This is a genomic window from Chitinophaga ginsengisoli, assembly GCF_003014595.1.
Taxonomy (GTDB): domain Bacteria; phylum Bacteroidota; class Bacteroidia; order Chitinophagales; family Chitinophagaceae; genus Chitinophaga; species Chitinophaga ginsengisoli.
On the sequence record NZ_PYGK01000011.1, the window covers coordinates 57,672 to 115,342 of the forward strand.

A 57,671-nucleotide genomic window follows, 5' to 3' on the forward strand; every position below is an offset into this window, starting at 1 on the left:
ACAGGATTGGTATCACCGTCATTCCAGAGGTAAGATACGGCATCGGCATTGGTAGCATTCAATACCACACTACCACCGTTACAGATATCGCGCTGAGGACCGATGTCAATATCCAGGTGTGATTTCAATGTTACCCTCACGGTATCTTCCACCACACAACCGGCACGGGTTACAGTTACCCAATAGTCGCCCGGTCTTGATACAACAATCTCGTTAGTCGTTTCGCCGCTGTTCCATTTTACAGTGCCACCATCAGGATCTACCGTCAGGATAGCTGTTTCGTCAGGACAGATCTGTGTATCATCGCTCAGCACTACATTCGGCGCAGTAGCCACGGTCACCGTCACATCATCATGCGTGGTACAACCGTTCAATGTTACATCCACACCGTAAGTACCCGCCATATATACATCTATTGAAGCAGTAGTTTCGCCTGTGCTCCAGACATAGTCAGCAGCCGGGATGTAAGCATTCAGTTTCACACTTGAACCCTCACAGATAGTAGTATCTGGTATATTTACTACCGGCGGATTATTCACCGTTACTTTCACTTCATCTGTCGTTGCACATACGCCGTTGAATACAGTTACACTATAAGTACCGCTGGCGTTCACCGTGATCGTCTGCGTATTAGCGCCTGTTGACCAGCGGATGTTATAACCTGCGTTATTGATGCCGGCATCCAGTGTTACAGATTCACCCGCACAAACCGATACATCCTGCCCCAGATCAACGACTGGTTTCTCAATGTACTGAAGATCGTAGGTAACGGTATCTGATACGCAGCCGGTTACACTATTCGTTACGGTAAAGCTGGCCTGTATAGCACCATTCAGGTCAAACACGTTACTGCTCTGTGTCAGTGGTGTCCTTACTGCGGTTGCTGGCACTACGCTCACCAGTGTGAACTTCGGCTTGCTTACTTTATTCTTTAAGAGTATTGCAAATTTGGTATTGTTAGAACAGTTGGCAGGCAGGTTCGGATCCAGTTCCGGTTTAGGAGCCGGGCTTACCGTAATGGTCTGCACGCGTTCTATGGCCGCATTACCACAAGCATCGGAAATATTCCATCTTCTGACAACTGTATATCCTGCGCATTTATCTGCCGTAAACGGATCCTGTACCATGGTGACCTTCTTAGGGAAGTTCACATCACAGTTATCAACTGCATACAGGGTAGCCGGAACAGGGAGCTGCTCATCATACCTGATGATAACGTTTGCCGGCGCCGGATCGATCTTCGGTCTGGTAGTATCTGCTACGGTGATCACCTGGCGGGCAATGGTCATATTGCTACAAGCATCTTTCGCCGTCCAGGTACGCACCAGGCGGTAATTGCCGGCACATGCACCGTTGATGGTTTCACGTGTTTGTAAATAAGTCACTTTCACTGCACCACAATTATCTGTTGCAGTCAGCAGCGCTGGTGGTTCCGGTACTGCATTACAATCTACGGTAGTATCAGCAGGAGGTACTGAAGTGAATACCGGTTTGGCAGTATCCTGTACAGTGATCACCTGTTGCATGGTGGCGGTATTACCACAATTGTCGATCGCCGTCCAGACACGGGTCAGCCTGTAGTTACTTGGACAAGTGCTGGAAAGGAATTCTTTGCGCTGGGATACTTTCACTTTTACGGTAGCCGTACAGTTGTCAGTAGCCGTTACTGCCGCTACATCCGGAACGCTGTCGCAGTTCACGGTGATCACCGGAGGCACTGTTACTGAGAATACTGGTTTAACGTTGTCCTGTACGGTAATGGTCTGCGTCAGTGCAGCCTTGTTACCGCAAAGGTCAGTCGCCGTCCAGGTACGGATAATCTGGTAGTTACCATCGCAGTTGCTGCCTGGCACGGACTTCCGTACATCTACCGGATTAACGGTAATAGTACCTGGCGTACAGTTATCGGTAGCCGTCATTGGCTGGCCTGCAGGCACCTGGTCACAGCTTACGGTGACATTGGCCGGAGCAGTACCGTCGAATACCGGCGGCGTTATATCGTGAACAGTGATGATCTGTTTCAGGGTATCGCTGGCATTACCACAGGCATCCACAGCTACCCATTTACGGATCAGCTGATAGTTGCTTGGACATGCGCCTGGTTTATCTACTCTTACTTCTATTGGCGTGATGGTGAGTGCACCGGAGCAAGCGTCTTTGGCGGTAAGGTTCACTGCCAGCGGGATTGCGTCACAGTTAACGGTCACGTTAGCCGGAGCAGTCGCATCGAATACCGGCGCTGTTTTATCTGTTACGGTGATCACCTGCTGTGCCTGGGCACTCAGACCACAACGGTCAGTCGCTGTCCAGGTACGCTCTATCTTAAACGTACATGCATCTATGGTAGTCGTTACATCAGCGCTGGTAACAGAGACTGGTTCATTATTATAAGGAGCATGGCTGAATACCGGTGTACCAAACTTCGTCGTGTAGTCGGTCCCCTGTACGCAATCTACTGTGATTGGCGCAGGAACAGATACGACTACCGGCGGAGTGTTCATCAGTGTCAGCATGGCTGCGTTACTGATATTACCGGTACAAGCGCCCGACATTACCACACGTCTGAACCAGGTGTTGCGGCTGATGCTCGCTGGTGTATAGCTATCGGTAGTACCACCGGTACCTGTGGTGACATTTGTAAAGCCGGTGATAGCATCAGTCGTACTTATCTGCCACTGGTAGGTAAATGAACCTGTACCACCACTTACTACACCGCCGGTCAGCATTGCAGGAACATCGCTAGCGCAGAGTACCTGGTCGGCAGTGATCGTATTCCCCTGAATAGCAGGCTGATTGGTCAGCACAACTTCGTCAGGTGTTGAAGTACAAATACCGTTAGCGATCGTCCAACGGAGGGTGGTTGTAGTACCCGGCTGTAAGGTCACTTTAGCGGTAGGACTATGAATATCTGAGATGACAGCAGTGGCGCCACTTACAATCGTCCAGGTACCGACAGCGGTAGCCGGAGATGCACTGTTGGCATTCATGGTGAAGTTCGGATCATCACAATGTACCTGGTCTGCACCTGCGGTAGCGTTGTTCGGCATCACGCTGTTAACGAGCGTAATACTATCCACCGAGTTACAGGTACTGTTAGAGATCACCCAGGCGATGGTAGCGCTTGTACCCTGAGGTACGGTGACTACGGCAGCCGGATTACTGAAATCGCCGGCGCCTATGCTGGCAGAAGATCCCGCAGGCAGGCTCCAGGTAGCAGTACCTGTTACTGGTGTGTTGGCAGCCATGGTGAACAGCGCATTTTGGCAATGCTGCTGGTCTACACCGGCAGTAGCAGTTGTAGGTTTAGGTATACTTGTCAGTGTTACTTCATCAAAATTGGAGCAGGTGCCGTTGGTCATCGTCCAGCGCAATACCGCTGTTGTGCCAGCAGGTAATGTCACATGTGCCGTATCCATATTCGCCTGACCCGCCGCGATGGTAGCAGTACCACTTGTTACAGTCCAGGTACCAGTAGCACCTGTCACTGTAGGTTTGTTGCCCGCCATCTTGAAGTCAAGGCCCGCACATTGTGACTGATCAGGTCCCGCACTTGCCAGGTCAGGCAATGCGTAGTTGGTCAGCACCAAGGTATCACTGGTTGTACAACCGCCATTCGCGATCGTCCATTCCAACTTCAGTACAGTACCCGCAGGTACGGATATATTGGCCGCCTGATTATGTATATCTGCAGGAGGGAAAATAAATGTTGCAGGAGATAATACTCTCCATGTGCCGGTACCACCTGCAGCTGAATTAGCTGTCAGTGCGAAGCCCGGTGTGTTACAATGTACCTCATCCGGACCGGCAACAGCAGGATTTGGCGCCAGGCTGTTACTCAGCGTTACATCATCAAAAGAAGAACAACCACCGTTGGTGATGGTCCAGCGTAATACCACTACGGTACCCGCCGGGATGCTTAACACCGCATTCGGATTGTTCACCGCAGCTCCCGGGAAGACAAAGCTCGCCGGAGATACCACACTCCATTTACCGGTACCGCCACCAGCACCCGGTGCGTTGGCAGAGAGAGTGAACACCGTGTTATTACACTGTGCCATATCCGGTCCTGCATTAGCCGTTGCCGGCATTATAGAGTTGTTGAGTGTCACGTTATCTGTACTGATACATGTACCATTCGTAGTCTGCCAGGTCACCACCACGCTTACTCCCTGCGGAACCGTGATCACCGCATTCGGATTGCTGATCTGTGCAGCCGGAATGGTAGCGGTAGTACCCGCTGGCAATATCCATTTACCAGTGCCCACGGTTACCGGAGTAGCCGCCATAGTGAAGGTAGTCACACCACACAGTGCCTGATCTGGTCCGGCATTCGCGGTAGTTGGTGGTACTGCACTTGTCAGTACTACATTATCTGTAGATACACAGGTACCATTTCTGATGGTCCAGGTAGCGGTTACTGTCACACCTACCGGTACATTGATCACCGCATTCGGATTATTTGCCTGACCGGCAGTAATGCTCGCGGTAGTACCAGCAGGCAGGGTCCAGGTACCAGTACCTATTGTGGCTGTATTTGCCTTCATGATAAACTGGGTGTTTCCACACTGGGTAGTATCACGACCGGCATCTGCGGTAGTTGGTGGTGCATAGTTGGTCAGCACAGCAGTGTCTTTTGCCACACAGGTACCGTTGGTTACGGTCCATACCGCCGCTACACTTGTACCCGATGGTACATTGATCACAGCTGTTCTGCTGTTCGTCTGACCCGAAGTAATAGTTGAAGTAGTGCCGGTTGGCAGGCTCCAGGCACCTGTACCAGGTGCAGGATCGCTGGCCGCCATAGTAAACGTAGTGCTGTTACAGTTAGACTGGTCAGGACCCGCACTTACCGTTGCCGGCATTGGTGTGAAGGTTACTGTTGTGCTTACACAGGCAGTCGTATCACAAGCACCCAGGCTTTCTGCTCTTACATAATAAGTGGTGGTAGCGCTCAGCGGCAGCGTAGCAGTAGCACCTGTGGCAAGACGGGTACCAGTACCACAACCACCCGCGTACCATGCCCATACGCCATTTGGCGTTACCTTGTCTGACTGCAGACCAAGGCTGCCGCCAACTACGGTCAGCGTAACAGTATTGCCTGTACCACAGATGTTGGTGGCGCTTGCGTTAATGCCGGTAGCTGGTGTAGGCGCAGACGATACATTCACGGTGAACGGAATGGTCGAATCGCAACCAGCTTTCGCTGTCTTGTAGCTCAGGTTGAAAGTATACACACCCGGCGCTGTTGCAGCAGGATATGGAACAGTCAACGGCCATTTTAGCGGCTGATCAATAATATTTACAAAACCAGGCATCGGTGATGTACCCGGTGTAATAGAATATAAGGTAGGTGTTCCTTTCGTAGATAAGGTATCTAATGTAAAGGAACCTTTACTGCTGCAGGATACAACCGGCGTTACCAGTTTGATAACCGGCTTACCTATTTTATGCAGGATAACGGTATCGATATTCGCTACACATCCACCGGCATTGGTAATGCTCCAGGTGAGTACGATATCGCCCTCATTATCAAGCACCGTTACAGGTGTATTGTAAGCAGTGTCATAAGCAATGGTGGCGTTGCCGGACACCAGTTTCCAGCGACCCATCTCCGCTGCCGGGCCAGTCACGGTATCACCAAGCGGCTGACTGGCGTTCATAATAAATATATTATCGGTACCACATTGGGTGGTATCCTTACCAGCATTACTATAAGTAGGATCTACCAGGAGGTGGAGGGTGTCCAGTATGGTGGTCGCACAATTTGCGTTTACCGGGCTTCTCACCGTCCATGATAGTATAACAGAAGTACCCGGTTTCTTCACTGTCACTCTTGTACGCTCAGCAGAAGGCAACAGTATCTTCACATAGTTATCAATCACATCGTCGGTAACGGCAGGGCCGTATACATCCTCCACTCTCCAGGAACCGGTAGCACCCACGATCTTATTTACTTCCACGGTAAAGTTACCGCTCGGATTAGCCGACGCACAGTAAACGTTCTGATTAGGTTTCAGGCTGGTGGACGGTGTAGCGCTTACGTTAATAATTACCGGACTGGAAGTTACCTCGCAGACATTCGCCACATCTTTTACCGTTACGGAGAATACGGTATCGGCAATGCCGTTGATCTGAATCTGCGCTGCCTCTACCATGTTGTCATATTCCGGCATTGGCACCTTGTTACCACTTGCATCCGGACCTCTGAACCAGTTAATGGTATAACCATTCAGTACATCGTTGATCTTCAGGTTGACAGATTCACCCACACAGATCTTGTTGTTAGACACAGCCACATCTACCCTTGGAGAGCGCACCATCTTGATATCAGTGCTGTTCTCATCCATACAGGTATGTCCGTCGGCATATTCCACATACCCATATACAGTAATAGTGGTATCCTTATCTACCTGGATGGTACGTTTGGTATCTGTATAACCAGGCAGGTCTTTCCAGGTATAATAATCGAAACCACCGGAAGCTTCCAGTTCAACATAGGTACCAGAGCACACCTCACTCTGCGTCAGGTTGAGGTTTGGCATTGGCAGTATGGTCAGCCTGATCTGGGACGACGGCGAAGAACAGGTAGTTGAATCACTACCTTTTTCATATACGAGTACCTGGAACAGGTAATCTGATGCTACTTTACGGGTACCTTTCAGTTCACCGGGTCCAATCACCAGTTGTGGCGCATTACCGGAACCATAAGGAACGTTTATCCATGTACGACCTTCGTCATCACTCATCTGCCACTGGTACACAGGATTAACGAAATAGCCGGCTGGCTGGTAGGATGCAGACAAAGTGATCGGTGCGCCTTCACATAATACTTCCTGGAGCGTTTCTCCATCACCATCTATTGTAGCAACAATACTTGGACTACAATAAGAAAATTCGATATCGTCTATCGCGATATCGTTACCACAACCTCCTCCCGGTTTATTATTCGTTACATATACTATTACAGCATCCACATCGGAAGGAACAATAAATGTTCCGCCATATCGCTGCCAGGTTGGCCCGGCATTACCCAGCATCATAGAAACTGATTGAGTCCTGAATTCATTCAGGACCCTTGCCGGATTAGCGGCATCTACCACTTTGAAGGTGACACCTGCATATTGATATCCGCTGCGACATGTATTATTAAATGCATTCGGGGTATTCACGTTCATCAGCCAGGCGCTGAAATTATATACGGAACCAGGACAAAGACCTGTTATTGTCTTCTCATAGAACTGGCCGGGGGTAACAGCAGAATTAGCAACCAGCATTGCACCACGATAGCCACCGGTATGATCCGATGTAGTGGTTACCCAGTCGCTTTTGGCAAAAGCAGGATTGTTGGTGATTGCGTAGCTATCATTATTAAGGTCACCCGTAGGCTGATAATTATATAGTACTACACCACCAACCGGATAATTCCTGCGGTTTACACCGTCAGGCATACTACCAAAATCTTCAGAGAACCCGGCCATGGTTGCACCACCATTGCCACAGGTATTGATGGTACAGTCTGAGGCGTACATCTTCACCGTACGTGTTACCGTTCTCAATACACTATCTGCGCCTTTATAATAAAGCTTGATATTAAATGTATAGTTACCCGGTACCAGGAACTGCAATGTCAGCGACTTTGTATTAGTCAGCTTGTTGGCTTTCGTACCAACAGGATTCTCCGTATAGAGGATCTCGTAGTCTGCGTCGGTATTATTCGGAGATGTGATAGTCCAGTCGGCTTTCTGGGGGATTGCAAGCCCGGCGCCTTCTACCATCGCGTTCACACTGGTGAACTTGATCTGATTGGCAGTGGCGTTGGTTCTGGACATACATACCGTATCCGGTATATTCACGTACACTGTTTGTGCCTGCATAGTCCCGATAGCACAACACAATGACAGGCATAATAGTATTAGAAGCTTTTTCATCAATAGGGATTTCGTGAACGGTCAGCAACAGTTAAAACAATAGTGTTACCTATCAGCTGACATACAATGTTTTAGTAATTGAAAAAGCCCGTCAACCTTTCCCGCAACAACATGATGGGAAATATAAATAGTCTCCATAGGCATATGTGGTATAGCGAAAAAATATTACTATTTTAAAATTAAAAGTATAAATAATATGAAAATATTAAAAATACGTTCCAGGGTATAGGCTACTCATTAGCGATACTCATAGGGCGGACTCTGGTAATGGAATTTGATAGTCAGGCTCTTAACAGCTAATGAAATGTTAAAAAATTTAAGCAAAAGTTATCCACAATACAAGTTATCCACATCACCTGTAATAGCAATCCCCTGGTGTTTCTGCGCCAATATGGCCTCAACTCATTTATAATCAATGTTCACGACCCCTATGCCGTATTTTTCACTTTTATTGCTGCTCCGGTGAACCTGTTGCGGGTAATTTGTGTTTTTTTTCAAAGCTCCGGAATGATGCTGACATAGGGTTGTCACTTTGCATGATTTCCTTTGTACTGTAAGCAAATTACTCATCATTAAAACCCAACAAGACATGACACAGGAATTGATCACTTCAGCCACAGTAATTACCCCTCAGGAACTCCTGGAGCACTGGCAGGGACATCGCAGGGTGACCCGCAGAACCATTGAAGCCTTCCCGGAAACCGAACTTTTTACCTTCTCTGTAGGCGGCATGCGTCCATTCGCAGAACTGGCCCTTGAAATGTTTAATATGGGCAATCCCGGTATAGATGGTATCATTACCGGCCAATGGAAGCCCTATGGAGAGCAGGAAACAGTATCTGCTCCGAAGACCAAGGAAGCACTGTTGTATCTCTGGGATGAACTAACGGAAAAGCTTAACCGTTTATGGCCGCAGATCAAACCTGAAAGATTTCATGAAGTGGAGCTGGCCTTCGGACAATGGGAAGGTACCATTCAATTCCTCCTGTTTTACTTTATTGACAACGAGATCCATCACAGGGCACAGGGATTTGTGTACCTGCGGGCATTGGGCATTGAACCTCCTCATTTCTGGGACAGGTCATGAGTAGCCGCATAATGACGCGTTCTCACCCTATTATTGTCTGATATGGCCATCCTTCGAATCTGATTATCAGTCTACATTTGAATTATTCCATAACGCGCAAAAGAAGTATTCTTTAACACTCAAAAAAATTGATATGGCTGCAATTAACCCTTATCTGATCTTTAATGGTAACTGCGAGGAAGCTTTTAATTACTACAAGTCTGTGTTTGGCGTAGAATTCCAAATGATTTCAAAATTCAAGGACATGCCGGCGGAAGCAGGGCAGGAATGCCCGACTGCTGATGAGAACAAAATCATGCACGTGTCAATGGCCATCGGCAACAAGGGGGACGTGCTGATGGGTAGTGATAATGGTTCCGGAATGGGCGATGTTGTAGTGGGTAATAACTTCTCCATTTCCATCACTGCCAATTCTGAAGAGGAAACAAAGAAATTATTCGATGGCCTTGTTGCAGGCGGTAAAACAACTATGCCACTGACTCCTACTTTCTGGTCGCCACTGTTCGGTATGCTGACCGACAAGTTCGGTATTAACTGGATGGTAAGCTTTGACAAGCAGTCCTGATCCGGACCGGTGTACAAGTGTAAGAAGCCTTTAAATCCCATACAGGACTTAAAGGCTTCTTTTTACATGGGTATTTCATAGATAGGAGGTTGCGTTATTTCAATACACCCGCCGGAATATGCCCATCGGCCGTGTTAAATGACAATCCTAACAACTTTGCGATAATAGGTGCTATATCTGTCAGGTCCATCTCTTTCACCGTATTCCCTTTTGCTATACCAGCTCCATATGCTACAAAGCCCGTCTGGATCTCACGGAAATCAGGATAAAAACCATGTGTGCCACCCTTCGCCGCCTTTACAACAGCACCCTTCACACCACCACCAATCGTTACACCTGGCGTTGCCGCCAGCGCCAATGCCGCATTAGGATCAGCCCCGATAGCATCCAGTTGTTTACGGTCTATAATTTTAAACAGTTTTTGCTGATCTGCCGGCAAATGCGCCAGGATCTCCTTTACCTTTTCCAGTGATGCCTTATCCTTCTTATCTTTCAGATGTAAGAAAGCAGACCCTCCTGCAGAATGAAACCTCGCCTTCCAGTTACCACTGTCAATATCAGTGATCAGCCCTGCCCCGGCCAGTAATACATTCGGAGAGAATGACTGCTGAATGTCCACAAAACCATGATCGCCGGTCACGATAACAGTAGTACTGTCCTTGATACCAGCCCTGATCAATGCTTCCAGGATGGTCCCGATAGCCCTGTCAGCGCCTGCTACTGATTTTCTCACCAGCAGCCCGTCCCTGCCCTGCATATGCTCATAATGATCTGTACAGGCCAGGTGTAAGGTGGTAAACGCAGGTTTGTATTTTGTAATAATATAAGCGCCCATTCTTGCCACGTTCTCGTCCATTACCAGTTCTTCCCTCACCATAGCGAAATCATCCGCCCCGAGCTTACCAGTAGCATTGTCCTGTAACTCCTGCCAGAGCCCTGCAGGCGTGGTTACTTTGGCTGTTGCTTCCCTCCTGTCGGTCGACTTCTCTATCGGCCAGATATCCGGCACGTTATAGTCTATCGGACCACCCACCGTTACCGGCCAGATCACATTGGCATTGGTTTTACCGGCTTTATGTACTGCATCATATAAGGTAGGCGACTTAATACCGTCATAATAGAAATACCATACGCCACTCGCCTTTCCTTCCTCAAAAGGTGCATTATAATAAATACCGTGTTTGGCGGGTTTTACACCAGTAATGATCGTAGTGTGGTCGGGATAGGTCACGCTGGGAAACACACAGTTCACACCATCAGCAGATACGCCGTCCGCCTTCATCATCCGGAGATTGTTCATACCCCAGGACGCTTCCTGGTAGAAGTCGGGACGGAATCCGTCAATCGTGATCAATACAACATGACCTGTCTGTTGTGCGGCGGCTGACAATGTTAGCAGCAGCCCACCTGCCATAGCATAGATTCGCTTCATCTTCGCTGTCTTGTTTATAAGAAGAACTGCGAGATGAAGCGGTTACCGTCAGCAGGTAAGGTTAAGAAATTGTTATGAGCTATCTTTACAGCTTGAAGAAGATCTTCTTTTTATACAACCAGTAACACAGGTACCACTCCAGTGCCCAGGTTGCCAGCGCAGCCGGTATATGCCATGGTATAAAGATGCCGACCACGCCATTTACCCATTGCGCGCCGACTGTCTCGAAGAACAGGTAAATGAAAATAGCGTTCATTCCAACGACAACGGCTATCCATGTATAACGCTGATGATCCTTTATATCTATCCACCAATAAAGGAAGGATAAGATGAGCGATACCCATCCGGCAGATGCCAGTACAAATCCGGCGGTACTGATCCGTTTTATGATGGGCGACAGTCCTGTCAGGTCAGCGCCAAATCCCAGACAGAGTAATATTGCTCCTGCCAGGGCGAGTATGCCCACTTTACGTTTGCCGTCGACTGCCGAAGATAATAGCTTCCCTGCCGTCACGCCCCACACTGTATGCGCAGCCGTAGGAATGATATTGATGGCTACCCAGCCATCCGGATTGATCTTTCCCATCAGCAAGGTATCCATATAAGCCCCGAAATTGTGGTACTCCACAAAAGGCTGGTCAAACCCGGGTATCAGGATATTACGATATAGCACATCGTTCAAGATGATCAGGAAGAAGCCTGTGCAGATCTGGAAGGAATAGGACCGGCCAATCACCAGGTAGGCAATGATACCCGTTACCGACAATTGTGTCAGCACATTCCACAGCTCCCACACCAGTTTACCCGCATATACGCAGTGCAGGCCCGTTCCGAACAGGAAGAGCTTTGCACTGCGTATCGCGATGTGTTTAAAATTCTGTTCCCAGCTGACGCCTTTGCGGCGCTTGCTTTCAAAGGATATATACATGGCCGTACCCGCCATGAACATGAACGCAGGTTGCACCAGATCCCAGAATCGCAAACCATGCCAGGGATGGTGAAAGAATTGCCGGATAAAAGCATTGTCATGCCAGTCTTTGATCGACTCATATACCCGGCAACTTTCGCCCGCCAGTAATATCATGATCACTCCACGCATGACATCCAGCGATAATAAACGGCCGGTTTGTTTTTCCATTATTTCTTGTTGGGTTAATTGGTTAGTATTACTCAAAGTTAATCAGCACGGAAGACTGTCCCTTGTCAGGCATATCGCCGAGGGTAGCAGACCAGTCGCCTTTTGTCGCCTCTATACCGATGCGCATGCCTGTCGCAGCCGCCAGGCCTTTCAGCTTTGCACGGGACAAGCGCAGCTCAAACTTCAGTACGCCCCCATCCTGCTGTTTTGTACCCAGGGTATAAAACTCCGTCACACCGGAAGCGTCAAAAGTGAAGGCATTCTGAGCGCCCTTGTGATAGAAGGCATCAAACCAGTCAGCCAGCACCGCTCCTTCCAGCAACACATCATATCCACCTTCAGGAAAAGTACCGGTCATCAGGCCTGTTGCCGGATTGTTATCGGTGTCCATATAAAAATCGAATATATCGGCATTTTCCGCCTTTGAATTCATTTCGAGGTATACATAGACATAAGAGGCATCATAATCGAATTTTGCCCGTCTAAAATACTTTTCTGTGGCACCGGAAGTGATCTCATGATCCGTCACATGATCCCAGTCGGCCAGGGAATTGTCATCCATTTTTACAGGAGACGTCTTGGCTATGTACAATACCGTGGCTCCCTCAGTCACCTTTCCGTCTTTTGTGGTCGCATACAGGGTAGGCACGTATTTGCCCTTGCCGGGATAGGTGTGTACCGGACTTTCTTCTTCCGAAGTGGTCCCGTCCCCGAAATCCCATTTGTAAGATACAGCGCCGGCCGTCTTGTTCGTAAAGGTCACATCATTACCACTGATGCTGACTTCATAAAAAACATCCGCATCCGGTGTTACTTTATCGTCACTGCAGGCACTCATCAGCCCTGCGACAAACATGAATAAGATATATCTGGATAAACGCATAGTGATCAGGTTTTACTGAGATGAATTAAGGATTCTGTGAGCACAGTTTGTTGGTCTGGGTTTCATCGATCGGGATGTAATAGACCACCCTGTTATTGTTGGGGGCAATGATCATATTCTGATATCCTGCCGGTTTCTTACTGAGATCTATATCAGACTCCTTTAGCCCTGGCAGATGATAGCCCCAGTACGTCCTGTTCATACTCAGTTTATTGCGGTACACATCAAATGTGCGATGCCCTTCAAAGGCCAGCTCTATCCTCCTTTCTTTCAACACTGTTTCCAATGCTGTTTTGCCGGCAGGTAGCTGTCCGTTATACAATGCGTTCTGTAATCCGCGGTTCTTCCTGATCATGTCCACATCCTCCAATGCAGCAGTGGTATTCCCGGCTTTGGCTGCTGCTTCTGCCCTGTTGAGGTACATTTCCGCCAGGCGGAAGAGTATCGGAGAACTGAGCGTCGGACTACCTCCCTGGCCGGAGAACTTCATGATATAATATGTCTCAATGCCGTTCTTTTTCTCCAGATTCCCTGATCCGTCTTTCAATGGTACAATGTAAGACCAGCGTACATCTTCCGGATGAGCGGACATGGTATCACGCAGCGACTGCGAAGCAAACTCTTCTCCCCAGCCGGAATTACCGTCAGAGTAGATCATAGAAGCAATGGAACCTGCCTTACCATAATCATCCACAGTAGTGAAAGCCACACAAAGGATCGTTTCTTTACTACCACCTGCGTTGGCAAACATAGAGGTATAACCTGCCGCAGTTTCCAGCGAGAACCTACCGGAATTGATCACTTTATTGCTATAATAAATAGTACTGTCATTATCGCCCTTATAGAGATAGGCCCTTGACAACAATGCCCATGCAGCCTCCTGAGAAGCATACTGTACACCGCGCTGCTGGCCCATCAGCTCAGCGCCCTTTGCTGCATCTGCGATGATGGACGCATATACGGCTGCTACGGTCGACCGTGCCTTGGAAGAAGGATCACTGGTAGAAGTGCGCAGAATAATACCGTCTGCGGCGGCATTTTCTGCATAAGGACGGGCATAGAACTTTGCCAGGTTGAAGTGACAGAAAGCTCTTAAAAAGTAGCACTCCCCTATTAGTTGTTTCACGGTTGCATCCGGGTTCTGAATACCTTCTGCCGCTTCTATCACCGTATTCACATCATTGATGATCTTGTAGGAGATATACCAGAAATAACGGCTGTTCGTCTGCGTAGGCGTATGGTTCAGCGAGAAACTGTAATACAGCGGATCGGTAGTGGTTTGTGCGCAGACAATATCATCACTGGCAAAATCACTCATCTGAAAATATTGCCGCAGGTACATATTGTTCAGGTCTGTAGTGCCGTTGAACTCCACATGATCCTTGAACAGCGCATATGCGCCATTCAGCGCCTGCTTCAATCCCTGTGTGGTTTGTGTGATCGTTCCCGTAGTCAGCGAATCGCTGGGATTGATATCCTTCAGACAACTGCCGAACAGTAAAGGGAAAGTGAGTATGATAAGGAGAAATCTTGTTGTCATGTGCTGGTAGTTTACTAGAACCTGATATTGATGTTAAACAGATACTGGCGGTTGTTCGGATACTTGAAATCCGATACGCCAGGCATTACATAACTGCCGGAGGTAATAGTGGTAGCAGGGTCCTGTCCGAGAAACTTCGTGAACGTATATACATTGTCTGCCGTCAGGGAAAGCGTGACACCATCCATATGCCAGCGGTTTATCCATAGCTTTGGCAGCTTGTATGACAGTGAAATATTACGGATGGCGAGGAAGTCGCCGTCTTTCAGGTAACGCGTAGACGTCTCCGTGGAGTTAGCAGCATTCTGCGGACTAGGCTCTGTAGCCACATCTCCCGGATGTGTCCAGATCTTATACCCTGATGGCAGTTTGATCTGGTTGTAGTAAGGCTCATTACCATCATTCATCACGAAACGTAAGCTATTGCTGAACACCTTATTACCTGTCAGGTAATAGGCATTCACACTGAGGGAGAGATTCTTATATGTCCATTGTGAGGTAAAGCCTCCCTGCAGCTTAGGCAACGCAGAACCCACTTCCTGGTAAGTAGCACTGGCATAATCAGAAGTGGCAGCACGGGAGATCTCTTTTCCATTGGCGTCCCGGTTAATCACTTCCCATTGAGGCGCACCTGTTTCTTTATTTACCCCCAGCCATTTAGGCATGTAAAACTCATACAGGTTGCCATCATTCCGGTATATCTGGGAAATGCTCCAGGTAGGCTGTGTACGGGTAATATCGCTGGGCAGGTCTTTCAGTTTATTAGTGTTATAGTTGAGGTTCAGGTCTGTCGTCCACTCAAAATCGTTCGACTTGATATTGATCGTGCTGATGGTAAACTCAATACCATTATTAATCACCCGACCCACATTCTCCCAACGCTGTTCAAAGCCTACGGACAATGGTTGCGGTACCTGCAACAGCAGTTTATTGGTCACGTTGTTATAAGCATCTATCGTCAGATTGATCCTGTTAAACAAGCCTATATCCAGGCCCAGGTTCAGTTGTCTTTTGCTTTCCCAGGTCAGGTCCTGACTAGGCAATTGCGAAGGCGTGGCAGCGGTACCGCCGTTATACTGGCTACTCAGTGAATAAAGTCCCAGGTAACGGGAAGAGCCTATATCCTGTGTACCCGTTACACCATAGCTGGCTCGCAGTTTCAGGTTGCTGAACAGCTTATTCCCCAGCAGGAAGTCCTCGTTACTGATCTGCCAGCCCGCAGATACCGCGGGGAAAGAACCGTAACGACGGTTAGAAGGGAACGCCGTGGAACCATCTACACGATAGGATCCTGTCAGGAAATATTTATCCCGGTAACTATAGTTCAGCTGTGAGATAAAAGATTGTATAATAGCCTGATCATTGGAGCCCGTCACCAGCTGGTTGTTAGACACGACATTCAGCACTTTCAATCCTTCCGGCAATCCTTTACCGGAGGCGCCCAATATTTCTGTTTTACTGTTCTCTATTGCGATACCGGCCAGACCACTGATGGTATGATCCCCTTTACGGAAATTAAACTTCAACAGGTCATTGGAAATGATCCCGTAGGATAAAGTGCTCAGCTCATTCAGGAAACCGGTACCATTATATTGTCCGGCTACCACGGATGAATAATAATCGCTTCCCTTATTATAACTCACAGCCGCCCTGTTACTGCTGGAAAAAGACAGCCAGTCGGTGATATTTACATTCAGTCCCAGGTCGTAGTTGACGTCAAAGTTCTTATAAGGGTGGTTCGAGTTCTTAATGGTGTGTATGGGATTGACCTTATCCCTGGACCACCATTTAAAAGTAGCATTACCATCTACATATACCGGCTGACCTTTGGCATCATAGGGATTATCCCATGGCATATTCAGATAAGCATAGTATACATCATCATAGTTATAACTTTTACCGGTAGATCCACTGATGTTGATATTATTGGTGACACTCACCTGTTTAGAGAAATGATAGGTAGAATTTCCACGCAGGTTAATACGCTGGTACCCGGTATTCATGAAAGTGCCCTTTTCATTATAATAGGAAATACCGGTATAGTATTCACTTTTCTCTGTGCTGCCGGTGGCTGATAAATAGATATTCTGCATAGGGGCTGTTTCGAACATGGTATTCAGCCAGCTATAATTCTGATCGCGCAGGGTCCTTGGTCTTTCGGCGTAAAACTTGAGGATATCGATCTTGTAGGAGTTGTTATCCGTACCAGGGATATAGTCCCGGTAGAATTCTTTGTGACGTTCATACAGCTCACTGCCATTCATCATCTTCATCTTGCCAAAGTCCGGTTTGCGGAAGCCGGTGGTTACTTTTGCCTCAAAGCGGGTTTTACCCAGTTTAGCCTTTTTCGTTGTGACGATGATCACCCCTGCATTGGCCTGCGAGCCGTACATGGCGGTGGCGCCGGCGTCTTTCAATACGGTGATACTTTCAACGTCATTGGGGTCATAGTTACCGCCAATGATACCATCTACTACAAATAAAGGGCTTTGTGAAGCATTCACAGAAGACACGCCTCTCAGGCGGAGTTCGGCCGCTGTACCCGGCACGCCGGAACTGTTCACCACCTGCAGACCGGCCACCTTTCCCTGCAACATGCTGCCTACGTCATTAGTGGTAACGTCTTTCAGTTTCTCAGACGATACGACACTCACAGCACTGGTCAGCTCACTTTTCTTTTTGTCGCTATACCCCACCACCACTACTTCATTAAAATTGCGGGTATCTTCTTCCAGCTGCAGATTGATCTGCGTAGCCGCAGCAATTTCTTTGGTAGCGAAGCCTATATTACTGATCACCAGTACATCTCCCGGGCGCAGATCGCGCAATACGAAACGCCCCTGACCATCAGTCTGCGTACCTTTTTTAGTGCCTTTCACCAGTATGGTGGCGCCGGGCAATGGCACATTATTAGCGGTGCTGATCATCCCCCTGGCAGTAATCAGCGAATCAGCAACGGGCACCAGCTCATTTCCCGGGGGAGGCAGCTTTTTAATAACAAAATTCTTTCCTTCAAGTGCATATACTATCTGCTGGTTGCGAAGGCTGAGGTCCAGCACTTCCTGTACAGAAGCATCTTTCACCTGGAAGGTAACGGGAGCAGTATTGGCGAGCACCTTTTCCGAGTATACGATAGATACACCGGTCTGGGTGATGATCTCTGCGAATACATCCCGCAGGGGCATATTTTTCGCGTTTAAAGTCACCTTCTGGGAATACCCGGCAGCACTCACATGCAGGATGGTTACCAGCAGCAGGAACGTGGTCAGTTTCATAACCAGGCAAATTTTGGTTGATAGCCCGCGCATAGAGCGGGCCTGTACATAACAGTCGAAATGCATACTTTTGCAGTGTTTGGTGGTACTTAAATGGTCTTACAGCGATTTATTTGAGGATACCAGATAACTTGCCGGAGGTGTTGCGAGCATCTCCGGTTTATTTGATTGTCCTCCTGGTTGATATTTACTATGGTAATACGATTACCTTTCTTCCTTCGACCTTGAAATGATTATAGCCGTTTCCTTCCAGCAAGGCCAGTATATCGGCCAGTTGCAGGTTCCTTCCAATACCGCCTCCATACAATTCCGTTCCGGGACTGGTCGTGTAGACAATATCCACATCATACCAGCGGGCCACTTCCCTCAGAATAGCGGGCAAAGTCATGTTATTGAATACAAACAATCCGTTCTTCCACGCGGTTACTTTTCTGATGTCTGCTGTTCTGACCGTAAGCTGATGGTCGTCGTTGTTGATTACCGCCTGTTGGCCGGGGCGTAATAGTTGTTCACTGTTGCCTTCCTTCACCTGAATGCTGCCTGTCAGTAAGGTGGTATTAATAGTGGTTTCGTCCCTGTAAGCCATAATATCGAAGTCGGTACCCAATACCTGTACTTCCATATTATGCACTTTTACCTTAAATGGCTGTCGGGCATTGGCGGCTACCTCAAAATATCCCTGTCCGTCCAGTTCCACAACCCTCTCCCCGCCGGTAAAAGCGGTAGGGTAACGTAACATGGAGGCTGAGTTCAGCCATGCTTTGGTGCCATCGGGCAATACCACTCTGAATTGCCCTCCCCGGGGCGTAGTCAGTATGTTGTAGTGTACGCTGCCGTCTATTGGTTGATTGGCATATAATAACTGTCCGTTCTGCTGCTGAATAGCAACGCCCCCCTGCCTGATCACCTGCTTTCCGCTACTGTCCAGCGTTACTACTGATCCATCTGCCAGGGTCAGCATTGCCCTATTGCGCCCCGGTACAATCCCTGCCAGACTAGCCTGCGCTGCCAGTTCCGGCCGCTGTGTGGCCTGTCTGCGTCCCAGGAGCCAGTAGGCAGCACCTGCCAGCAGGAGGACCGCAGCTGCCACCGCTATCCGTTTCAGGATGATCAGTGTCCGGTGGGGCCGTAAAACGGGTCTTATTTGCTGGTATGCCTGTTCATAATCAATATCCGGCACCGGCAGTTCAGCGTGCCAGCGCTCCTCCAGGAAACGATCCAGCGTTTCCGGATCATCTCCCTTACCGATGGCAGCAAAAAGCTCATCCAGCTCTTCCCGGCTGCATGATTTATTTACATAACGTTCTAAGAGATAAGCAATTCTTGTTTGATGATCAGGCATATACAGTAAAGACGGATGTGAAAGAAAGAAGGACCGTGGATATGCAAACTTTTTTTTCAGGAAGTGGTCAGCACGAACAGGATAAACAATAACTCCGAATGCCGGGACAGGAATTGACGGAGAAAACGTAAGGTTTCCACCTGTACATTTTTCACCCGGCTTTTAGATAATTTCAGGCGCGCTGCAATGGTGGCGTGGTCCAGCCCTTCCTGCCGGCTTAAATAGAAGATAGTTCGCTGTTGTTCCGTAAGCCTGGAAAGGGCGGCATTAATGAGTTGCTGACTTTCCCGGGCGTCCAGTTGCAGGTCCAGGGCATCTGCCACGCCAGAGATATTGGACCATACATGATCCACCAGCTTTTGCTGTTGGGCTATTTTCCGGAGATGGTCCAGGGTTTTATTCCTGGCGATAATAAAGATGTAATTACCGGGATTGACGATAGGCGGTAGTTGTTCCCGGTTGGCCCATAATTTCAGAAAGGTGTCCTGCAGGATGTCTTCTGCGTCGACAGCCGAATGGGTCAGATGGAATACAAACGCGGCCACCTGCCTGCTATGGCGGTCATATAACTCTCTGAAGGCGCTTTCATCGCCCTTTTTCATCCGTAATAACAGGTCGTTATCGGTATCTGGCTGCATGCGTAAAACCGCTGTTTCCCTTTAGCTGCTTAAATTGTTATCCAGCTAAAAATACAAAAAACTATAGTTATCCTCCTTATATTGCATGCCAATTATTTATCAGATAAATCCCCCTGTTCCTATGCACACTCCGGGTACCTATTATAAGGCCTCAGGCCAGTTCATACCCAAACGCCTGGGCATTTCAACATTGGTTGGTATACTACTGGCCATCTTCATTGGGTGGCTGTATTATATTCTCGGCCGGATCAACCCATTTGTATATCTCAATTTTATTATACTGGCCCTGGCAATGTTTGGTAGCGCCGCTGCATTCACCATTATTCTTTATCATAGTCAAAGCAGGCACACAAAGCTCAATACCGCCATTGTAGTGTTGCTCTGTTACCTGACCTGGTCATCACAATGGGCCTTTTTCAACCAGCACTGGCATTATGGGTATTCTTTCTGGGGAGGTCTTTTTAATCCGCTGACCACTTTAAAGATCATTAATGCCCGGGGAGATCAATTAGATATGGGTCGCTCTTTTCTTAGCGGAGGATTTCAATACCTGTGTTATATAGCGGAACTAGCGGGATTTATGTTTACGGCAAAATGGATCACCGCTTCCAAAGACTATTTCTGTGAAGATTGTAAACAATTCTATACGCAACAGGCATCCCACCTGCTGGAAACGGAAATAGAAAATTTCCATCTGCTGAAAGAAATGGGAGGAGAAGATCATCAATACCGCTTCCTGCCCCAATTGGTGTTTGTAAAGAAGCTAACACCAATATATGCAGCGCAGAAACCTGTTATGAAAGTAACACTGCACTATTGCGCCAGGTGTCATGAGAATAATATTGTGAGCGTATCTTCCTTTATGCAGGATGTAGACAGTTCTAATAAGTTAAAGACGCCACTGATAAACGAACAGCCAATAACGGTGGGTATGTATATCGCGAAAACGACGGCAGATGTCTTACAGCGAAAATTTGTCTGAACGTTACACTAATTGGACTCCGTAGGAGTCCCCTTGTTTGTAACCCGGGGTGCAACCCCGGGAATAATAAACTGAACGGAACCGCTGCCAAGGTTGCCCTGAGACAGCATCCTTTTATTGTTGCAAAATGTAAGGCAGCGATCCCATTCAGATAGTCCCCGTTTATATATTACTTGATCACTTTTTACCGATTAAGCTGTTTAGCTTCTCTTCCAGCTGATTGCCTTTCAGATTCCTGGCGATGATCTTTCCTGTCTCATCTATCAGTACGTTCTGAGGCACAGCAGAAACTTTGTACAACAGCGCTACTTCATTCTTCATGAACTTCACATCAGAAACATTATAACCGGTCAGCCTGTCTTCCTCAAGCGCCTTGGTCCACTGTTCCCTACGCCCTTCCAGACCTACGTTGATCACCACAATTTTCTTGCTGTCATAAGCCTTCAATATCTGTTTCATTTCCTGGTTCTCAATCCTGGAAGCGGAGTTCCAGCTACCCCAGAAGTTCAACAGTACAAGCTTTCCTTTGAAGGAAGAGAGTGTCACTTTATTGCCATCGGGGTCCTTCTGTGTAAAGTCGGGCGCTTCAGTACCTACAGCAGCCTGTTTTGACTCAAGTAGTTTCTTCTGAAAGGCCTTTCCACGTGTAGTCTTTTTGGTTTTATCACTTAATATTCTATAAAGTGGTTCCACCTCACTATATTCTACAAAGGCGCCTGCATATTCATCCAGTACATCAATGCTGATGTACATTTCAGGATTCTGCTGGATAAACTCCTTCATTTTCATTTTCCGCTCGTCCATGGCAGCACGGAAACGCTCCATATAATTTCTCTTTGCAGCCATTCCCTGGGTACTAACGTCAGAGAACATCGTGTTGGACGATTCTTCCGTCAGCTTGTCAATCTTAGCATTGATCTCAGCCATGAACGTCTGATATATTACGTATTCATCCTGTGTCTTACTCCCGGTCGATTCGAAGTTTGAAATATCTTCATCGGAAGTCAGCCAGATGTTGGCGCCAGGCTCGATATACAAATGCGCCACATTCTTTGCGCTGAAAAAGTTCAATGGTTCACCATTGCGGCTTACCATTAACAGTGCGTTTACCGGGTAAGGTACGTACTGCATGATCTTGAAAAATCCATTCTCTACATATGCTGAGTCATATACAACATCACCATCTACTGAATAGCCTAAATAAACCACTGCCGGAGCTGGTAGTTTCCCGAGTTGCCCCCTGATATAGAAACTTGTCTGAGCAAACATTGGCATCGATATCAAACACGCCACGAGAAACATCAAAATTCTGTTCATCTGTTATAACCTTTATAAAATGCTATATGAATGTTGGAGATAATCAAAAAGACAAATGCGCATTATCGTTTGAATTATTCGTTTGACTATATGACAAGATTTTTTACCCGATACGCTTACAAGCGTTAAAAAAAATTTTAAAGTATTTCTTTTTGTGCCGGTAAAGTGATTTTCGGGCACCAGGACCTAAAAATTGCATAACTGATTTTGTTTCCGGCGTTTAAATGGTCATCGGGATAAAATTCCTTTATAGTAGCCACAGTCAAGTATTTTCGGTAAATCAATTGATTATCACCTATTGAATAAAAATATTCCCCGTATGAGCGTATCCGTGAAAAAAAATTTTTTCCCCATACGTAATAAAAAGGCATCTTATATATAATAATTTGTTAAATTGTATCCGGAGATAACAAAAATTCTATCAAAAAGACAAGGCCTATGAACAAAAAGCTACTCACCCTACTATTTTGCGTTGCTGTTTCTACGTTATCATTCGTTTTTGGAAATGCTGCAGATGCAAAGGTTGCTAAGGCAACTTTTACTGAAATAGGATATCAGAAAGATGCTGACTACTATTATACCTTTTACATAAATCTTGGTAAAGAGGACGCACCACCGCTGGCATACGTTCAGGTACAGAAAAATGCTACCGGCACAATACTGAAACTGGAAAACTTCAAAGGCTATGTGGCGTATTGGAAAGGGTCACAGTTTGCGATAAGAAATGAGGCGACTGTTTCGTTTTATGACGGAGAGAAATTAGTGGAGAAGAAACTGACAGGAGTGATTGAAGGCGGCGTTAAAATGTAAAATTATTATAAGTTAATAAAGGGAAGTCCTGAAAGCTGTGATAGAAACAGTTTTCAGGACTTTTTGTTTTTTATGCTTCTCTTGCAGCCGGAGATTTTTAATCTTTTTGTTTCGGAATCCTGATTACAGGAAGCTCCATGCCCCGGGCCTTCGCGACCCTATAGTGTGACCAGTTTTCGATTTCCTGCTCACCATAAATGATCATTCTTATGGGTATATCTTTAGTGTCCATATCCCCCAGATACATTCTTTCGTGGGCGGGCACATTTTCATAACTGACTTTCAGTTGCTCTTTGTTCTCTGAGACAGGGTTTTCTAAATACTTATTGTAAGCCTCAATGCAAATCTGTTTTGAACCCGGTTCACCTCTTAATTCGCGCAGCTGATCCTGTATTTCCAATAGTTTCTGATCAATGGCAATCACATACCCACATTCCCCGATATTGAAACTACCAAGCCCATAAATGCATACTCTTGCCTGTGCCGGCAATTCCGTAAGCACTACTTTTTTATCAACCAGTTCCTGCAATTCCGCGAATGTGAGGTCCAGCGGCTTCTCCAAACGATTTAAACTGATCTTTAGATCTGCAAAGACCGTTGCTTTGACGAGATAATATTCATCCCCTGACCTGTAAAGCAAATTCGTACTATTGCCTTCAATCTTCTCCGGAAATATATCCTTCGGGTTTTCAGGCTTGTAAATAATTCCTGTTCCTGTTTCCCCTATCCGGACACCTTTTACAACCTTCTGACGGTATTTGAAAATGTTTTCCATATGAGGATTCAATTCCTTTATCAGCGATGATACATATTCAATGAAGGTTTCGCTATCAAATGTCCATGACGCATTTTTGACAGACCACTTGCCTAGTCCGTGAATGCTAATATATTCATTCTCAGGGACGCTGAGCGCTACCCATCCCCTACGGACATCCTTTTTAAAATGCTCCAGATCTTCAAAATTCCAGCAGCTTACCCTTCCATCTTCATATACATCCAGATCTGTAAAGAAATAGCTGTCGTTATGAATAAGGGCAGGAATGGAGACACCTTCAATGATCTGTTTTCTGTATACTCTTGTTGTGGGTTGCATAAGTTTGCCTTTGCGCCTTTTAAAGAAATTAAAATTCATAGCAGCAGTATACCACAAGTTAAGATAAACACGATAATCTCCAAATACACCTGACTATTACTTTCAATCCTAACGCCCCAAAAGCGTCAATGCTTCCCCCTTTTGATCAGGCACATTGATCATAATAAAAAAGGTCGCATTGCTGCGACCCTTTCCCGAGGCCATCAAAGGCGCTTGCTATCGTTTTTAAATCATACAGGCACCCCTTACAACGCCGTTTCATCCGCACCAATATCCACTCTGTTATTCTGTTTCCTGGACTGTTTATCTATATCCAGTTCTCCCGATGCGGGAACGAAGGCAGGATCGCCTGCATTAATACAAGCCGAGCCACTGGCCAGATGCAGGTTCAGCGCTGCCGCCGTATTATTGACGAAAGAAGGATTGCCATAAGTGGAATGCGCATCGAGCCCGGTACCTGCCTGGAAAGCAGCCAGTGTGGTATAAAACCCGTCATTACCCCAGTCGAACGTAGCCGCGCTGCCTGAACTGGTATAATATCTGCCATAATCCATTGCCAGATTGGTAGTAGTATATCCCAGCAGTTTGAGCACTACGATATCGCTGGCGGATTGTATAATGTTATTGGAGAATGTCACATGATCAGTGTTCTGCAAACTGATCTCGCCGCCCCAGCCACCTTTTGTATAATTTTTAAAGAGTGTGTTATTACTGATGGTTGAATACGCCACCTTACTACCAGCAGCATTTGAGCCAATTAATAATCCTGCATCTTTATTATTGTAGATAAAATTGCTGCGTATATTTATGCCCTCAGCGGTATTGTTAGGATTCTCACAACCAACAGTAATACCAGCACCGTTGTTAAAAGAAGTATTCCCTTCAATATTGATCCAACGACCGCCATCTACATAAATACCGCCGCTGGTAGCTACCGGTGAAATGCAGTTATAGACAACATTACCTTTTACATTCCCATTCCTGGCGAAGTTGACACTATCAGGCGCACCTGTCCAGTTATAATGCCCGGTCATATCTATTCCGATATTCCTGATATGGTGTACGATGTTATTCTCAATCAGGAAGTTATTAACGTTCCCCCCTACGGTCATGCCTTCACTATAACCCGTATTGCAGGCATATACCTGATTGCTGCCGAAATATATTTCGGTATAAGCGGTGGGCGTAGAGCCAACCAATATTATCGGGTTCGCATTATCATTGCTGGTCGGCATGGCAGTGGAATCCGGAGTCCAGCCAATGTTATAGATCCGGCAGGAAGTCACCTGAAGATCGGTACCTGTACCTTCAATATGGATACCGAATGCCCCCGGTTTGATATTATTGGCGATATGAATATTATTGATCCTGATATGGCTTTTGCTCACCACATGGATCAGCGCTACCCTGTCATTGTTCGTAGCACCTACACCGTCAATGATAACAGTGCCACCTGCATAGTTTGTCAGCGTAATAGGCTCAGTGGCAGAAGCACCGGAATGAGGCCAGTCAAGCCGTTCTTTATAGGTTCCTCCTGCCACATAAATAGTTGCTCCGCCTCCTTCGGTGGTTTTGTCCAGGGCTTTCTGAATAGTTTTGAGGGCTGTGCTCTCGGAAGTACCGGTGTTGGCATCATTACCGGAAGTTCCGTTTACATAGTAGCTTGTGATAGCCAGTGTACTGGCTTGTCGGGTGTCTTTTTGGATCAGTTCACTGTCTTTCTTACTACATGAAATGAGGGCGGCCATTAACAGGCATGCAATAGCATTTTTCATTGTTGTTTGGGTTTAATGGTTATGCGAATACAGTTAAAGACGAAACTCCGGCCAGAAAGGACCGTTTAAGGAGATAATTGCCTGAAAATAAATAAATAGTAAAAAACCACCATTTACATCGAACTAATTTTCAATATAATTAGTGAGAATTGACAAAAATGGCATAGTTTTGTATACAGTACTGTATATTGATAAACCAAAAAATCAGGCCATGAAACAGTTATTTTTGAGCTTAGCAACAATCGTTATGCTATTTGCTTGTAATAACAAACCATCTCAGGAAGAGGCTATTGAAGCTGCCAAACAGGAAGCAGTAGACTCAGTTAACGCTGTTAATGAAATTAAACAGCACACCATCGATTCAATGAAGACTGTTAAAAATATCCGTGAGCACAGTGCACCAGCTACTGTGAATCACAGCAATAGCGGTAACGATAACAGCGCACCGGCTGCCACTACAGCCACCACTACTACCGAAAAGAAAAAAGGCTGGAGCCACACTGCTAAAGGTGCTGTTGTAGGTGCTGGTACAGGTGCAGTTACCGGTGCTATCCTCAACAAAAACGACCGTCTGAAAGGTGCGGCTATCGGTACCGTTCTGGGTGCTGGTGCTGGTGCCGGTATCGGTGCGATCGTAGATCATGAGAAGAAGAAAAAAGAAGCTAAGAAGCAGTAAGCGCTTCTCAGCATGAAATGATATAGATCCCGGGTACGTCATGTACCCGGGATTTTTTTATGACCAGCGGTTATTAAAACCGCCTGATTATACCTACTTTTTCACCTGGGTTTCAAACAAACGCTTATTGTCATGCTGAAAAAGTATTCATTGCTACTGCTGTCCTTTGTCCTGTCTGTCCCCGTAAAGGCGCAGTCCTCCTACCCAACACCTGCGGAAGGTACCTATACTGTCGAAAATTACATTTTCGAGAATGGGGAAAAGCTCCCTCTGATGAACCTTCATTACTACACAATAGGCACTCCCCGTAAAGGCAAAGATGGTAAGGTCATGAACGCAGTGCTGATCATGCACGGCACGACCGCTTCCGCTGCAGGATTCCTGGGCAAACAGTTTGCCGGTCAGTTATTCGGCCCCGGCCAGCTGCTGGATGCGGCTAAATACTTTATCATACTACCTGATGCCATAGGCCACGGTAAATCCAGTCGCCCGAGCGACAGTCTCCACATGCATTTTCCCGCATATACCTACAACGATATGGTGACAGCGGAATATATGCTGCTCACCAAACACCTGGGTGTTGACCATCTCCGCCTGATAATGGGTACCTCTATGGGCGCCATGCACACCTGGGTATGGGGATACACCTATCCCAATTTCATGGACGCGATGTTGCCACTGGCCTGTCAGCCCGCCCCTATTGTGGGCCGCAACCGCATGATGCGTAAAATGGCGATCGACCTTATCAAAATGGACCCGGCCTGGCAGAACGGCGAATATAAATCGCAGCCGGTGATGGGATTGACAGGCGCGCTGTCTTCCTTCTTTTTCATGAACAGCAGTCCGCTACAACTACAACTATCCGCTCCTACCCGCGAAACAGCAGATTCCCTGGTGGTAAGAATGAGAAGAGCCAGCCTGGCCTCCCTGGATGCGAACGATGTTATTTATGCATTGGAAGCTTCCCGCTATTATGATCCATCCCCTTTCCTCTCTAAGATCAAGGCACCCGTTTTTGCTATCAATTCTGCCGATGATGAAATTAACCCGGCGGAACTGGGCGTAATGGAAAAAGAGATCAAAAAAGTAAAGAACGGAAGATATATCCTGTTACCTATTACAGATAAAACCGTTGGCCATGGCACCAATTCACTGCCTGCTGTATGGGGAGAGTACCTGAAAGAGTTGCTGGAGATCTCTGAGAAATAACTGTTTTCATATTCTCATAACGACAAAAGCAGCGGTCGACTAGGCATTGAGTGAGTAATTACTTCTTGCCGGCCCTGAATACCAGTAAGAACCCCGCCACTACCAGCAACAACAGGGAAAAGACAAAAGTAGCCCATCCCCATCCCGTCAGCACAACACCTGTAGCTGTACCAATAATAGCGGAACCTGCGTAGTAGAACAGCCAGTAAAGCGAAGTAGCACTGCTCTTACCTTCTTTCGCTTCCTGCGAAACTATTCTACTGGCGAGTGTATGCGTGCCGAAAAAGCTGAACGTGAAAATGCCCAGTCCAATAATAAAGACCACTAGTTGCGATACCAGCATCAGCAACAGTCCTATTGCTATTGCAGGAATAAAGAAGCGGATCAGTTTTGCGGGGGGAACTTTATCCGACGATCTTCCCGCTACCATCGTGCCCCATACGCCCACAGTATACATCAGAAATATACAGGCAATTACATAATGCGGTAGTGAAAAAGGAGGTGCTTCCAGGTGAAACCCCGTGTAGTTATAGATACTCACGAATCCTCCCATCAGCAGGAATGCTGCCAGGTATATCAGGACGATTACCGGCTGCCGGAAGAATATGCCCATCTGTTGCCATTTCTGGCCGATGTTGACCGGCAAGGGTATAAAATGTTTTGAAGCAGGTAAACGTTTCATAAAAAACAGTCCCAGGACCAGGCTCGAAATACCTACAAATGCTGCCGCCCATCTCCAGTTCAGCCAGCCGGCTATCAGCATCACTACAATCCTTCCTGCCATACCTCCAATAGCATTACCACTCAGATAAAGACTAATGGCTAATCCCAGCGAATTGAAACTTACTTCTTCCGACAGATAAGCCAGGGCCACTGCTGTAACGCCCGACAGGATAGCGCCTTTGACAAAACTCACCGCTATCAGCAAATGAAAATTATGAATGAACACCGACAACAATGTCAGTACCGCAGATGCCAGCATGGCAAACCCCATCAGTTGCTTTCGTGGCAGGGCGTCTGCTTTCAGGGAGAGGATAAACAGCCCTACCGCCATGCCCATTGTCGATGCAGACACCGCCCAGCTGCTCTCAGCAGGCGAGATCTTAAACTCCTTACATAGCAATGGTAATACAGGCTGAAATAAATATAACTGCGCGAATACAGAAAGCCCTGATAGAAATATGCTGTTCTTGATACGCCGGAAACGGAGACTCCCCCTTTCGGCTTTTATAATTGATGATGATACTATCCTTGTTACTGCCATCTCTTTGATCCGTTCTCAGGGCAAAGGTCTGTACATTGAGCGAATCTAAAAATGATATTTTACGGTTTTTGCCAATAGCAAAAAGCACGGGAACAACCTTTTGCCATTCCCATGCTTTGCTATCCATCTATCCTTTACTAGGGCAACACAGCGAATCCAAGATATTTCTCCGCATAATGACTGGTAATATTATAAATATACGAGCCATCAAGGAAGGTGATCTTATACCCCACCAGCGACCTGTCCGTAGCACTCAGACGGATGGTATATCCGCAGGACTGCAGGTACTTTGTATCGATGGTAAAGGCCAGACCATTGTTTCCATTATCTACCAGGCTTACGCACGACCTGGAAGAAGGATTGATAATAGTGCTCAGTGGTGTACCCGGAGGAATGATGTGTGCTGCCGGCTGCAGGTCGAAGTACCACTGACTGAAGAATTGATCGGTCGCTTTCAGCTGACCATTGATCACATCACCTTTCTTATAGAATTTGCAATCACCACCAGCTATGATCACATCCAGTGTACTGGCCGGATCGAGCGTAGCAGAAGGTGCTCCGTTGACAGTATAGCCGGTATTATCCAGGTAAACATATATTTCAGATGAGTAACTGATATTAGCCGGCGCATGCAGCGGATCTTTGGTAAACAATACCCTTAACTTATACAGACCATTCCGGCTGCCGCTATCCCAGAATGCCAGCAGAGACAGCTTCTCCGCTTTGAATGGTACCGCCGGCAGATAGGTCAGCCAGCCACCGGTCAGCGATGGATCCTGATCATGTAGCGTCAGCACACTGCCGTCAATGATCTGAAATTTCTGTTTATCCATCACATCCTGCCAGGTGCCACCACTGGTATCGAGGAACTGCACCTTATAGAAAGTAGTACCAGACGGGCCGCTGTTGGTGAACATACCACTCAGTTTGATCAGGCCACCAAAAGGATAGGCCGCTCCGGGGAAGACAGCACTGGCATAAGCCAGCCCCCTGGTAGATATCGCTAACTGGTCAATATTGCTGACCGCCACACCATTCACATCAAAGAGGTTGATCCCCACCTTGCCACCGTCCTGTGTACCAGGTCTGATCTGCACCTTTACATCTACACGGTTGCCATAGAAGTTCAGCGCATTCGGATCTGTCGTAGAAGGTAAAGTCTGCCATGACAATACCCCGCGGATCCTGACAACGTTAGGCACATCACAGCTTCTCAGGCGCTTACTGAGGTCCAGCGGCAATGCCACGTTATAGTAAAGACCATCTTTAGGAACGTTACTGACGTCATGTACAGTAACGCTCACCGTACCCAGGTACTCATCAAAAATGCCGTTGTCATTCCAGTCTGCCCAGAAAGCGACATATTCTTTTGAGCCCGCAGTACAGAGGTTGCCACTGAAACCGGTGCTCTTCTTCACCTTGATCACCGCTCCCAGTGTATCAGATTGGGTATTAAGCCCAACACAGGTCAGCTGTTCGTAAGTAATATTGGCATTATCCTTTTCAAATATAGGGTTCGTGATCACCTTCGTAATGTCAGCAATATTGACCCCTATTTTACTGATGATGTCGAGATCGAAGGCTGGCTCCGTATTGGGTATCTCCGCTACCTGAGGTAACTGCGGTATAATGCTCGTATAGAAGGTACGATGATCTTCGACACCCGCACCTTTGTACATTTTGTAGAACTGCTCTACCGGTGGCAGAGGTTTGTCAATAACTGGCAGCTTGAACGCTTCATCCACCTGTGGTAATACGTCCAGTTTCTCTTTGATATTCAGCTCTTTGATGAGGTCACCCCAGAAGATGATCCTCCTTCTCTTCAACTGGATGTTAACATCCACCACGTTACCAAAATGTGGAATGTCATTCGGATTTAAAGAAGGAACACTGTTCCATGATAACACCGCCCGTACAGTAGGTATAACGGCTATATCACAGGCAGTGAACCGGCGGTGAGCTTCATCATTGAGGAAAATATACACCATGTAATGAAGCGGATGTTTGGTGAATGGGGCATGATCAGTGATATCCGCCACTTTGAAGCTGGTGAAACCAGCATCCTGGAAGCCCGCGCCATCGTGGTAGTCTACAAAGAAGCGTACGAATTCATGCGATCCCGCACTACATAATCCGCCGCTGTAGCCATTAGGTTGTTTGATCCGTACTACGGCTTCCAGGCGGGATACATCGGGGTTAAACCCTACACACGTCAGCTGTTCCCAGAAGGTAATACCAGCTGTTTGCTGTGGCAGGAATTTCGAGAGCAGTAAAAATTTACGGTTTTCGAGATACTGTTTGATCTGTTCATCATTAAGATTGTCGGTTGCGGTTGCAGTTGTTTTGTCCATTTTGTTTTAATTTTTTGAGGTTACGAAACTGGTGATAGCAGCTCCTGACAACGCCGGTGCGTTGCAGAACACATGACAATGGAAATTTTTGGGGTCTGTAATGCTTAGCTGTTAAATTGTTATGATCGTTCTCGGGTATGTTGCTGGTGCTTCCGGGTCAACGTGTTTAATGCTCGTGATTGTTGTTCAAATGCTGCTGTGATTCTGATGTAAAGGTGCATCAGATAAAATAGGATGGCAAGCGTATAAATACCTGGTTTACTGGTAGAAAGTACTATACTTTGAAAACGGGCAATACGTCAAAGCGCTCCCACAGTGGAGGTATGCTGATGGCCGGAGATGTTAATGAGATCATCGGCAGGATCCTCCACATGCAGGAGCGTTTAAAACCGCTCAGTTAATGCCCTTCCTCTGTCAGCTGGGCTTTTACCCCCCAGCCACCGAACGTTTCAGATATCGCGATCAGCAGTTCATTTCTTCCTTTTTGCAGGGGTAGGTATAGGGCATCCCAGTATCCTATTGTGCCAAGAAAGCGATAGTCCCGGGTAATAAATTCATCGTGTCCTTCGTACAATAACCGGCCGTTCAGATATACACGTGCCTTGTCGGAGAATCCGAAGTTCAGTTTCTGGATACGCGCTGCCTGCATATCAATCACTTTGCGGACAAACACCGTATTCTTTTCCTCAGTCACGCCCGACAGCACAGCCACATTGGTGATACCATTGTGGTCTGCCCAAAGGGTTTTCCAGTGAAGCAATGCTGTATCCGTTGCAAGCAGCTTCGTATGTCCGTCCACCTGCTTTTCGCTGAATACCGTACTCACCTCCCAACTGGTGATCGTACCGGCCGGTAGTTTGGGGAACTGCCGGGTACTCCTGATGGTAACAGCATCGGTGGGAGTATAGACAAAGTTGCTGTACCATGCCACCGCATCCCAGGGATTGGCCAGGGAGATCATCCCGGCGGCTGGCTCCCGGTCGAAGGGATTAATGTATAATACCGGCTCCGTTCCATTATCAAAATAGATCTCTGCTTCCTTCTCCTTCACCACCATTTTGATGTGTAACCAGCGGTCGAAGGGCAGTACGACTGCATTATTGTAACCGGCGCCGTAATATAGCTGAAAGCCCCCCTCGCGATTGTATACGGGTGTATATTGCATGGCATCAGGATTACCCGACTGGTGGGGACGCAGATAATACTCTTCAAAGTTGGCATCGTCCTGCATACGGAAATCAATACCCGGGAAGTAACGGGCTTTGGACAACGCAATATCGAATTCAATAATACCATTCTTAAAATTGGCATCTGCCAGCAGGGCATTGCCCGATTTCAGTCTCAGGGCGGGCTGTCCCAGATGGGTTTCCTTTACCGCTTCCTGCCCTGTGATTTTCCAGCGCGGTGAATCAAACGGGACAGCAGTCTGGGCCAGGGCATTAAACGAAAGAAAGATCATGATAAGCAGCAAACGATACATAACGGGTTAGAAAGGTTTTAGTGATGGAAAATGAAACTTCGGACGCGCATCCAGAGGTAAATTAATACATCCGGACAGTTTGCCCCGTTGGCTACCGGAACAAGTCCGTTCAAGTTGGTTCAAGTTCATTCATTACATATCTTATTGATTATCAATTTACGCCCACCAAATAACTGTTTCACCCCTTCTGTCCATTTCACCCCCACCGCGGTGGGAATCTCAAAATGCAAATATTGGTTCTATCCGGTGGGGATTCGGTGAAGGTTCGGTGAAGGTTAAGTGGAGGCTATATCCTATAGGCCCATTACTATAGCATTATAGGCACTTCCTATAGCCACGGCTATAGAATAGTGCCTGTAATGTAGGACCAGAGAGCCTATAGGATATAGCCTCCACTTAACCTCCACCGAATCTCCAGCGAAACAGATCGGACTCCTAGAGGAGTCCCCTTATTTGTAGCGCGGAGGTTCGTTAACCCCGGAGAAGGGAACGGGTGCAACCCCATGAATGACAAAATAAACAGACGTAATCATTCGCTCTGATAGGACTCCGTTAGGAGTCCCTTTGTTTGTAGCGCGGGGTTTCAACCCCGGGAAACGAAATGTGAACGCGGGGTTCGTACCCCCCGGGAAACGAAATGTGAACGCGGGGTTCGTAACCCCGGGAAACGAAATGTGAACACGGGGTTCGTAACCCCGGGGAAACGAAATGTGAACGCGGGGTTCGTAACCCCGGGAAACGAAATGTGAACACGGGGTTCGTAACCCCGGGGAACGGGATGATAACCCCGGGAAACGAAAATGAATGCGGGATGATAATCCATTGGAAAACAACACGTTAAAACACCTGCAGCCAATTCGGGTTTTCCCCCCAATAGAAGTGTATATAAGACGCTACCACGTTATCCTTCCTGTATACCGGAGTCGTCACCTCTTTCCCCCTGGCATTGAACACCTTCCCTATCTTCGGAAGCGCCTCCGTCTCCGTACAACCGGAATAGTGAAATTCATGCCCTTTAAAGCGATTTAAGCCCATTTCTACGTCCCGGTAGCCCAACGACAGCTTTGCGTCTTTCATCGTCGTTTTAAGGCCTAAAAATCCCACCATCGGATATTCCTTTCCGGTACTGTCTGCCAGGGTCTCTCCCAGGTACATCATGCCCCCGCATTCCGCGATCACTTTTCCCCCCTTGGCACAATAGTCCAGGATGGAGGTCCGCATAGTCAGGTTGGATGACAATTGCTCCAGGAACAATTCGGGATACCCTCCAGCCAGGTAGAGCAGATCTGTTGGCGGTAGCATGAAATCGTACAGGGGACTGAAAGTTGTCACCTCCCCCAGGCTTTTCAGCATCTCCAGGTTTTCTGTGTAAGTGAAGTTAAACGCCTCATCCATAGCAACGGCTATTTCCAGGGTACGGGCAGGGGGTAATATTGTCTGAGCGGGTACCTGCGGTACAGGCCTCTGGGTGATCTTCAGTAACTGTTCAACATCCACCGTTTTACTGATGTGGGCGGCCGCCCGTTCTATAATAGTGTTATAATCATGCTCAGGGGAAATGGCCAGTCCGAGGTGACGGGAAGGGATCTTAATATCATCACTGGCAGGTACATAACCCAGCGGGGTAACACCGATATCCTCACAGGCATCTTTCAGGAACTGGTAGTGACTCTCCGTATTCACAAAATTGAAGATCACTCCGGCTATCCGCACCTGCGGATTAAAATGCATGAAACCATAGATCAGCGGTGCCACTGAATAAGCCATCGCTTTCGCATTCACAACCAGTATCACCGGGAGATCGAGGAGGATGGAGATCTCGGCGCTGCTGCCTTTCATTCTGTCCGCCCCGTCGAATAATCCCATAACACCTTCCGTGATCACCACATCTGCCCCTTCACTGTATTTTGCGTACAGCGATCGCAGATGCCCTTCACTCATCATGAAGGTATCCAGATTTATACTTTGGGAGTGCGCCGCCAGCCCATGATGTTTGGTGTCGATATAGTCAGGACCACACTTGAACGGCTGTACTTTTAAGCCCCGGTTATATAACAGCCTTAACAGGCCCAAAGTGAGTGTTGTCTTGCCGGAATGACTGGATGGTGCTGCAATTAAAAACTGAGGCTTCATTCCGTCAAAGATAGTACATTCGCAATCTTATGCAGCAACTAAGGTCCATCATGTTTGCCGGCACTGCATCGGATGTTGGCAAAAGTTTTATCAATACAGGCTTCTGCCGCATTTTCAAACAGGATGGTTACCATCCCGCTCCCTTCAAAGCACAGAACATGTCGCTCAACAGCTACGCCACACCGGATGGCTTTGAGATAGGACGCGCACAGGCCGTACAGGCGGAAGCCTGCGGTATTCCCTGCAGCACTGATATGAACCCGGTGCTGTTAAAACCTACGAGTGACAAAGCCTCACAAGTGGTCCTGCTGGGCAAGCCAGTAGGTAATCAATCCGCCTATGACTACTTCATGGGCAATAACAAACAGGAGCTCTTCAAAGAGGCCAAAGCTGCCTACGACCGGCTATATACGCAATATAATCCCATTGTAATGGAAGGCGCTGGTAGCATCAGTGAATTAAACCTGAAACACCGCGACATTACTAACATGCGTATGGCGCTCCATGCGAGGGCTGATGTATACCTGGTAGGTGACATTGACCGCGGTGGCCTCTTCGCCAGTGTATACGGCACGATGGCACTGTTACCACCGGAAGAAAAACAACTGATCAAAGGGATCATCATCAATAAATTCAGGGGTGATGCACGGCTCTTTGAATCCGGTAAAACCATGCTGGAAGATCTTTGCGGTGTACCGGTTGTCGGTATTATCCCCTATCGGAAAGATATCTATGTAGAAGAAGAAGATTCCGTTGGATTGGAACACAAACATAACCAACTGGCCTCAGGTAAAGTGAATATAGCTGTGGTATTACTTAACCGCCTCTCAAATTTCACTGACTTCAATGTACTGGAACAGGACGGGCGTGTACACCTGTTCTACAGTAACAACCCTGCGGATATCGAAAAGGCGGATATTATCATCATCCCCGGCAGCAAAAACACCATTGCCGACCTGATTGATATTAAGAACAACGGTGTGGCGAAAGCGATCGTGCAGGCACACAAAAGCGGTAAAACTGTGATTGGCATCTGTGGTGGTTACCAGATAATGGGCAGCAGTATCGAAGACCCGCATCATGTGGAAGGCACGGTAGAATCTATGCCGGGGCTGGGCATTCTTCCCATAAAAACAATCTTAACAGAAAATAAGGTCACAGAGCAATGCCGCTTCTACTATAAAGGCAATACTACTCCGTGCAACGGATACGAGATCCATATGGGCATCAGCACTGCTACCGGAGCAGAAAGTCCACTCAATAAAACCATCACCGGCAACAGCGATGGTTACTTTTTGAATCAGCATTGCTGGGGAACCTACATTCACGGTATCCTGGACAATGCTGTTGTGATAGATGATCTGCTGAAAGCACATACCACACAGCAGTCGTCCGCACCTTTTGACTATTGGGCTTTTAAAGAAGCCCAGTATGATAAACTGGCACAGCACCTGCGCGAGCATGTAGACATAGCATACATTTACGAACAACTAAAGAAGAAGGGATGATCAACGGCCACGGAGACGACAGATACCTGTTTAATTACAACATCATTGCTGACTTCAGCTCCAACGTATACTACGAAGGTGTTTCTACAGGGCTACAACAACACCTGACGGACAGTCTGCGGAAGATCAACAACTATCCGGAAGCAAATGCGCAACGCTTACAAAAAGCTTTAGCTGATTGGCACGGACTGACACCGGCACAGGTACTGGTCACCAATGGCGCCACAGAAGCTTTTTACCTGGTAGCGCATGCATATCGCAGGAAATCAGCGACTATTGTCATTCCAGCTTTTGCTGAATATGAAGATGCCTGCGTCGCAAATGATCTGCAGGTAGATTATCTTTCCTGGGATGACCTACAGCCCGATACAACCTTTCAGACAGACACTGTCTTCTTCGGTAATCCGAACAATCCTACCGGCGCTATATTACTCCCGGCTACTATAAAACAGTTACTGGAACATAACGCCCGGACAATGTTCGTGATCGATGAGGCGTATGTTGATTTTACGGTGGATGTTATCTCGATGATTCCCTCCCTTCATCATTATCCGAACCTCATCATCATCAAGTCCCTTACAAAAACCTATTCCATTCCCGGATTACGTTTAGGTTATATACTCAGCAGTGAGGCTATTATCAATAACATCCTTCCTTCCAAAATGCCCTGGTCTGTCAATGCCCTGGCTATTGAGGCGGGACTATATATTGCAGCACATCGTCAGGAAATGGCATTGCCCGCGGTAGATCTGACATGGGATACATTTCATCTCATTGGCGCATTGAGGGCCATAGGTGATATCTCCATCCGGCAAACACATACAAACTTCTTCCTTTGTCACACAGCCAAAGGCACTGCGGCAGCGCTGAAACAATTCCTGTTACAAACAGCAGGCCTGCTGATCAGGGATGCGTCCAATTTCAAAAGCCTGACGCCACAACACTTCCGCATTGCTACACAGCGGAAGGAACACAATGTATTACTAGTAAAAGCAATCAGGGCATGGATGGAAAATTTTTGATGGTCGCTATTCCCCTTGTAGCAGGGTACCTGCTGGATCTGTTATTAGGAGATCCCAGATGGTTGCCACATCCTATCCGCCTGTTTGGCAATACCATCAGTAAAGGCGAAAAACTGCTGAATACAGGAAGATATAAAGTACTAAAAGGAGCATTGCTGACAATGCTGCTATGCGTGTTGGTATTCAGTTGCTTCTATTTTACACAACGTTGGTTACTGAGCATCAGCACACCCGCTTATTATATCTTCGCCAGCATCTTCGTCTTCTACGGCCTTGCCAACAGAAGCCTACTACAGGAAGGTAAAGAAGTCTTTGACGCCCTGGAACATCGGGGCCTTGAAGCAGGACGTAAACGCCTCTCCTGGATCGTTGGCCGACAGACATCTGCCTTAAACGAAAACCAGATCCGGACAGCTGTATTTGAAACACTCTCCGAGAATTTAAGTGACGGTGTCATAGCGCCCCTGTTCTACTACGCCGCCGGCGGTATACCCGCTATGATGGTCTATAAAATGATCAACACCCTCGATTCCATGATCGGGTACAAAAGCGAGCGGTATTTTTACTTCGGAAAATTTGCAGCCAGACTGGATGATGTGGCTAATTTCATCCCGGCCAGGTTAACGGCGTTGCTGATGGTGTTAGTGACGTTCAGCAAACAAGGAATGGTATATATCCTAAAATACGGGCATCAGCATGCCAGTCCGAACTCAGGTTACCCCGAAGCGGCACTGGCAGGTATCTTGCAATGCCGCTTCGGAGGCCCGAATACTTATCATGGGCAGGTGGTGGTCAAGCCGTATATCGGCGAGGTACCACGGGAGATTGCGCATGAGGAGTTAAAGAAGGTGATGTATGTGAATCATGCGGTGACCGCAGTGATGATCTGCCTTCTTTTGCTGATCGATATACTGTTGAAATCTTAATCCTGCAGCCAATCGTTGCGGTACTTCCATTAACCGGCAAACCGGCTTATTAATAAAGCAACGGGGCAACAGCTAACGCTATTGCCCCATTCCTGTTTTTCATTTGTACTTCTTTCTAACAGATTAATGATTCGGATAAGTATTACTATTATAACCAGGTATAGTATAATCTGGTGTCGGCGTCTGTCCCTTCTGGAATGTGGTCATACCAGGGGAATATATAGGCGTCGTACCAGCTGTCGGATAAAAAATATCATTCAGATTAAGCATCCATGTATTTCCTGAAGCATCTCTATTGGTTGATGTTCCCATTATATCAGCAGCTTTCAACATCGCCTTGCTACCTAAAATATTACCATAGAAACTCCTCTTTTGAAAAGCACTTACTCTAACGCCTGTCCTATCAGCCATTTTTTGCGCTAAACTATTTTCGGGCTGAGGCGACGCCGTGGAAAAATTCTTAAGGTCCACAGCAGCGCCTGTCCTGCAGGCATAAGAATTTATATTCGCAGATGTCATGAATGCGTTGGATGTCATTAGTGCGACAGATTGCGCATTAAACGAATAGGCAGCTTGAACATTTGCATTACCATATCCAAATTCAATAGCATTCGGAACACCATGCGAATATATATCGATCGATTGTATTAAATCGCCTTTCCTACGGTCTGAAATAGATGACTTATTATTTATATCATGTGTATTGAAATAATTCACCATTTCACTCGAAGAATTGAGAATCTGGAAATTTATACCTCTGTCTGTACTCCATGTCTTCATCTGCTGCAATTGCTTTGACGTATAATTCTGCCGGTAAACCATCCATGTAAGCGGGGCATCTTTGTCATTCGCTTTGTATCCATCAAGACGTTTCATGGCGGGTAAAATAAAGTTCAATTCGTACCTACCTGCGCCTTCTGCCGGTTTAGGCTCCTCTGCCCCTGATACTACAATCCTTTCTTCTTCGCCATCAAGATCTATAGCAATGATCGGCTTATTACCCGCGAATTGATAAGGCGTATACCAGGGATATTGCTTGGTCAAAGGGTCTACACTCAAAAACTTCCCTAACCTCGGATCATACACCCGCATGCCGTAGTCCTGCTGGTTGCCCTCTCCTTTCACTTCATTATCATTCTCCTTCCCATTAAAGCCAAATCTGTACGCATTTCCATTACCACCTCTTCCCGGCACTTTCATTCCAAACGCATAGTACTCCTGGGTCGATGCTATGTCAGGTTCAAAATAGCTGATGGTGGTACTATCTTTTGAAATTGCCCGCTTCTTGTCCGATACTGTTGCCAGTACGTTACCTAGGTGATTGGAAAGCTCAAAGAATTTCTGACCGCGTATAAAACCGACATTCACCCCGTTACCTAAGCCAGGCAACGGCGCTGTCTGAGCCGGTGGAATGTTTTGTACGTCGATATTAGATGTATAAATACCCAGCCGCCTGCTTCCATACAAATGGGCTTCGGTGCGCGTAAGGTCTCCGTTATTAACAGCATTATCACCCTTGGTATATACACTCAATACACTTCCTGACCCATCCCGCACATACCATGTCTGTATACCATTTACACTTTTACTGATGCGGTTACCGGCAACGTCATATGTATAACGGATAACAGTTCCGTCTGTCTTTGTGATACTGGCGATCTTTCCATAAGCACTCCAGGTTATATTACTGATACCTGCAGCACTATCCTTCACAAGATTGCCAATAGCATCATAATTATAGTTACCTGCAGGCTGATCATCAATATCGTTATCATAATTAGCCGGACGCACCGTATCACTTACAAAACTCAACCTGTTAATACCCGGCAGATAGTTATACGTAAGCTGATCCATTGCCAGCGGCTTGCCGGCAAAAGTATTGTTACCATTACGGCTATAGGTCTGAATATTACCGTCTTCGTCATAGGTAATTCCTTCTTTGAAATCCTGTATCACTGCAGGCGTCCATTTATTAGTAGTCGTATTCAACCCACGTACTGACTGTGTGCTCTTGATTCGGTTCACTACATCATAACTATACGTCGACAATATGGATTCTCCTAAAGCAGGAATATGCTGACTACTTGCCGAAATATTCCCATTAAAAAGGGGCTTAAACCCGGTTCCCTCAATCGGTGCAAAAGGAACAAGACTGCCGACCGGACTATAATCCCTCATACCATAGTAATATAAACTAAATCCGATAGCATCTTTTGCTACGGCACTACCTGCCACACCATCCTTACCCATATCTGTGCTGCCCCCGATAGCAGTGGTATTCACTCCTTTCAGCCATCCCTGCAAGGTATAAGCATAGTCCAGCCCCTGCACCTGCTGTTGTCCTAACACCATTCTTGCCAGCTGACCATGTTTGTAATAAGTGTAATAGGCATCATTCTCCCAGTACACACTATCCCTGCTGGTCTCCACATTAATCAGCCTGTTCTCTGCATCGTAAGAATAACGATGATAGAATGCATCCGCTTGTGACGGTTGATATGCAACGTGATTTGTCTTCCCACTAATCAGATCATATTTATAAACAATCCTCTTAAACCTGTTCCCTGCATCAGCCATGCCGCCCTGCTTATAATCCTGTAACAGCGTATCCACATTACCATGAATATCATAACTGTAAAACGATGCCGCAGTATAATTACCAGATGCCAGATTAGTAACGTTGCTGTACAAAGCGCTCCAGGAAACCCTGTTGCGTAAATTACGCGCCGAAAGTACCAACTGGGATAATGGTGCATACGCAACGTCATAAGCGGTCTTCGTCACCTCAACACGTGTGTTACCTCCACTTGATACCCATTTCGTAAATGTAGTGGCGTCAAAGTAGGTATAATATGCAAGCGGATTCACACTTGTCAATTCACCCGTTTCGACAATACGGCCTAAAGCATCATATACAAAGTACTTGTAATTCCTCGGGGCCTGTCTTGCATTCTGTGAGGCAACCATTCTTCCCAACCTGTCATACCAGAAACGCTCAATCCCTCCATCCGGCGTTTGCTGTTCCACAACCTGATTCAGGGTATTATACCTGTATTGTGTAATCTTTGTATGTGCAGGAATACGCTGCTGTCCCGCTTTACGTGCAGCCCGAACGCTATTTAACCAGTTATCCGACCTGTCAAGCACGACACCTGCCGGAGGTACCGTTTTTACAAGGTTACCTGCCTGATCATAATAGTACAGGGTATAATGATACTCACTGGTATTATAATTTACGGTAAACACCTCTTTATTAACAGCCTGTAAACCAGTATTGATATAATCCTGTTCAAAGCTGCCCTTGATTGAATCACGATAAGCCTTGTACAGTTCCGTGCCTTTGCTGACAGCAAAGAACTCATTGTCAGAACAGTTGTTGATCTCATTTACATCCACCGGGGCAAAAATAGGCGCAGACTTACCACATAACAACGGACCGTCGTAAGGGGCGGCAGTGCTGTCACCGGTAGCCGGAGGCTGGGCCGACGCTGTACAAAATCCTGGAACAGCCCCACAATTCACGATGAACATACTATCTATCTCCTGAGCACTAAAGTCTCGGTCTTTCGTTGTACCCGAAGGAACATACCAATAGTTAAACATCCGTACCCATTGCTCGCAAACGCTGGCCCTGTAATAAACATAGGCAGAGGGCGTGGCTGTGCCGGTTGACGGTATATTGCTGAAGGTGAAAACGCAGGCATTATTTTTAGCGCCTGCTTCCGTTGCCTCATCTAACCTGAGTATCAGACCATAATCCTTTCCTTTCAGGTATTCGGCATACAGGTCCGCTATCAGCTTAGTGGCGTCCCAGCTGGTAATGCCAGAGATTGATCCTGCTACCGGAGACTTAGGTATCGTAAGTCTGTTCTCCGTAGTAACTGCAGGCAATGTCGCAAAGGTTGTCACTCCCGGTGTAACAGGTCCCAGCGCCCGTTCAAGATAACCAAACATGCTGCCATCGCTGCTATAATGAGATGTTATTTCAGAAAAGAAATCTGCTGTTGGATTGGAGGCTTTCGCGTACATATAAAACGGAGCATAAGTGATACGGGCATTCCTGGGCATCAGACTCTGCCCCCAATTAAATATCAGATTATCCCTTATTATAAACATCCTGTTACTACTGTCCTTCCACACAGCCGCTGCAAATGCTTTGGTTCCAGGATATGCCGTCCTTCCATCTGTAGAAATAACATGCGTTCCTGTCAATCCATATATATTCACCGTAGTCTGAATAGAATCTCCTACCAGCAATGGCATATACTGCTTCACAAATTCGTTCTTGGCCCAGGTCAGATTAGCACACTCAGTCGGATTGGGCGGCGGCGGAGTCTTGTTCGGACAACTATCTCTGAACTGAAGATATTCCCATGCCTGCTTATTAAAGCCAAGACGGTTATTCATATAGTTAGCAAACACCCTGTTCCTCTTCTGCTGAAAAGTATCCAGTTCAGTCTTCAGCGGTGTAAAATCAGGATATGCTGATATATAGCTCTGATACAGATCTTCCACCACCTTGCAGGATACACATACCTCTCCGCTATTACACTGCAAAGCCGGAGGGATATTGATCACCTTCTGGAAATAGGTACAGTTGTTTGTCGTATTACATGCATTCAGCAACTGGGTCAGATCAGCATCTGTCATATTGATCTGCCTTGTACGTGATAAATACCCGGCGAAACTGCCATCTGTAGGTTTACCATATTTGAGGTACTCCGCACGTAAGCCATTCAGCTTGGCGCATTCACAACTATCAGGTTTGGTGTAGATAGGCTTATTCGTATAAGCCAGCTGTTTATCATAAGGAGCCGGAGCGGTTATCATATCCGGATAACAATCCCATGAATTGTTAATGTTATTCTGCTTATTGTACGCATCCAGCACCTCCTGGAAGCTCTTGTACGTATTCGTACTACCCGGTTTTACCGAACTGGATCCCATCGGATGGGATACATCGGAACCTTCCTTACACACCTGCACCAGTCGCGGTATAATGATATTCAAAGCTGCCTGACTATACTTACAAGGCGCGAGCTGCTGTACCCAGGCTTTCGCATAGGCGTTACAATTGTCATCATAAGCCTTTTGCAGCGCCTTATTAGCAGAATCTGTAGCCGCCGCTCCTGTTGGATTATTGTTCAGATAACCCAGTCCATTCTGTCCCAATGCATCTGCTGCATTGTTGAAGTTGAGCTGCTTACCGGCTGTTATCAACTGCGCAGCAGTAGGGTTCACCACTCCCGCCGGACAAGCCGCATTCTTTATCTTATCGCTCAATATACCCTGCTTCACCGTCTGGTACAACTGGCGGAAGTTTCGCCATGCCATATCCAGATCTGCCGTACATAAAGTAGCTTCATCAAAGGCCTTTGCCGGCGTATTATAAGTATTGATACAGGTACTGCTGTTATCCGGACACTTTACCGTAATGGTCGCTATACTCCATAGTGAAAGGATATTAGCGCCACTTCCCCCATTGAAATTATTCAGTTTAGCATCCAGCGCAGTTTTATTAGCGCTGCTTTCTGCTGCAAACGGATCTACCGCGGTAGGGTTCATATAGCCTGCAGCCTTTGCATCCGCATAGGTATCGACAGCTGCAAAAGCCCTGTCCCAGCTGTAGCTGGCTGCATGCTTCTGGAATTCCAGCCACTTACAATATTCAGGATGGAACTTTAGCAACGCTGCTGCCCAGGTAGGTTTGAATTTGGCAGCAAATTGATCCGGACGCAGTCGCTGCGGTATTACATAACTATTGCTTAACTCGTCATACACCAGGTCAGGCTTACCTGCTTCATCCAGGTAAGTCACCGTATCCCGTTTATAGATAGGAAGGGTATTTTCATCCTTCTGGTAGAAGATGGAATAGATATCCAGGGTATCATCCGGATTGGCGTATTGTCCTGATGGTGCTGACAGATCCAGCAACATCGCATTCCTGATATCTGTGATGTCGGTGGTCTTGTTACACAAAGCATCGCAAGCAGCTACCGCTTCCTGGTAGGCGGCTAAAGCCTCTCCACGATACGCCGCAGAATCAGCTACTGCAATAGCAGCAGCTTTCATATACCTCGCCCTGAAATTGTCCCATGTACCCAGACTATCCTGGCAGGCAGCGCAATCAGGCGTACACTTTGTATTCAATAGAAAGTCGCGCTGTTGTTGTATAAACTGATCCAGTGTAGTACAAAGGTTCTTCTTCATAAATACACTATCCCTGTAATAATCCATCGCATCCCGTCTGATGCTCAGTTGTTTGGTGATCTGGTAAGTACCCCGGGAAAGACGTTTGGTGAACGTTACATTGAAAGGTGTTGGTGCGGTACAGTTGGCAACGATCGCCCCTGTGTAGTTGCGGATAATCGTATCAAACGCTTTACCACCCAACCGCTGATTATAAGCATCATCTGTGATGGTGATCCGCAGATCATACAAGGCGTTATAACAAACGGTGTTATTATTACAATCCTTTTTCTGCAGCACCGGCGGCGTCAATGTATACTTAAACTGGTAATCGCCATCAACAGGCACCAGCTGACTCTGCGTACTCTCCATTACCATGTCAGTGATCACATTGCTGCCGGCGCGCGATAAGGTGTCTGTTACCGGGAACTGTGCATAAGAACTCAGATTGTCCATCGCCGCACTGTCCGGCACGCCCGCCAGCGCTGTGGCTATGGTACGTCCATACATATCAAGGTAGGTAATCCCGATCTGTCCATTGGCATCCTGCACCATGTTCTTGAAATAATGTTGCCTGTCGCCCGCATCAGTACCAAACAATACGTCCAGGTCATTATCACCCGGCGTACCATAGAAGTACCGGGCCTCGTGTTTGCTACCTAATTTGAACACTGGTCCTACACCGCCCTGGCGACTGATCCTGCCGGTATTATCCTGCGTATACTCCGTTTCTGTGAACGGATATTGCCCGGCATTAGGAATGAACTGATTTACGCCTGTATTCCTGTCAGGATTACTGGTTGAATAATACTGGGACGCCCCGCTGGCATTAGACATCGGGGATGCACTACTGGTCAGATAGGCCGAAGGCGCCGTTAGTTTGTCGTAATAACTCTTATCATATTCAGTACCACCGGTATTAGCATTGAATTTAGGCGTATATCGCATTACAGTGTTCAGAGATGGCGTTGGCATTACCTGTACGGTGGGTCTTCCCTGATAGTCATAGAAAGTCTCGCCTACAATGGTATTGTTCGTCACGTTGTCTTTCGTAACAGTCTGCCGTTCTCTTAAAGAACCATCAAAGTAAGTAACCATCGCCTTACGCTTTCCTTCTTCCGCATAAGCGACAGACGACTGCCAGTTCATCAACCGCTGATGACCGCCAAAAGAGAAGCTACCCAGGCCGCCTGAATAATCGGAACTCCACGCGGTCTCTATTCTCGCCTCCCTGCTTTTCTCCTGCACCGCTCTTACCCTGTAGAAAAGGATACCTCCATTGTCATACAGCAATGGAATGCGGTAAGTGTTACTGGAAATGGTAACACGCGATGTATTGTTCCTGAACAACACGGTAGCGTTAACCGGGTTACCATACCTGTTGGCCAGGTATGCCGATGAATCGACATATGCCCATTCCAGGTCATACACATTCGCTCCGGTCACTACCGGCCATACAACGGTCAGTTCATCTGTAGAATCAATATTGGCGATGCTGTTGGCACTAATGCTCTTCACTGCATCATCCGTACAGGACAATTTATAAACGGGACGTACCTGCATCTCATTATCCAGCACCAATGCCGACATCACCCTTGCTGGTGCAGTACCGGTATTCACGCTTACAATCTTCACTGTTACCTTGTGCGCATTATTGAACACAAAGCTGCTACGGTTCGTATAACTGGCATTCACATCATAGTTAATACTCAGGTCCTTCTCTACGGAATCTATCGTAAAATTCGGCTTTGTATAAATGATCCTGGCCTTCACAGTGGCTGTGAACTGCGCGGGGAGGTATACACCGGCATATTCATTGATACGGAAGGTAACAATGTTCCTCACGTAATAAGGTGTATCCAGCTTAGTGATCAGGGTCGGATTAAAATATGCGCTGTCCTGTACAGTAACAACTGAATCTTTCACCAGTTGTTGTTTACTGCCATCCAGTGTATTCTTCAACAGGGTTATATTGCCGGTCTGTGCCTGGCTGTATCCTGCCATCAGCAGGAGCAGCATTGTCAGACACCATTGAACGATCTTTCTTGGCAAAAAATGCATAATATCTTATTTAGAGCGGTATTATGTTATCTATTACTTTATCAGGGCATTTCTGGATTCCTTGAGCATCTTAATGCCGCTTTCCGTTTCTTTCTTCAGCCTGATGAGCGTACCATCATCATCATACTCATAGAAAGTAGCATAGTTATTTTCATCCAGTTCTGCCATTATACGGAGGTCTGAAGGACTATATACAAATGACCGCATATTGGCATTGTAAGGATGAATGCGCAGATCATCCAGGTATACGGTAGAAGTGCCTGTAGCAAGCAGTGTTACTGTCAGCGCAGTCGCATCTGCAGGTACATCCACTACCTGCTCATACCGCTGCCAGCCATCGATGATCCCTCCTTTTGGAAAAGCAGTCACTGTTGTACTCGTTGCGCCTCTTTTCACGACGATGCTCATCTTGTTGCCTGTATAAGTGATGCCTTTGCAATCCTGCTCTTCCTTTACCCAGGCGCTGACCAGGAGTTGTTTTCCTGGCAATGGAGAATATATAGGCAGAATAGCATCCTTCCCTGTACGTATGCTCCCCAGCACCTGTCCCGTTGTGACACAACTGTTCGTTTCCTTATTAAAAGCGAGGTTAAACGTCGTACCATTATCAGGCAGAATGTCTGCAGCGATACCGGCGCTTTGACCAGCGGCTATACGCAGACTGTATTTACCGGTGTGCGATTGTAAAGAGTCGAGATTATTCCTGTAACCTGAAAAATCAAAGCTGCGCCCACCACTGCAGGATGTATCACAGTAAGTGCCACCAAAGAAATAGTCTTCAAAACCTTCATAAGCAGCTTCTCTGTAACGACTGTTCTGTACCACCGCTACTGCGAGTGCATCATCAAAGCCATAAATACCGGCATTGAAACGATCCAGGGGATCTTTATTCTCCAGCTCCAAACCTCTTTTATTAAATAATGTGCTTTCGCTGGTCCATACCCAGCGACTCGAATCATATAATGGCTGAATACCCGTAGCGTTTGGCTGCCAGAAGGACTTAAAGTCCTTAATAGTACCATCTGCACGGAGGTTCGCTGTCTGTGCAGTACTGCTTTCTGTTCTTGCGCCATAATATGAATACGTTTTCTGCGGACGCCAGTTACCCATCAGACTATAGGCATAAGGATTCACGCTGGTGTCGGTTACGGCGCTGTAACAACTCAGGTTATAAGGCGCGAGCTTCACCTGTACGTCAGCTTGAATAGGTTGCATACAGATATCTGAATAGATAGTAGCATGATAATTCCCTGCACTGTTGACGGTAACAGGAGACAATACAGGATTCTGTAAAGTGCTTGTAAATCCGTCGGGGCCTGTCCAGGCATAGGTAATTGCGGTAGTTGGCAGGTTAATGATACTAAAGCTGATGCTTTCCCCGATACAATATTCCGGCTTGTCGCTCTTTGCCAGTTCCGCTGTTTCGAAGTCGATTATTTTCAGGGTCTGTACGGCGGCACTTCCACATTCGTCTTCCACGCGTACATCATAGTTCTGATCTTTCATGAGGGTGTAAGCGCCTCCGGAAGCAGCCGTACTGAACCTTCCGGTTGTGTTGACAGCCCAGTACGGACCGGTAGCCCCATTCCCCTGTGCAGCCAGTTTATAGGTATACACGCCTGATTTTATTTTACTGCCGCCAATAGCATTGGCCTGGATAGTACCTGAATTGTCCGGTTGACCAGGACAGATCCATCCCAGGGAATTATTGACATCAATCAGTAGTGGCTGATATTTAAAGTTGATGTCTTTCAGCGTTGCACCATTTCCATAAACACTGAACTCCTGCACCACTGTAGGATAGGCCGACATACCAATACGGTATGTGCCTTCAGATGGCAATAAAAGCGTATCCCCGGATGTAACAATACTCCTGTCGAACCCGACTGCACCTAATGGGCCTCTGAGGAGCTGGAAATAAGCCTGCTGCTCAACACCTTTATACATAGCCTTACCGTTTGGTATAACTGCCAGTCCCGTACAGGTCTGTTGTGTAACAACATCCCAGGTGTACCGGTAAACGTCATTCTCCGTTACAGTTACCGGAATATCATAAGTACCACAGGTATCAGTGAGCCTGAAGAGGTAACTGCCCGGATAAAAATAACGCCTTGGATTATCATCACTGATGGAAGCCAGCGAACTGGAAGCCCCGTCGACAGTAACATTAACAGCATAGGTATAATTAAACGGACTGCTTATCAACTTTATGTTCAAACCTACTGGCAATAAGCCTCCGGGCCTGCTAAAGGCGAAAGCGACGGCACCATCATTGCCGGTTATGCCTTCGTTGGATTGTAAATTAACTATGTAGGGATTGGCTGGCGGTGCTGTGACGTTCAGTATGTAATTATCACGCAACTTCGCACCATCTACAGTGGTGGCGTTAAAAGAGTAGTTGCCGAATGGAACGTTCTTTATCGTTCGCCGCAGCTCCGGTACTTTCAGTGTATCATACCGCATCGCATTGGTAGATGTGTTCTTCAGGGTCACGTAAACAGGATAGCAGACGATCCCGGCAGTATCGACAAAATATCCTGCATTAAAATCCCGGTTACAATTGTATTCAGCATAATTGCTCATGCCCGGCATAGGTATCACAAAGGGAACAACCGTTTCATCACCACATGGTGTTCTGAAATAGTAGGTGACTGTATCCCGGTAAGTGCTGGCAAATGTCTTACCTGCAGGCAGCGTGATCGTATCAGTGGCCCCTAATGTTCTGTAAGGAGATTTTGCTGCGCCACGATAAGATACGCTGAAAGTCAGCGGCGTGGCGCCATCAAAATACGGCCGGTATGGGCTGGTAGACAGAATAGAGGGCGATCTGAAGATAATTTTGTTACAGGTGTTCGTGACCTTCCACGGCTGCTGAAGTCCCACATCATTGGCTGACAACTGCCTCAATTCAGTAATACTAAGCGTTTGTGTAGAAGCAGCGGCGCTACAGGCATCCGTCACTGACAATGTATAATCGCCTCCCCACAAACTATCGATCATGAAACTGGTCGTTGCTACAAAAGTTCTCCTGCCTATGTAAGCAGCCGGTGCATTGGTAATAGTCACCGTATAAGGCGTTTTACCATTGTTGAGCGTCACATATGCCTGCCCGGTATTACAATGGTACAGGGTGATCTTGTTCTGGGCTACTGCTGCTTTAAAAGGCACATAAGTACCAGGCACCGTCACATTGACCGTGGCAGATACCTCCTGGCTGTTACAGATCCCTTTTGCCACTGCCCGGTAGCTGCCCGCCGGTATATTCTCAAACACGGAAGAAGTACCCGGAGATACGGAATATCCGCCTGAACTAAGCGGTTCAAGACTGTACAACATATTGCTGACATTACCGGCTCCTGTACCTGTAAAGGACAGCGTGATCTTCCCGTTGGCAGCACAGGTAGATTCCTGGGCCGCCGCGCTGATACCCCAGGAGGTACATTGCGCATGCACGGTGCCTGCTGTCCATAACAGCAACACCAACAGCAGAACGAGATATTTATTTTCAGTTATTAATGTACGTTTCATAGTATCACAGATAAGGACTGTTACTGACTTACTTTTTTAAATAGATGATCAATTAGCGCAAACCGCTTTCTGTTTCTTACGGTCTGTCACCTGCCAGTCCTGTTTGTATTCTGTTACGCTGGCTTTAATGACCCTTGAAGTCTCGTCTATGACCAGCTTCGCCGTCGTTCCATTCTTTACTATCGGATTATTCAGCATCGTGACCTCCCCTACAGGAACATCCATATTCCGCCTGCCAGAGCGCACAATTTTCAATGACACGTCATTACCGGTGAATGGCTTACCGCTGGCATCTACCAGGTAGATATCCGGTGCACCGCCTGTCTTTGCATTGGCATCCACTGCATATAGTGTACTGAACAACGGGAAAGATGCTATCTCCGGTGCGCAATCTGCGCCGCCGGTCTTCACTTTCGAGGCCACCAGGATCTCATCTCCTCCGTAGAAATAAGTGGCTGGTGTAGCCTGACCTAGCCCACTGGTGATCTTTCCTTTGTTGACATAAATATCATCCAGCACCACATTCAGGTTTTTATAAGCACCGCTCATACCTTCATATGCCCAGCCTGAGGGCCATACGAACTGGTATACAGGATCGCCGAAAAGGTTCTGGGTGCTGCTTAGTATTACACTTCCTATCTCACTGTTGTAGGCAAGATTGCGGATCGTCACCTTGCTACCCTTGTCGATAACCACACTACTGTCCAGTATACCATGACGGTTGATCACTTTAGTGAGGGCCACAGACCGGAATTTCACCTCTTCACGTTGTGCGAGGTTCCATAATGTAGGTATGATCATGATCGGAGGAAAACCGAAAGTGAACAGCTCTGAGTTGAGGTTGAAGTTATTGGCATTGGTCACACTCTTATGTTCACGCATGTCTGTCATGATCTCTATATCCTCTCCGATCACTGCAGCAGTATCGACGGTACCATTAGGGGCTATTGTAGTGACAGTATTGTTCAGGTGCCTGAAAGTCGCGTTGGGATCGTCTTCCCTGTAAAAGTATGCCGTAGAAGACACCGGATTATCAGGATCATTCTCAGGATATACCGCCGTTGACCTGGGTTTACCATGCATGTCATTCAGCTCTATTTTAAAGCCCTGGCTTACCGCCACAAAATGACGGGCATTAATACGTAGGAAATTAGCCAGCGCAGGTTTGAAACGCTTCTTACCATCTGCCAGCAAGGTCATATCTGTAATGACCGGGAATTCATAATTCGTATAGAAGCAGTATTCCTGGTAACCATTCGCAGAGCGCACACCTGTATTGTTAATAGAACGCACCCTCACTTTGCGGTAACCTACTGAAGGCGCCGGGAAGAACGATTCACCTAACGGATATTCCGTATACCCCAGTTCTACAGGCGCCAGTACAGCTGCCTGCTGCGTATATTCTATTGGCTGCCGCCATGGATTTTCATCTCCTCCCAGTGTCGGCTCATAACTGGCCACACCACTGCTGATGGTTTCAGTTCCTGCAGCTGTGGTAAGCTGGGTGGTATATTGATATTCCGTACCATACACAGATTCCTTCTGTTGCGTCATTTTGGTCCAGTTGTCATAGATCCTGACTCTCTTCACACGCAGTCCGCCACCGAATTTCCTGTATATGGGACTGTTCAGTCGTACCAGTGAACGCAATGTATCGATCGTTTTCATCCAGCCTTTCGCCCTGGCAGCAACATTATAGGTAACCATGGTATTCACGACATTGTCAGCCTGCGACAACAAGATCTTGATGGCATCACTCAGGTCTACGTTATCGCCTACATCAGAACCGGGATAGGCCTTGGAAGGAAGGTTCAGGCGCAGGTACTGCAAGGCTGTCTGTGCCATAGGACTGAATACGCTCAACGGGTCTCCTACGTCGCCATGGGCATCAATAGCCCTCACTTTAAACCAGATGGTTGAACCATTATTGAAAAAGCCATAACTATCATCCAGCGTTGCATACACCGGTACATACTCATTTCCCCCACCGAATTTATCCGACGGCACCTGTACCGACAACTTAAAGTAGATCTTCTCCATCCCTTCCAGGTAACGCCTGTACACCTCTTCATTACTGCTCACAGGTTTGGGCACGTTCACTGCCACATACAGATAGTCAATAAGCCCATACAACGAATTACTCAGATCACTTGTAGCTGATGGTTTTGAGGCAGAGAAACCGGCCACATGGAACATCTGTGCTGCGCGTTTGTTCTGCACATAAGCATATTCATCACTTTCATAATCGATCTTCATATGTGCTCCTGACGGCAGGATAATGGAGTCCAGCGTCCAGGCAGCCACATTCTTTGCCATCTGCGCACTGTCTCTCAGTGTGTAAGGATACTCTCCATTGTAGATAGGATTATTAGTAGTAGCGCCCGGATTCTGCAGATTGTCCTTGTAGTTTCCCCAACGATCATATGCTTTACTGTTATAAGGCGGATTGAAACTATTATAAGCAAACACATAAGGGTTGCGCTTGCCTTTATCGTTGCCATTGTAAGTGAACCAGATACGCTTCAGTGTCAGTTTACCAGTGGTGTTAATACCTCTATTTGCACCCGGACACAGCTCATAGCTGTATTCAAAATGTACCGTCTTTATCGGTCTGGCGGCTGTATTGTACTTCTGGAAATCAGCTTTGTTATACAGATTGATCTCTTCGAGCTTCTTGCTCACACGTGCTGACTGCTTAGCCCCATCTTCTGTAATAGCGAAGCCATCATCCCTGTCGCTCAGTTTAAATGTAGCGATCATATTCTTCGACTCAATGGAATGCAGGTACCACAGTTCTTTCTCTCCCGCCACGTAACTGCCTTTGTCATCTCTGTTATCTGTCAATAACCCTTCACTATAGCTGGCACTATCATTCGCCGGTGACCGCCATTTGTAAGGATTCTTAATACCTGCTACTTTGGTATAGTTGAACTTAATCGCATTCCCCGGATCATCATCAGAAATACCATCTCCTGTCAGATCAGTATAATCAGCAGATAAAATACCTGTCAGCAAAAAGGTGTGCGCATAGGCAGGCATCTCTTCACTGTTGAAATAATTATCATTCCCCTTATTATTGTTGACGGTATTGTCAACACCGGGTGTATACTTCACCAGTCCTTCCGCACGCCTTCCTGTACCCGCTGCCACAGAGAATGTAAGGTCCCGCTGTTTCAGGTTGTACACAGGAATGCCATATACATAGCGGCGTCCGTCCGTATTCAGTACGTCGATCTCAGATATATGATCGGCCTTACGGAAATCGTTCACACGCTTTTCTTTTGATAGATTAGTACCTACCAGGAAAGTATCTTTCACAGGCATCAGGTAAAGACTTTCCGTCGGTACCACGACCTCCGCGGCAGCCAGTGGCCGCCATTGCAGCTTCATGATCACACCACCACGCGCCTGGTAATACTCTGTCTTGATATTATATAGCTCATCTGCCACAAGGTTGACCCAGGCAGTATCTTTCATATTAGGATGATCATTCCAGCGATCGATGATCAATGTATCATTGAGGTACACCCTTACACCATCATCACTGTTGGTACTGAAGCGGTAACGACCTGTGGATGGTGCTTTTATTCTCCCTGTCCAGCGTACAGAGAAATCATTATCCAGTTTGGCCGCGCCGGCAGGCAGGTTCTGATTGATCTCATCTTTATTATTGAAGTTGATCGTCCCATCAGTCCTTTCGAAGAGTTTTGTTTCGAACTTCCGTCCTTTGAAATATTCGCCTTTCAATCCTACACCGCTACCATTCGCATCGTCAGGGAAAGTGTTACCACAGTTACCGATACTATATACATCGCGTGTATAGTTCTCGATGTATTTAGACAAACCGGCAGTACTGGCTTCAGCAGCGGTCAGATAAGAGATAACCTGTCCTCGTTTATCCCTTTCAGTTTTATAGACATTATCCGATGATAACTGCTTACTACCAGTGAAACGCTTGTTCTTATAGATATTCAGCCTGTTAGTGGTTTGTATCACAGAGCTGCTGTTACCCGCCTGATAGAGATCTACAGATACCACATCCTCACCGCCAACAGCATTATAAAAGGACCTGGTATTGATGGTCTTCTCACCGGGATTCCTGAAGTAAGCACTTTCAAACAGCTTATCCGCCTTTCTGAAGACAAGGGTACTTGCCAGCGGATTCTGTTCCGTCCACGGACCACTCTGTGAATACGCCCTGGTAATACCCAGGTCCACACCAGCATGTGCAAGACTCCCCAGCCCAACATCTACACTACCACGGGAAGAATTATCCCTGGTCTTCACAGCATGATCATATACAAACCCGATATCACCACGATAAGCGCGGAACATGCCTCCTGTACCTTCTCCGGTAATAGAGAATACGTCGTAGGTATAAGAAGGTATCGCGATATTCGGCACCGTAGGCTTCTCACGATAGGCGATTTCCTTTTCCCGGTTATAATCCAGCAAAGCGCCTTCATTGCCATTAGCAGACTGATAATTGAGGTATCCGTATGCCGGGAGAGCAGTGCGTCTGTCTTCAGGTGCAATACGCTGTTTAGATACATAGCCGCTCACAAAAACACTCGGGTGTACTACCTGTGCTTCCCAACCCACCTTCGCTGTATAGTTATAGATGGTATTGGTAAACGGCATACTTATAGCCGGGGTGAAAGACGGATGTGCAAAAGAGATATAGGAGGATATATTGGCGCTCTGTACAGCTGCCCTGTTTTTATCATCCATCGTATATTGTCGCAGGCCAGCTGAAAAGGTCAGTGCCTTCAGTCCTTCTCTTGAATTATAGCCCCATCCCATAGAGACACTACCACTCAGGCCTCCTTTTGCTTTTGCCTGTTCATCGGCGAACTTGTACCCCAGCGATCTGCCGATGGTCAGTCCTTCCTGTGAACTGTTGGTCATGGACAAGCCGGTGGTAAACCATCCCATACTATTGGAGCCGGCATTAATACTGGTATTGATACCCGCTTCCAGGCCGATGCCCTTGTAGGAATTATGTACAATACCCAGGCTGGCGCCGGCACCAAACTTTGCATAATCACTTAATCCGGTGATCTCTACATCAGCGCCTACCGTTACACCTACTGTCCGGTTATCTTTCACGGACGCTATTTTCTGAATGGTATCCCTGCCGTTAAAATCGTCCGGTAAGCCACGCATATTCCGGGTAATAGCCCCCGGATTAATATTCCAGCCCAACCCTACCCAACTGGCTTCCTGGTCCATAGATATACCGCTGTTATAACCGATAGCCAGCGGATAACCACCCACATCCAGGAGGGGAATGTTATAGGAAAAATCTCCTGTAAACAGGTCGACCATGTTATCGCTGTTCACGGAGTGGAAAGCCTGGCTTTCCGGTTGCCCGGGACCGCCCAAAGCGGCGGCTTCTTTCTTTTTCAACGAGGGCACTGCCGGGACTAATGTAGGAGTATTCGCCACGGCGGCGATCTCCTTCACAAGCTTCGGGGCATACTTCCGCCCTGTGTAACTTTGATGATCTACCCGCCGCGGAGCAAACGCATAGGCGGGCAATACTGCATCACAATAAAGGAGCGTAAGCATCATGATGGCAAACGCTCTCTTATGTCTGGCAACAATCTCCAGTATCATTTAATGTATATTTTAGTATAGGAAATAGCGTTCCTGTTCCTCCGGAGAAGAGGAATCTCGTATAGGTTTGATAATGCCCTAGGGGCTTATTCTTTTGTTATGATAAAATGAGTCCGGCTGTAAATACCGTCGCAGACATACTTATCTGGCAGGCGTTGTCGGATAGGGATAACTGAATCCATTGATAGCACTTTTATGATTGTTTTTTTGTTTACGGGCTACGCAGGAGAATACTGTTGTCTGTCAGGACAACAGATAGTGGTTACGCTCTCTCTGTGTGAATGGTAGTTGGGCAACATTACTCGGTACGGGTGTCTCTTAATTGTCCTCTTTGTTCGTTTTGTTGCAAACTCGTTTAGGCTGTAAACGTACGGACAATAATGTAGATTTCAAAATATTCACAAGAAAATTATCCGGTATGCATGGCAGAACCCATCCACACCGGATATTAGTAACAATTTGAAAATATAACTTGAAAGACAATCGCTTAATGAAGCAGTCGTCTTGCTATTCTATAATTAATCTTTATATCATCCTTTAGGTCTACCTTCATGTGCACAGTATCTGTCATTACCAGTGACATCTCTCCTCCTGTTATCTTATACTTGTTGAGTTTGTACAAATAGGTAGTATCATTAGTGTAGTCAGGAGTGTCTGTAGTTAAAAATGTTGAACTTTTCTCATCGATCCAGACTAAACCAAAAGACGTTCTGATATCACTACCAAGCACTTGCTGAGATTGGAGATTCAGGACATACACTGATAGAAAATTATTCATTCCAATTAACGGTAAGATCAAAATACTATCGTGTACAAGATAATAGCTGGATTGCCTAAATGAAGCTCCACTAATGATCCCTACTGATGTATCCGGAAACACTACGTCCGAATAATCAAAATATTTAAAACAAAACTCTTTATAATCATTCGTGTGACTCAGGCGGTACTTCAGACAAATTTCTCCATCTTTTCCCTTCGATGCTTTTAAATAAAAGCTGGAGTCCTTTGCTTCAAGTTGATCAGGGCTGACAGTTTGCAAAGTTTCTGCCTGTTCCTGCTTTCCTTCAATGACTGCACTAGCTGGCTTCGTCCCACTTTTGCAACTTAAGGAAGCAAATGTCAATACTATATACAAAAATATCATCTTCATACTAATTATTGATTTACATCTTTTTTCACCGCTTCATACCTTTCATTCTGTTTGGCCAATTCTGCTTTTTCAGCATTCAGTTTGTCAATTGTTTCCATATTCCAGATATGCGCTTTAAGCATTTCATCAATCTGCGCTATTCTAACATTATTACTGTTTATTTGGTAATCCAGACTTCCCACAAAACGTTTCCTGAAGTCACCCATTTGTTTTATCAATCGCGAACCATAATTGTTATTATTCGTTTTTGTTTCCTCCTCAGTATCATCTGCGTTATACGAGCCATGACCTGTCTTATTTCTGTCCTTCTCGAATTCAAAGTATTTGCCCGTGTAAAACGCTTTATCTATCTCATCTGATGTAAATGCTGGTTGTTTTATTAATTCGTCTGATGCCGGCCATTTCCTTGCCTTACGTTCAAAATAATCATCAATAGAACCTTTCCACTTCCCGTTATTGGAATAATCCTTAATCTTCCCGTGCTTATTTTTAACTTTATAATCACTTCCGAGTGTCATCACTCCAAAAAGATTATAATCCCCTCTGTCAATAGCATCCTTACCATATAGAGATTCAATACTCGCTTGTGCCATTACTAACAATGCGCCCTGTCCTGACGCTCCTTTGGCTTTTGCAGCATCGTAAATATCCAGTGCTACAGTTATCAGGAACTCGTGGTGCAGGGGATCCCCAGGACCTTCTCCATTATCATCAATAAGCCTTATTGGATTGTCATACGCGTACACATAT

The 57,671-nt window shown here is 46.8% G+C and carries 29 protein-coding genes (2 of these 29 cut by a window edge); 9 read left to right on the plus strand and 20 right to left on the minus strand.

Translation table 11 applies throughout. From position 1 onward, the window contains the following. Positions 1 to 7,928: the 5' portion of a gliding motility-associated C-terminal domain-containing protein gene (locus tag CLV42_RS23095; RefSeq protein ID WP_146154458.1), read on the minus strand. Its footprint begins 592 nt before the window's first position; 7,928 of the gene's 8,520 nt are visible here — the first part of the coding sequence; the start codon lies at positions 7,926 to 7,928; its stop codon lies off the left edge, out of view. Between the two features lie 589 nt (positions 7,929 to 8,517). On the opposite strand from CLV42_RS23095, the gene CLV42_RS23100 reads away from it, so the two are divergent. Both CLV42_RS23100 and CLV42_RS23105 read left to right on the plus strand, forming a co-directional pair. After that, positions 8,518 to 9,015, plus strand: a complete 498-nt coding sequence (locus CLV42_RS23100; protein WP_106604295.1) for a DinB family protein — start codon at positions 8,518 to 8,520, stop codon at positions 9,013 to 9,015. Between the two features lie 133 nt (positions 9,016 to 9,148). Beyond that, a complete protein-coding gene (locus CLV42_RS23105) occupies positions 9,149 to 9,580 on the plus strand; it encodes a VOC family protein (protein ID WP_106604296.1) in 432 nt (143 codons plus the stop codon). Positions 9,581 to 9,674: 94 nt separating this feature from the next. Here CLV42_RS23105 and CLV42_RS23110 read toward each other — a convergent pair whose 3' ends face one another. The 7 genes from CLV42_RS23110 to CLV42_RS23140 all read right to left on the minus strand — a co-directional run bounded on the left by CLV42_RS23110 (position 9,675) and on the right by CLV42_RS23140 (position 19,828). After that, positions 9,675 to 11,012, minus strand: a complete 1,338-nt coding sequence (locus CLV42_RS23110; RefSeq protein ID WP_106604297.1) for an alkaline phosphatase family protein — start codon at positions 11,010 to 11,012, stop codon at positions 9,675 to 9,677. Positions 11,013 to 11,097: 85 nt separating this feature from the next. Continuing rightward, positions 11,098 to 12,150: an acyltransferase family protein gene (locus CLV42_RS23115; RefSeq protein WP_106604298.1), complete on the minus strand. Its 1,053-nt coding sequence runs from the start codon at positions 12,148 to 12,150 to the stop codon at positions 11,098 to 11,100. Between the two features lie 28 nt (positions 12,151 to 12,178). After that, the gene (locus CLV42_RS23120) at positions 12,179 to 13,033 is read right to left on the minus strand and encodes a PKD domain-containing protein (protein WP_106604299.1); all 855 of its coding nucleotides are present in this window, start codon (positions 13,031 to 13,033) and stop codon (positions 12,179 to 12,181) included. Between the two features lie 25 nt (positions 13,034 to 13,058). Then, entirely contained in the window at positions 13,059 to 14,573 is a 1,515-nt protein-coding gene (locus CLV42_RS23125; protein WP_106604300.1) for a RagB/SusD family nutrient uptake outer membrane protein, read from the minus strand. A 14-nt stretch (positions 14,574 to 14,587) separates the two neighbouring features. Further along, complete coding sequence (locus CLV42_RS23130; protein ID WP_106604301.1) at positions 14,588 to 17,848, minus strand: SusC/RagA family TonB-linked outer membrane protein; 3,261 nt, start codon at positions 17,846 to 17,848, stop codon at positions 14,588 to 14,590. A gap of 190 nt (positions 17,849 to 18,038) precedes the next feature. Beyond that, complete coding sequence (locus CLV42_RS23135; RefSeq protein WP_106604302.1) at positions 18,039 to 19,190, minus strand: FecR family protein; 1,152 nt, start codon at positions 19,188 to 19,190, stop codon at positions 18,039 to 18,041. A 56-nt stretch (positions 19,191 to 19,246) separates the two neighbouring features. Further along, positions 19,247 to 19,828, minus strand: coding sequence for an RNA polymerase sigma factor (locus CLV42_RS23140; protein WP_106604303.1), 582 nt, complete (start codon positions 19,826 to 19,828; stop codon positions 19,247 to 19,249). A gap of 121 nt (positions 19,829 to 19,949) precedes the next feature. Between CLV42_RS23140 and CLV42_RS23145 the strand changes: the two genes are divergently transcribed. Next, positions 19,950 to 20,810, plus strand: coding sequence for a hypothetical protein (locus tag CLV42_RS23145; RefSeq protein ID WP_146154459.1), 861 nt, complete (start codon positions 19,950 to 19,952; stop codon positions 20,808 to 20,810). A gap of 177 nt (positions 20,811 to 20,987) precedes the next feature. Here CLV42_RS23145 and CLV42_RS23150 read toward each other — a convergent pair whose 3' ends face one another. Continuing rightward, the gene (locus CLV42_RS23150; RefSeq protein WP_245901722.1) at positions 20,988 to 22,079 is read right to left on the minus strand and encodes a TlpA disulfide reductase family protein; all 1,092 of its coding nucleotides are present in this window, start codon (positions 22,077 to 22,079) and stop codon (positions 20,988 to 20,990) included. 486 nt (positions 22,080 to 22,565) lie between these two features. Between CLV42_RS23150 and CLV42_RS23155 the strand changes: the two genes are divergently transcribed. Next, positions 22,566 to 22,937 carry a hypothetical protein gene (locus CLV42_RS23155; protein ID WP_106604306.1) on the plus strand — a complete coding sequence of 124 codons (372 nt, stop codon included), beginning with the start codon at positions 22,566 to 22,568 and terminating at the stop codon, positions 22,935 to 22,937. A 97-nt stretch (positions 22,938 to 23,034) separates the two neighbouring features. Here CLV42_RS23155 and CLV42_RS23160 read toward each other — a convergent pair whose 3' ends face one another. Further along, positions 23,035 to 24,030, minus strand: a complete 996-nt coding sequence (locus tag CLV42_RS23160; RefSeq protein WP_146154460.1) for a DUF7638 domain-containing protein — start codon at positions 24,028 to 24,030, stop codon at positions 23,035 to 23,037. 245 nt (positions 24,031 to 24,275) lie between these two features. After that, a complete protein-coding gene (locus CLV42_RS23165) occupies positions 24,276 to 25,805 on the minus strand; it encodes a right-handed parallel beta-helix repeat-containing protein (protein WP_106604308.1) in 1,530 nt (509 codons plus the stop codon). Positions 25,806 to 26,016: 211 nt separating this feature from the next. Between CLV42_RS23165 and CLV42_RS23170 the strand changes: the two genes are divergently transcribed. Together CLV42_RS23170 and CLV42_RS23175 are read left to right on the plus strand one after the other, a co-directional pair. Continuing rightward, a complete protein-coding gene (locus CLV42_RS23170; protein WP_106604421.1) occupies positions 26,017 to 26,481 on the plus strand; it encodes a glycine zipper family protein in 465 nt (154 codons plus the stop codon). Positions 26,482 to 26,613: 132 nt separating this feature from the next. Further along, on the plus strand, positions 26,614 to 27,690 hold the full coding sequence (locus tag CLV42_RS23175; RefSeq protein WP_106604309.1) for an alpha/beta fold hydrolase: 1,077 nt from the start codon (positions 26,614 to 26,616) through the stop codon (positions 27,688 to 27,690). A gap of 58 nt (positions 27,691 to 27,748) precedes the next feature. Here the strand turns inward: CLV42_RS23175 and CLV42_RS23180 are convergent, their stop codons facing one another. The 4 genes from CLV42_RS23180 to CLV42_RS23195 form a co-directional block, all read right to left on the minus strand. After that, positions 27,749 to 28,954: an MFS transporter gene (locus CLV42_RS23180; RefSeq protein WP_106604310.1), complete on the minus strand. Its 1,206-nt coding sequence runs from the start codon at positions 28,952 to 28,954 to the stop codon at positions 27,749 to 27,751. A gap of 137 nt (positions 28,955 to 29,091) precedes the next feature. Next, positions 29,092 to 31,305 (minus strand): hypothetical protein, encoded by a 2,214-nt coding sequence (locus CLV42_RS23185; protein ID WP_106604311.1) that lies wholly within the window; start codon positions 31,303 to 31,305, stop codon positions 29,092 to 29,094. A gap of 397 nt (positions 31,306 to 31,702) precedes the next feature. Then, positions 31,703 to 32,785: a hypothetical protein gene (locus CLV42_RS23190; protein ID WP_106604312.1), complete on the minus strand. Its 1,083-nt coding sequence runs from the start codon at positions 32,783 to 32,785 to the stop codon at positions 31,703 to 31,705. An 837-nt stretch (positions 32,786 to 33,622) separates the two neighbouring features. Continuing rightward, a complete protein-coding gene (locus CLV42_RS23195; RefSeq protein ID WP_106604313.1) occupies positions 33,623 to 34,918 on the minus strand; it encodes a cobyrinate a,c-diamide synthase in 1,296 nt (431 codons plus the stop codon). 29 nt (positions 34,919 to 34,947) lie between these two features. Between CLV42_RS23195 and CLV42_RS23200 the strand changes: the two genes are divergently transcribed. From CLV42_RS23200 to cbiB, 3 genes are read left to right on the plus strand one after another with little or no spacing between them, the layout of a single operon-like run. Continuing rightward, complete coding sequence (locus CLV42_RS23200; protein ID WP_170117617.1) at positions 34,948 to 36,426, plus strand: cobyric acid synthase; 1,479 nt, start codon at positions 34,948 to 34,950, stop codon at positions 36,424 to 36,426. Further along, positions 36,423 to 37,448 carry a pyridoxal phosphate-dependent aminotransferase gene (locus CLV42_RS23205; RefSeq protein ID WP_106604315.1) on the plus strand — a complete coding sequence of 342 codons (1,026 nt, stop codon included), beginning with the start codon at positions 36,423 to 36,425 and terminating at the stop codon, positions 37,446 to 37,448. Before CLV42_RS23200 ends, CLV42_RS23205 begins: the two co-directional genes overlap by 4 nt. Beyond that, complete coding sequence (gene cbiB, locus CLV42_RS23210) at positions 37,430 to 38,374, plus strand: adenosylcobinamide-phosphate synthase CbiB (RefSeq protein WP_106604316.1); 945 nt, start codon at positions 37,430 to 37,432, stop codon at positions 38,372 to 38,374. The genes CLV42_RS23205 and cbiB overlap by 19 nt, the downstream gene beginning before the upstream one ends. A gap of 123 nt (positions 38,375 to 38,497) precedes the next feature. On the opposite strand, the gene CLV42_RS23215 is transcribed toward cbiB, so the two are convergent. From CLV42_RS23215 to CLV42_RS23235, 5 genes are all read right to left on the minus strand, one after another. Then, positions 38,498 to 45,538, minus strand: a complete 7,041-nt coding sequence (locus CLV42_RS23215; RefSeq protein ID WP_394337226.1) for an RHS repeat domain-containing protein — start codon at positions 45,536 to 45,538, stop codon at positions 38,498 to 38,500. 1,119 nt (positions 45,539 to 46,657) lie between these two features. Continuing rightward, positions 46,658 to 50,152, minus strand: coding sequence for a hypothetical protein (locus CLV42_RS23220; protein ID WP_106604318.1), 3,495 nt, complete (start codon positions 50,150 to 50,152; stop codon positions 46,658 to 46,660). 48 nt (positions 50,153 to 50,200) lie between these two features. Beyond that, positions 50,201 to 55,771: a PA14 domain-containing protein gene (locus CLV42_RS23225; RefSeq protein WP_106604319.1), complete on the minus strand. Its 5,571-nt coding sequence runs from the start codon at positions 55,769 to 55,771 to the stop codon at positions 50,201 to 50,203. Positions 55,772 to 56,258: 487 nt separating this feature from the next. Continuing rightward, positions 56,259 to 56,921, minus strand: coding sequence for a hypothetical protein (locus CLV42_RS23230; RefSeq protein WP_106604320.1), 663 nt, complete (start codon positions 56,919 to 56,921; stop codon positions 56,259 to 56,261). Between the two features lie 5 nt (positions 56,922 to 56,926). Next, positions 56,927 to 57,671, minus strand: the 3' end of a protein-coding gene (locus CLV42_RS23235; protein WP_106604321.1) for an RHS repeat domain-containing protein. Its footprint extends 7,214 nt past the window's final position; only the last 745 of its 7,959 coding nucleotides appear in the window; the start codon falls outside the window, past its right edge; the stop codon is at positions 56,927 to 56,929.

Bases quoted from the DNA above. Each gene is read 5' to 3' on its own strand.
- CLV42_RS23135 (WP_106604302.1), bottom strand. From the start codon at position 19,190: ATGCCTGATCATCAAACAAGAATTGCTTATCTCTTAGAACGTTATGTA.
- CLV42_RS23230 (WP_106604320.1), bottom strand. From the start codon at position 56,921: ATGAAGATGATATTTTTGTATATAGTATTGACATTTGCTTCCTTAAGT.
- CLV42_RS23185 (WP_106604311.1), bottom strand. From the start codon at position 31,305: ATGGACAAAACAACTGCAACCGCAACCGACAATCTTAATGATGAACAG.
- CLV42_RS23220 (WP_106604318.1), bottom strand. From the start codon at position 50,152: ATGAAACGTACATTAATAACTGAAAATAAATATCTCGTTCTGCTGTTG.
- CLV42_RS23125 (WP_106604300.1), bottom strand. From the start codon at position 14,573: ATGACAACAAGATTTCTCCTTATCATACTCACTTTCCCTTTACTGTTC.
- CLV42_RS23100 (WP_106604295.1), top strand. From the start codon at position 8,518: ATGACACAGGAATTGATCACTTCAGCCACAGTAATTACCCCTCAGGAA.
- CLV42_RS23145 (WP_146154459.1), top strand. From the start codon at position 19,950: ATGCACACTCCGGGTACCTATTATAAGGCCTCAGGCCAGTTCATACCC.
- CLV42_RS23140 (WP_106604303.1), bottom strand. From the start codon at position 19,828: ATGCAGCCAGATACCGATAACGACCTGTTATTACGGATGAAAAAGGGC.
- CLV42_RS23150 (WP_245901722.1), bottom strand. From the start codon at position 22,079: ATGTTTGCTCAGACAAGTTTCTATATCAGGGGGCAACTCGGGAAACTA.
- CLV42_RS23205 (WP_106604315.1), top strand. From the start codon at position 36,423: ATGATCAACGGCCACGGAGACGACAGATACCTGTTTAATTACAACATC.
- cbiB (WP_106604316.1), top strand. From the start codon at position 37,430: ATGGATGGAAAATTTTTGATGGTCGCTATTCCCCTTGTAGCAGGGTAC.
- CLV42_RS23215 (WP_394337226.1), bottom strand. From the start codon at position 45,538: ATGCCAACGCCATCTCTGAACACTGTAATGCGATATACGCCTAAATTC.
- CLV42_RS23130 (WP_106604301.1), bottom strand. From the start codon at position 17,848: ATGAAACTGACCACGTTCCTGCTGCTGGTAACCATCCTGCATGTGAGT.
- CLV42_RS23175 (WP_106604309.1), top strand. From the start codon at position 26,614: ATGCTGAAAAAGTATTCATTGCTACTGCTGTCCTTTGTCCTGTCTGTC.
- CLV42_RS23225 (WP_106604319.1), bottom strand. From the start codon at position 55,771: ATGATACTGGAGATTGTTGCCAGACATAAGAGAGCGTTTGCCATCATG.
- CLV42_RS23180 (WP_106604310.1), bottom strand. From the start codon at position 28,954: ATGGCAGTAACAAGGATAGTATCATCATCAATTATAAAAGCCGAAAGG.
- CLV42_RS23195 (WP_106604313.1), bottom strand. From the start codon at position 34,918: ATGAAGCCTCAGTTTTTAATTGCAGCACCATCCAGTCATTCCGGCAAG.
- CLV42_RS23120 (WP_106604299.1), bottom strand. From the start codon at position 13,033: ATGCGTTTATCCAGATATATCTTATTCATGTTTGTCGCAGGGCTGATG.
- CLV42_RS23105 (WP_106604296.1), top strand. From the start codon at position 9,149: ATGGCTGCAATTAACCCTTATCTGATCTTTAATGGTAACTGCGAGGAA.
- CLV42_RS23200 (WP_170117617.1), top strand. From the start codon at position 34,948: ATGCAGCAACTAAGGTCCATCATGTTTGCCGGCACTGCATCGGATGTT.
- CLV42_RS23110 (WP_106604297.1), bottom strand. From the start codon at position 11,012: ATGAAGCGAATCTATGCTATGGCAGGTGGGCTGCTGCTAACATTGTCA.
- CLV42_RS23115 (WP_106604298.1), bottom strand. From the start codon at position 12,150: ATGGAAAAACAAACCGGCCGTTTATTATCGCTGGATGTCATGCGTGGA.
- CLV42_RS23190 (WP_106604312.1), bottom strand. From the start codon at position 32,785: ATGTATCGTTTGCTGCTTATCATGATCTTTCTTTCGTTTAATGCCCTG.
- CLV42_RS23165 (WP_106604308.1), bottom strand. From the start codon at position 25,805: ATGAAAAATGCTATTGCATGCCTGTTAATGGCCGCCCTCATTTCATGT.
- CLV42_RS23155 (WP_106604306.1), top strand. From the start codon at position 22,566: ATGAACAAAAAGCTACTCACCCTACTATTTTGCGTTGCTGTTTCTACG.
- CLV42_RS23170 (WP_106604421.1), top strand. From the start codon at position 26,017: ATGAAACAGTTATTTTTGAGCTTAGCAACAATCGTTATGCTATTTGCT.
- CLV42_RS23160 (WP_146154460.1), bottom strand. From the start codon at position 24,030: ATGCAACCCACAACAAGAGTATACAGAAAACAGATCATTGAAGGTGTC.